At 72.1% G+C, this 57671-nt stretch carries 42 protein-coding genes (2 of these 42 cut by a window edge); 23 read left to right on the top strand and 19 right to left on the bottom strand.

What is annotated here, in order from left to right:
* From OG622_RS43665 to OG622_RS43645, 5 genes are all read left to right on the top strand, one after another.
* Positions 1–1279, top strand: partial view of a family 2B encapsulin nanocompartment shell protein gene (locus tag OG622_RS43665; RefSeq protein ID WP_371582465.1) — the 3' portion only. It extends 149 nt beyond the left edge of the window; only the last 1279 of its 1428 coding nucleotides appear in the window; its start codon lies beyond the left edge, outside the window; its stop codon occupies positions 1277–1279.
* The gene (locus OG622_RS43660; protein WP_371582464.1) at positions 1276–2340 is read left to right on the top strand and encodes a family 2 encapsulin nanocompartment cargo protein terpene cyclase; all 1065 of its coding nucleotides are present in this window, start codon (positions 1276–1278) and stop codon (positions 2338–2340) included. The genes OG622_RS43665 and OG622_RS43660 overlap by 4 nt, the downstream gene beginning before the upstream one ends.
* Positions 2341–2389: 49 nt before the next feature.
* Complete coding sequence (locus OG622_RS43655) at positions 2390–3289, top strand: geranyl diphosphate 2-C-methyltransferase (protein WP_371584409.1); 900 nt, start codon at positions 2390–2392, stop codon at positions 3287–3289.
* A 253-nt stretch (positions 3290–3542) separates the two neighbouring features.
* Positions 3543–5642, top strand: a complete 2100-nt coding sequence (locus OG622_RS43650; RefSeq protein WP_371582462.1) for a zinc ribbon domain-containing protein — start codon at positions 3543–3545, stop codon at positions 5640–5642.
* Positions 5643–6196: 554 nt separating this feature from the next.
* A complete protein-coding gene (locus tag OG622_RS43645; RefSeq protein ID WP_371582460.1) occupies positions 6197–6958 on the top strand; it encodes a tetratricopeptide repeat protein in 762 nt (253 codons plus the stop codon).
* Between the two features lie 193 nt (positions 6959–7151).
* Here the strand turns inward: OG622_RS43645 and OG622_RS43640 are convergent, their stop codons facing one another.
* Positions 7152–8093, bottom strand: a complete 942-nt coding sequence (locus OG622_RS43640; protein WP_371582459.1) for a peptidoglycan-binding protein — start codon at positions 8091–8093, stop codon at positions 7152–7154.
* A gap of 279 nt (positions 8094–8372) precedes the next feature.
* Here OG622_RS43640 and OG622_RS43635 point away from each other — a divergent pair, with 279 nt between their 5' ends.
* Positions 8373–9710 carry an RICIN domain-containing protein gene (locus OG622_RS43635; RefSeq protein WP_371582457.1) on the top strand — a complete coding sequence of 446 codons (1338 nt, stop codon included), beginning with the start codon at positions 8373–8375 and terminating at the stop codon, positions 9708–9710.
* Here the strand turns inward: OG622_RS43635 and OG622_RS43630 are convergent.
* Genes OG622_RS43630 through OG622_RS43610 form a run of 5 tightly spaced genes read right to left on the bottom strand, consistent with a single transcriptional unit; the run spans position 9654 to position 15013 of the window.
* A complete protein-coding gene (locus OG622_RS43630) occupies positions 9654–10043 on the bottom strand; it encodes a hypothetical protein (protein WP_371582455.1) in 390 nt (129 codons plus the stop codon). The genes OG622_RS43635 and OG622_RS43630 overlap by 57 nt on opposite strands.
* A gap of 48 nt (positions 10044–10091) precedes the next feature.
* On the bottom strand, positions 10092–11348 hold the full coding sequence (locus OG622_RS43625; RefSeq protein ID WP_371582454.1) for an XdhC family protein: 1257 nt from the start codon (positions 11346–11348) through the stop codon (positions 10092–10094).
* On the bottom strand, positions 11341–13461 hold the full coding sequence (locus OG622_RS43620) for a xanthine dehydrogenase family protein molybdopterin-binding subunit (protein WP_371582452.1): 2121 nt from the start codon (positions 13459–13461) through the stop codon (positions 11341–11343). Before OG622_RS43620 ends, OG622_RS43625 begins: the two co-directional genes overlap by 8 nt.
* On the bottom strand, positions 13458–14450 hold the full coding sequence (locus OG622_RS43615; protein ID WP_371582450.1) for a xanthine dehydrogenase family protein subunit M: 993 nt from the start codon (positions 14448–14450) through the stop codon (positions 13458–13460). The genes OG622_RS43620 and OG622_RS43615 overlap by 4 nt, the downstream gene beginning before the upstream one ends.
* Entirely contained in the window at positions 14447–15013 is a 567-nt protein-coding gene (locus tag OG622_RS43610; RefSeq protein WP_371582448.1) for a (2Fe-2S)-binding protein, read from the bottom strand. Before OG622_RS43610 ends, OG622_RS43615 begins: the two co-directional genes overlap by 4 nt.
* A 213-nt stretch (positions 15014–15226) precedes the next feature.
* Here OG622_RS43610 and OG622_RS43605 point away from each other — a divergent pair, with 213 nt between their 5' ends.
* Complete coding sequence (locus tag OG622_RS43605; protein WP_371582447.1) at positions 15227–15808, top strand: TetR/AcrR family transcriptional regulator; 582 nt, start codon at positions 15227–15229, stop codon at positions 15806–15808.
* A 213-nt stretch (positions 15809–16021) separates the two neighbouring features.
* On the opposite strand, the gene OG622_RS43600 is transcribed toward OG622_RS43605, so the two are convergent.
* Positions 16022–17215 (bottom strand): right-handed parallel beta-helix repeat-containing protein, encoded by a 1194-nt coding sequence (locus OG622_RS43600; protein WP_371582446.1) that lies wholly within the window; start codon positions 17213–17215, stop codon positions 16022–16024.
* Positions 17216–17573: 358 nt separating this feature from the next.
* Positions 17574–17744 (bottom strand): hypothetical protein, encoded by a 171-nt coding sequence (locus OG622_RS43595; protein ID WP_371582445.1) that lies wholly within the window; start codon positions 17742–17744, stop codon positions 17574–17576.
* 40 nt (positions 17745–17784) lie between these two features.
* Here OG622_RS43595 and OG622_RS43590 point away from each other — a divergent pair, with 40 nt between their 5' ends.
* Complete coding sequence (locus OG622_RS43590; protein WP_371582443.1) at positions 17785–18894, top strand: GDSL-type esterase/lipase family protein; 1110 nt, start codon at positions 17785–17787, stop codon at positions 18892–18894.
* Between the two features lie 73 nt (positions 18895–18967).
* Entirely contained in the window at positions 18968–20617 is a 1650-nt protein-coding gene (locus OG622_RS43585; protein ID WP_371582441.1) for a cellulase family glycosylhydrolase, read from the top strand.
* Positions 20618–20646: 29 nt separating this feature from the next.
* Here the strand turns inward: OG622_RS43585 and OG622_RS43580 are convergent, their stop codons facing one another.
* A complete protein-coding gene (locus OG622_RS43580; RefSeq protein ID WP_371582440.1) occupies positions 20647–22128 on the bottom strand; it encodes an MFS transporter in 1482 nt (493 codons plus the stop codon).
* A gap of 300 nt (positions 22129–22428) precedes the next feature.
* Here OG622_RS43580 and OG622_RS43575 point away from each other — a divergent pair, with 300 nt between their 5' ends.
* From OG622_RS43575 to OG622_RS43515, 13 genes are all read left to right on the top strand, one after another.
* Positions 22429–23937 carry a hypothetical protein gene (locus OG622_RS43575; RefSeq protein WP_371582439.1) on the top strand — a complete coding sequence of 503 codons (1509 nt, stop codon included), beginning with the start codon at positions 22429–22431 and terminating at the stop codon, positions 23935–23937.
* Between the two features lie 102 nt (positions 23938–24039).
* Complete coding sequence (locus tag OG622_RS43570) at positions 24040–25344, top strand: AAA family ATPase (protein WP_371582437.1); 1305 nt, start codon at positions 24040–24042, stop codon at positions 25342–25344.
* An 8-nt stretch (positions 25345–25352) separates the two neighbouring features.
* Positions 25353–26648, top strand: a complete 1296-nt coding sequence (locus OG622_RS43565) for a VWA-like domain-containing protein (RefSeq protein ID WP_371584408.1) — start codon at positions 25353–25355, stop codon at positions 26646–26648.
* A 179-nt stretch (positions 26649–26827) separates the two neighbouring features.
* On the top strand, positions 26828–28084 hold the full coding sequence (locus tag OG622_RS43560) for an ATP-grasp domain-containing protein (RefSeq protein WP_371582436.1): 1257 nt from the start codon (positions 26828–26830) through the stop codon (positions 28082–28084).
* Positions 28081–28959 carry a hypothetical protein gene (locus OG622_RS43555; RefSeq protein ID WP_371582434.1) on the top strand — a complete coding sequence of 293 codons (879 nt, stop codon included), beginning with the start codon at positions 28081–28083 and terminating at the stop codon, positions 28957–28959. The genes OG622_RS43560 and OG622_RS43555 overlap by 4 nt, the downstream gene beginning before the upstream one ends.
* Positions 28956–30044, top strand: coding sequence for a PLP-dependent cysteine synthase family protein (locus OG622_RS43550; RefSeq protein ID WP_371582431.1), 1089 nt, complete (start codon positions 28956–28958; stop codon positions 30042–30044). The genes OG622_RS43555 and OG622_RS43550 overlap by 4 nt, the downstream gene beginning before the upstream one ends.
* A 316-nt stretch (positions 30045–30360) precedes the next feature.
* Complete coding sequence (locus tag OG622_RS43545; protein WP_371582429.1) at positions 30361–31506, top strand: dipeptide epimerase; 1146 nt, start codon at positions 30361–30363, stop codon at positions 31504–31506.
* The gene (locus OG622_RS43540; RefSeq protein ID WP_371582428.1) at positions 31490–32752 is read left to right on the top strand and encodes an MFS transporter; all 1263 of its coding nucleotides are present in this window, start codon (positions 31490–31492) and stop codon (positions 32750–32752) included. The genes OG622_RS43545 and OG622_RS43540 overlap by 17 nt, the downstream gene beginning before the upstream one ends.
* Positions 32749–33543: a class I SAM-dependent methyltransferase gene (locus tag OG622_RS43535; RefSeq protein WP_371582427.1), complete on the top strand. Its 795-nt coding sequence runs from the start codon at positions 32749–32751 to the stop codon at positions 33541–33543. The genes OG622_RS43540 and OG622_RS43535 overlap by 4 nt, the downstream gene beginning before the upstream one ends.
* A 56-nt stretch (positions 33544–33599) precedes the next feature.
* A complete protein-coding gene (locus OG622_RS43530; RefSeq protein WP_371582426.1) occupies positions 33600–35183 on the top strand; it encodes an ABC transporter substrate-binding protein in 1584 nt (527 codons plus the stop codon).
* Between the two features lie 158 nt (positions 35184–35341).
* Positions 35342–36286: an ABC transporter permease gene (locus OG622_RS43525; protein WP_371584407.1), complete on the top strand. Its 945-nt coding sequence runs from the start codon at positions 35342–35344 to the stop codon at positions 36284–36286.
* A gap of 14 nt (positions 36287–36300) precedes the next feature.
* Positions 36301–37152 carry an ABC transporter permease gene (locus OG622_RS43520; protein WP_371584406.1) on the top strand — a complete coding sequence of 284 codons (852 nt, stop codon included), beginning with the start codon at positions 36301–36303 and terminating at the stop codon, positions 37150–37152.
* Entirely contained in the window at positions 37149–38816 is a 1668-nt protein-coding gene (locus OG622_RS43515) for an ABC transporter ATP-binding protein (protein ID WP_371582424.1), read from the top strand. The genes OG622_RS43520 and OG622_RS43515 overlap by 4 nt, the downstream gene beginning before the upstream one ends.
* Positions 38817–39386: 570 nt before the next feature.
* On the opposite strand, the gene OG622_RS43510 is transcribed toward OG622_RS43515, so the two are convergent.
* The 3 genes from OG622_RS43510 to OG622_RS43500 form a co-directional block, all read right to left on the bottom strand.
* A complete protein-coding gene (locus OG622_RS43510; protein ID WP_371582421.1) occupies positions 39387–42761 on the bottom strand; it encodes a pyruvate carboxylase in 3375 nt (1124 codons plus the stop codon).
* Between the two features lie 142 nt (positions 42762–42903).
* The gene (locus tag OG622_RS43505; protein ID WP_371582419.1) at positions 42904–44628 is read right to left on the bottom strand and encodes a serine/threonine-protein kinase; all 1725 of its coding nucleotides are present in this window, start codon (positions 44626–44628) and stop codon (positions 42904–42906) included.
* 370 nt (positions 44629–44998) lie between these two features.
* The gene (locus tag OG622_RS43500; RefSeq protein WP_371582417.1) at positions 44999–48211 is read right to left on the bottom strand and encodes a family 78 glycoside hydrolase catalytic domain; all 3213 of its coding nucleotides are present in this window, start codon (positions 48209–48211) and stop codon (positions 44999–45001) included.
* A gap of 326 nt (positions 48212–48537) precedes the next feature.
* Here OG622_RS43500 and OG622_RS43495 point away from each other — a divergent pair, with 326 nt between their 5' ends.
* Entirely contained in the window at positions 48538–50355 is a 1818-nt protein-coding gene (locus OG622_RS43495; protein ID WP_371582416.1) for a protein kinase, read from the top strand.
* A 27-nt stretch (positions 50356–50382) separates the two neighbouring features.
* Here OG622_RS43495 and OG622_RS43490 read toward each other — a convergent pair whose 3' ends face one another.
* The 7 genes from OG622_RS43490 to OG622_RS43460 form a co-directional block, all read right to left on the bottom strand.
* A complete protein-coding gene (locus OG622_RS43490) occupies positions 50383–51345 on the bottom strand; it encodes a MurR/RpiR family transcriptional regulator (protein WP_371582415.1) in 963 nt (320 codons plus the stop codon).
* A 114-nt stretch (positions 51346–51459) separates the two neighbouring features.
* Positions 51460–52383, bottom strand: a complete 924-nt coding sequence (locus tag OG622_RS43485) for an ABC transporter substrate-binding protein (protein ID WP_371584405.1) — start codon at positions 52381–52383, stop codon at positions 51460–51462.
* A gap of 125 nt (positions 52384–52508) precedes the next feature.
* Entirely contained in the window at positions 52509–53198 is a 690-nt protein-coding gene (locus OG622_RS43480) for an ABC transporter permease (protein ID WP_371582414.1), read from the bottom strand.
* On the bottom strand, positions 53195–53860 hold the full coding sequence (locus OG622_RS43475; RefSeq protein ID WP_371582412.1) for an ABC transporter permease: 666 nt from the start codon (positions 53858–53860) through the stop codon (positions 53195–53197). Before OG622_RS43475 ends, OG622_RS43480 begins: the two co-directional genes overlap by 4 nt.
* Positions 53857–55116, bottom strand: a complete 1260-nt coding sequence (locus OG622_RS43470; RefSeq protein ID WP_371582411.1) for an ABC transporter ATP-binding protein — start codon at positions 55114–55116, stop codon at positions 53857–53859. The genes OG622_RS43475 and OG622_RS43470 overlap by 4 nt, the downstream gene beginning before the upstream one ends.
* 254 nt (positions 55117–55370) lie before the next feature.
* Positions 55371–56588 carry an MFS transporter gene (locus OG622_RS43465; RefSeq protein WP_371582410.1) on the bottom strand — a complete coding sequence of 406 codons (1218 nt, stop codon included), beginning with the start codon at positions 56586–56588 and terminating at the stop codon, positions 55371–55373.
* A 5-nt stretch (positions 56589–56593) separates the two neighbouring features.
* A protein-coding gene (locus OG622_RS43460; protein WP_371582408.1) for an NAD(P)-binding domain-containing protein crosses the window boundary here: on the bottom strand, positions 56594–57671 show its 3' portion. The gene runs 287 nt beyond the window's last position; the window shows 1078 of its 1365 coding nt (coding positions 288–1365); the start codon falls outside the window, past its right edge — the gene reads right to left on this strand; its stop codon occupies positions 56594–56596.

Genomic DNA, 57671 nt, shown 5'->3' with positions numbered 1-57671 from the left:
CAAGGCGCTGCCGTGGGTGGACGTCAAGGGCGGCACCTACCGGGTCAACCGCCGGCTCCAACTGCGCATCGGCCGGGGCCGGGTGCAGTTCGAGCAGAACGGCGCCGACGACGTCAAGGTCATCCCGCAGACCCTCACCGAACTCCCCGCACTGCGCGGCTACTCCGACCTCGCGGCCCTGCGGGAGATCTCCACCCGGTTCCGGGTGCGTGAGGTACGCGCCGGCCAGGTGCTGGTGGACGCCGGGCAGCCGGTGACCGAGGCGTACCTCGTGGTGCACGGCCGGTTCACGCGCTACACCACCGGCAAGTACGGCGAGGAGGAGGTCCTCGGCGTCATCAGCGACGGCGACGGACTGGGCGACGAGGCCATCGGCCACGCCGACCCGCTGTGGCTCAGCTCGGTACGGGCCGACACGGCGGGGGTGGTGCTGGCGCTCAACTGGGACGTGCTGATGGCGTTCGTGGAGCGCACACCGTCCCTGGCGGCCCAGTTCGACGCGTTCACCGAGCAGCAGCGCAAGCCCGTGAACCGCAAGGGCGAGGCCGACGTGCCCCTGGAGGCCGGGCACGTGGGCGAGCTGACGCTGCCGGGCGGCTTCGTCGACTACGACCTCGCGCCGCGCGAGTACGAACTCTCCCTCACCCAGACGGTGTTGCGCATCCATACCCGGGTCGCGGACCTCTACAACAACCCGATGAACCAGACGGAGCAGCAACTCCGGCTGACCATCGAGGAGATCCGCGAACGCCAGGAGTGGGAGCTGGTCAACAACCGCGAGTTCGGGCTGCTGCACAACATCGACTACGGCCAGCGCATCAGCACGTTCTCCGGGCCGCCGACCCCGGACGACATGGACGAGCTGCTGTCCATGCGCCGCAAGACCCGGCTGTATCTGGCCCATCCGAAGGCGATCGCGGCCTTCTTCCGGCAGTGCAACCGGCGCGGTCTGGTGCCCGGCACGGTGAACGTCGACGGTCACGAGGTCCCGGCGTGGCGCGGGGTGCCGCTCTTCCCGTGCAGCAAGATCCCGATCAGCCCGCAGCACACCACCAGCATCATCGCGCTGCGCACCGGCGAGAAGGACCAGGGGGTCGTCGGCCTGCACCAGATGGGCATCCCCGAGGAGTACGAGCCCTCGCTGAACGTGCGGTTCATGGGCATCGACACCACCGCGATCATGAGCTATCTGGTCACCGCCTACCACTCGTTGGCCGTGCTGGTGCCCGACGCGGCCGGGATCCTGGAGAACGTGCAGATCGGGTGGATGCCGGAATGAGCGAGCAGACGGTGGCCGACGCGCCCGCCCGTACCCGGCTGCCCGGGCCGCCGAGTCCGGCCCGTTCCCGCCAGGCGCGCGCCGGGGGTGCGATCCCGGGGCTGCGGTACCGGCCCGCCGTGCCCGCCGATCCGGCGAAGGCCGCGGAGGTCGACCGCAGACTGGAAGCCTGGGCGGAGCGGCTGGACCTGTTCCCCCGGGAGTGGAAGGGGCAGTTCGCGCGGTTCGGCCTGGGCCGGGCGATCGTACTGGCGCATCCGGGCGGGGCCGGACCCGAACACCTCGCCGCCGCCGGGAAGTTGCTGCTCGCCGAGCATCTGGTCGACAACGTCTACTGCGAGGTCGACGAGGGCAAGGGCGGCTCGCCGCGCGGCCTCGGCGGCCGGCTGCTGATGGCCCAGTCGGCGCTCGACCCGCTCCACAGCACCCCCGACATGGAGGACCGGTGGCGGCACGGCGTACGGGCGGACGGCCCGCTGCGCTCGTACCACCACGCGCTGCGGGACTACGCCGCCCTCGCCACCCCCAGCCAGACGGACCGGCTCGTCCACGATCTCGCCCGGCTGCATCTGGGCTATCTCGGCGAGGCCGCCTGGGCGGAGACCGACCACATGCCACAGGTCTGGGAGTACCTGGTGATGCGGCAGTTCAACAACTTCCGGCCCTGTCTGTCGGTCGTCGACGCCGTGGACGGCTGGGAGCTGCCGGAGGCCCTCTACGCCCAGCCCGAGGTCCAGCGGATCACCGCGCTGGCCGGGAACGCGGCCACGATCGTCAACGACCTGTACTCCTTCACCAAGGAGATGTCGAACGACCCGGACCATCTGAATCTGCCCATGGTGATCGCCGCCAACCAGCGGTGCGGGCTGAAGGCCGCCTATCTGGAGGCCGTCGAGATCCACAACCGGATCATGGAGGCGTTCGAGGAGGAGTCCGCGGCCCTGTCCGCCACCTCACCGCCGATCGAGCGCTACGCCACCGGTCTCGCCGCCTGGGTGGCCGGCAACCACGAGTGGCACGCCACCAACACCGACCGCTACAGCCTGCCCGACTACTGGTGACGCCCGACATGGCCGCAGCCCGAAACCACCGGAGGAGCCACCGTTGACCATCATCGACGCCGTCACCACGACCGCCGCACCGCCGCCCGCCCAGGCCTCTGCGCCCTCCCCGGCCCAGTCCGTGTACCAGAACCGCGTCGCGGACTACTGGAACGCCGAGGAGAACCCGGTCAACCTCGAACTCGGCAGGATCGACGACCTCTACCACCATCACTACGGCATCGGTGACGCGGACTGGTCCGTCCTCGACGACGACCCCGATCCGGCCCGCCGTCGCGCGCGCGTCACCGCCGAACTGCACCGCCTGGAGCAGGCCCAGGCCGAACTGCTCGCCCGCCATCTCGGCCCTCTCTCCCCCGGCGACCGCGTCTTCGACGCCGGCTGCGGGCGCGGCGGCGGCAGTGTGGTGGCCCATCTGCGGTACGGCTGTCACGCCGACGGCGTCACGATCTCCCGCAAGCAGGCCGAGTTCGCGGGCGAGCAGGCACGCAGGCGGGGCATCGACGACCGGGTCCGCTACCACCATCGCAACATGCTCGACACGGGCCTGCCCTCCGGCGAGTTCGCGGCGTCCTGGAACAACGAGTCCACCATGTACGTCGAGTTGGACCTGCTCTTCGCCGAGCACGCCCGTCTGCTGCGCCGCGGCGGCCGTTACGTCACCGTCACCGGCTGCTACAACGACGCCTACGGGCGGGCCTCCCGCGAGGTGTCCCTCATCAACGCCCACTACATCTGCGACATCCACGCCCGCTCCGAGTACTTCCGCGCGCTGGCCCGACACCGCCTCGTCCCCGTCCACGTCATGGACCTGACTCCGGCCGCCCTCCCCTACTGGGAGCTGCGCAAACAGGCCGACCACCTCGTCACCGGCATCGAGGACACCTTCATCACCGCCTACGAGAACGGCAGTTTCCAGTACCTGCTGATCGTCGCCGACCGGGTCTGACGCAGGGGCCAGGTCTGGGCGAGGGGGCCCGGAATCGCCGCCTCGGTGTTCCGGGCGCAGGGTCTTCAACTGTTGGCGATTTTGCTGCGTTTTCCTGCATGAATCGGGCGTGGTTGCCTGGGTGCGTGTCTTTGTGCGGGAGTCGGTCGTTAGGCCGATCGGGTGCTGGTGTGTGCCCGGTTCGGGGCCGTGGAGGGGGGTGGTGGGTGTGGGCCGGTTGGTGGCGACGGCCACGTGCACCGCCTTTCGTGCTGTGGTCGAGGGCAGTGGCGAGCAGGTGGGTCAGCGGCTGCTGTGGGAGCGGGTGTCCTTCCTGGCCTCCTTGTGCCGGGAACTGACCGGCCGTCTGGTGGCCTCCCGGTGGGACGAGGGTTCGCTGGACGTACTGGCCGCCGGCCTCGACGGGCGGGGCGAGGATCTGCCGTCCAAGGGCTGGATGGCCATGCGCCGCCTGCACTGGGCGGGGGATGCCGCGCCCGCCGAGGGGGTGTATGTCTCGGACCGGGTGCGCCGGGCGGCCCAGGAGTACGCGGCACGCATGCTGCGCCTGGCCCTGCACCGGCGCACCATCGTGGCCGCGATCCTCACGGCCTGGCCCGCCGACCCCGTTCGGCGCACCGGGGCGGAGTGGGCCGCGCTGCGGGCGCTGCTGCCGACCGGGGTCAGCAGTGCGGAGATCCGCAACCGCACCCACCAGGTGCGCGCCCATCTGGCCGGGCACGGGAAGCTGCCCGCCGGACTGTGCGAGCTGGAGGAGCCGCCCCGGATCGCGGCGCAGGTGCTGCTGGCGGCGATGGACCGCCAGCAGGTCACCCTTCAGCGCCTGGACGAGGCCACGGCCCGGCTGCGGGTGAAACTCCCGCTGTGCGCGGCCCCGGCCTCGGGGCGGGAGTGGGCCTGGCATGTGATCGACCTGCGGCTGCCGGGCACCGTCGGTCCGGACGCGGTCCTGCACACCCCCACCCTGCGCCCCACCGGCAGTGGGCGGATCGCGGTGGACCTGCCGCACACGCGCCCCGTCTCGGCCGCCAGGGCGTCCGGGCACACCGTGGCGGCGGGTTTCGACTGGGGGGTGAACACCCTGCTCACCGGCACCCTGGGCCGTCTGACCGGGCGTGGCGGGGCGGCGCGGGTGATCACCGACGGCCGCCCCCTGCTCTTCGCCGCCACCGCGATCAGTGCGAAACTGCACCGGCTGCGCGGCCACCGCGAACACCTCGCCGCCAAACGCGACCACTACCAGGCGCTGGCCGACGGGCTCGGCGCCCCGCACCTGGCCTGGGCCGGCCTCCTGGACAAGGCCGCGGTGCTGCAGAGCGAGCATGAGCGGGTGTGCGCCCGCATCCGGAAGCTGAACGACGCGCTGGCGTGGTCGGCGGCCCGCTGGGCCGTCGACCAGGCCGCCGCGCTCGGCGCCACCGTCATCTACCTCGAAGACCTCGCCACCCTGGAGGCGCGCGGCCGCAGGCGCGGCAACGCCCGCCTGTCCGGGCAGGTCCGCGGCACCGTCGCCGAGGCGATGCGGCACCTGGCCGCGAAGGCGGGCATCGCGGTGGTCACCGTCCCCGCCCGGGGCACCTCCGCCCGCTGTCCCGGCTGCCTCGGCCCGCTGGGTCACCACCCCGCCCCCGACCGGCTCGGTGAGCGCGGCTGGACATGGGCCCACTGCACCCGCTGCCACCTGTCCATGGACCGCGACCACGCCGCCGCCCGCCGCATCGTCTCGCGCGGCCTGCTCGCCCAGAGCCACACCGTCACCGACCGCGCCACCCACGCCCGCACCATCCGCACCACCATCGAGGGCACCGTGGCCCAGGTGCGCCGGCCGAAGAAGACCACCCGCCGCCTGCGCCGCCAACGCCGCGCCGAGACGGCCCCGCCCCGCCCGGCCGGACCGAAGACCACTGCGGGCAAGGGACACCCCACCCCCAGCAGGCCCGCCGGCCCTCGCGGCCGAGACACCCGGCGCGCCGCCGCAGCCCCGGGCCAGAAGACTTCCCGCCGTACGCCCGATGTGCGTACGGTCCCCGCCACCACCCCTACCACGGGGGCGGTCCAGCGTCCGGCGGGGCATGACACCACGACACCAGCCGCCACACCCGGGCCGGTGCCAGGTCATGGAGTACCCGCACCCCACCGGACCGAAGAAGACCCTCTTCGGTCCGGCCGGGTGCGGCTCTCACGCGGAACCTGTCGACGGCGCACCCGCGCCGCCGAGCGGACCGGCTTCCACCACCTGCACGCCACCGAAGTCCATCCCCTCACCCCAAGGTTCGGACCACCGGACGGCAACCGCACACGGCCACGCCGCGCCCGAAAAGCCTGGAAACCACAGGCACACACAGAGTTCTAGAGACGCTGGAACGAGGAGGGGTGACGGACAGTGGGCGCCGGCAGAAGGGCGCGTGGTCATGCCCTCGCTCAAGCATCTCTTCCGGGAGACCGGCCGCGTCGCGTGGTCGTGGCCACCGGCCGGAGCGCGTCGGGGGCGGCGCATTGCCCGGCTGCTCAAGGCCGCGCTCAGTGCCAACGCGGCCTTCCTGCCGATCGCCGCCGCGCTGATCGCGCTCGCCGTGACGGGCGTGGTCCACGACCTGTCCGGGAAGTGGCCCCTGGCGGAGTGGGTCGCGCTCGTCCTGGCGGTGGTTCTGGTGCTGCTGGCGGTCAGCCGACGCGGTTCGCGCCCCGTCCGGATCCTCTCGTTCAAGAACCTGGTCGCCGGGGACGACGTCGGCGAGCTGGACAAGGTCGCGGCGGGCTTCGCCGAGTTGCTGCACAGCGAGATCGCGGGACTGCCGGGGCGCGTCGAAGCTGGCGCCGCTCTACGCGTATCCCCGCTTCACCCTGGCGCGGCTGTACCGCGACCACCGGGCCCAGTACGACCTCGCCGAGCAGACGCTGTTGCGGTTGATCGAGCTCCTGCCGGCCGGGGAGCAACGGGACCTGGCCCGTCTCGAACTGGCCGTCACCCATCGCGGGCAGGCGGAGACCTCGCAGGGCGACGAGCGCACGGGGCTCCTGGAGCGGACTCGGGAGGAGTTGGTCGACGCCACGCGGGAGGCCTCACTGAGCGCGGACCTGGAGGCCCGGATGCACGAGGAACTGGCCAACGTCCTCGATCTGCTGGGCCGTTCCGATGACGCGATCGTGGCCCTGCGCTCGATCGGCGGCACTGCCCGGCAGTCGGGCGCCGGTCGGCACCACGAGTGGATCGCCCATCTGATCGCCGGGCGTGAGCAGCCGTGGGAGGTGGAGCAGGAGCTTCTCGAGGCCCAGGACGCCTGCGCGGCCCGGCTGACCGCGTTCCGCGGCACGGACGAGGAACCTCCGCTGCGGGCCGCGCTGATCACCCTCACCGCACGGCTCGCCATGTTCTACGCGGAGCAGGGCATCCGGCTCGACGAGGCGCGCCTGTTGGCGGAGGGCGCCCTGCAGAGTGCGCGCCGGGTGCTGGAGCCGAGCCGGATGGCCGTGTGTGAGGACGCCTGCGGCTGGGTCGCCTTCCGGCAGGGGCGCCTCGACGAAGCCGTCGACCTTCTCCAGGACGCGGTCGAGCACTCCGGCGGCCACGCCCAGCAGTGGGCTCACCTGGCCCGGGCCCTCGAAACCCGCGACGACCCCGAGGGTGTCGAGCACGCCCGCGACATCTGGCAGCAGATCACCGAGTAGTTCCCCCACAGCGGCACGGCCGAGCAGGCACGACGCCACCTCGACCTGCTGGCGCACGGCTGAGCCACCGTGTCGGAACCTGGCCGACGAGGTCGCTCGCCGCCGTCCCGGCCGTACGGCACGCGCCACCGCCGCCCGTTCGGCGGGCGGGTCCGGCGGGCGCGTCGCGGGAGCGTCCGCGTCGCGACCGGGGTCACGGCTCCGACGTCTCGGCTTCGAGCGAGGCGCGCGTCGCCTCGCCGTAGACGCCCGAGTCGTCCTCGATGAGGACGCGGGTCAGCTGGTAGCCGCGGACCGCGCTCTGGACCTCGCCGTCGTAGGCGCCGTCGGCGTCGCCGTCGTAGAAGCCGATCTGGCGCAGGCGGAGCTGGAGTTCGGTGACCTCGGCCCCCTGGGCGCCGAGGCCGAGGACGGGAGGCCGCCCGGCCGACCGGGTCGGCGCGGGGGCCGCCGTGGCCGTGGCGTGGCTGTCGGACGGCGTCATGGTCGGGGTGCCGGAGCCGGTGGGGGTGGCCCGGCTCTCGGTCGGGGTCGCCTCCGGTGAGGTGGTCGCGCTCTCGGACGGGGAGGCCGTGGCTGCCACCGTAGGGGACGGGGTCTTTGACGGCGCCGATGCCTCCGTCCCGGCCGCCGCTTCCGGGAGGCCGGCCCTGATGTCGTCCGGGCCCGAACCGCCCCGCGAGGGAGCCTGGTACGAGAAGAGCCCTCCGATGATGCCCACCGTCACCAGGGCAGCCGCCGCGACGGCGCCCACCCCTGCGGCCAGCGCCGCCCGGCGCCGCCGTCGGCCGCCCTGGGCACGGTCGGCGGAAAGCTCTTGGTCGAAGGAAAGGTCAACGGTCGGCGTGTGGTGCGGCTCGACAGGGGGCTCTGCCGGTGTGTCGCCGTCTTCCGGGTCACCCTGCTGCGGCGGGCCTTCATCGGCCTCCGAGGCGGCCACCGGCTCGCTGTCGTCACCGACCTTCACGAACGGCCTGATGCGTACGGGGTCGAAGTCCTCCGCGGCCTCTGCCTGCGCCGTACGGATGTCCCGGTGAGCTTCCGAGGCGAGGCGGCCGCAGGAACAGGCCGGAGTGCCATCCGTCGCCCGGGGCATGCCGCACTGCGGACAGACAGAGACGGTCGGTTCACTCACGCGTGGTCTCTCTTCGAGCGGATTCCAGAGTTTAAACAGATCTTCTCCACAGAATCCCCAAAACTTGCTTGAATCTCAAACTTGTCTCGGCCAAGTCTCCTTCGGCTACGACGAGTTCGCGCTCACGATGTCTTCATGTGACGGGGCTGGCGCGCGACCCGGTGCCAGGTGTGTCATGCCTCTGACATCAACCCGGCGTGCCGGAGTGGAAGGAACCCCGTGAGTCTGTCCCGTCCAAGTCCCCGTCCCCGTCCCCGTTCGCGCCCTCGCGCCCGTGCCTTGTGCACGGTCGCCGCGCTCGCCCTGGGCGTGCCCATCGCGTTCTCGGGCCCCGCCGCCGCGGCGGTCCCCACGTACGCGGTCTATCTGCAGAACTCCGTCACCGGTCTCAACGCGGCGGACAGCGGCGGAACGGTCGCCGCACACAACCCCAGGGGCAACGAGGACCACCAGCAGTGGACGCCGGTCGCCGTCAGCGGCGGCCACCAGTTGCGGAACGCCGACGAGTCGGGCATCTGCCTCGGGCGCGGCGGCACCTCGGCGGTGACCGCGGCCTGCGGCGCGGACGGCACCACGTGGACGATCACCGAAGCCGCGAACAGCACGTACACGATCGGCGTGCCCGGCACCTCGCAGTACCTGACGGGCGCCTCCTCCGACTCCTCCCTCGTGCAGATCGGGTCGAGCGGCGACCACGCCCGCTGGCACCTGACGCCGGTCACCTATGCCACGACGGCCATGCCGTCCACCGACACCCGCACCCTCGACCAGGTCTCGTTCCTCACCTCGCACAACGCCTTCGCCAACGGTGTGGACGGCAACTTCGCCTCGTTCCCCGTCAGTCTCTTCCCCAACCAGTCGCGCGGTGTGAGCCAGCAACTCACGGACGGTGTAAGGGGGTTCATGCTGGACGCGTACACCGTGTCGGGGCAGGCGGTGCTCTGTCACAACAGCTGTGACGGAGTCGGCAGTCCGGTTCCACTGGCCACCGACCTGCGGCGCATGGTCGACTTCCTCAAGGCGAACCCGGGTCAGTTCGCCACCGTCTTCCTGGAGGACTACACCGCCTCCGACGTACTGAAGTCGTCGCTGGCCTCCGTCAGCGGTCTGTCCGACGTGCTGTACCGGCCCGACCAGGAGGGCGTGGCGACGAGCGGCTGGCCGACGATGGCGGACCTCGCCGCCTGGGGCAAGCAGTTGCTGATCTTCAGTGACCGCACGCGCGCGAGCGACGTCTCCGCCGGCTACGCCGCCCGGAACACCTTCGGGGTGATGTACCAGCGCGAGTGGACCGTGGAGAACTACTGGTCCATGGGCGGCGGGCTCGGTGACTCCGACTGGTCCTGCTACAGCCGCTGGGGCACGAGCAGACCGCTCACCACGGACTCGGCCGCGTTCCACCCGCTGTTCGTCATGAACCACTTCCGTGACTACACGATCAGCGGCACGGCCGAGACGGACAACGCCAAGCTGGGCAACCGCGCGCAGAACTTCTGCACCCCGGCCGCGCGCAAGAAGCCCAACTACCTCGCCGTGGACCGCTACGAGCTGGGCTCGCCGTCACCGCTCACGACCGTGGGGAACCTCAACGCGTACGTCCTCGCCGCGGGTCAGTAGCCGTCGTACCGGCAGACGGCCGTCAAGCAGCGAACGGCCGTTCAGCGGCGAACGGCCCTCCGTCGGCCGTCGCCGTGCCAAATGCGCACCCATCCTGCGGGGCGCCGTGTGTATGCCCCGCAGGACGGGCAGCTGGCTCCGGGACAGCCGCGCCCGCTCCCCGCCGCCCGTCATCAGGGCGTTGACCGACGCCATCGGGTCACCGCCGGCCGACCGCGCCACCAACGCCCCGACCACCAGCGGCAGCAGCACCACCGCGAGGGCCGAACCGGTGGCGGTGGCCGTGGCGGTGACATTGCGGAGGGAGCGCGGGCGCGAGGGGTGCGTGTCCATGAGGACAGTGCACCAGCGGGCCTGGGTGCGGGGCATCGGACCACATACTCAGTTGCCCCGGCTGACGTACTCAGGCCGCCGCCACGGCCCCCGCTCCCCCGCCTCGCGGTGGATCGGCGTCCCCGAACCGGTCAGCGGTACGCCCGTGCCGCCACGCCGGGCCGCGACGATCTCCGCCGCGATGGACAGGGCGGTCTCCTCGGGCGTACGGGCGCCGAGGTCGAGCCCGATCGGGGACCTGAGCCGCGCCAACTCCCTTTCGGTGAGCCCGACTTCACGCAGCCGCCGGTCACGGTCGGCGTGGGTGCGGCGGGAGCCCATCGCCCCCACGAACGCGACCGGCATCCGCAGGGCCGTCGTCAGCAGCGGGATGTCGAACTTGGCGTCGTGGGTGAGCACGCACAGGACCGTACGGCTGTCCGTCCCGGTGCTGCGGAGATAGCGGTGCGGCCAGTCCACCACGAGATCGTCGGCCTCGGGGAAGCGGGCCCGGGTGGCGAAGACCGGCCGGGCGTCGCACACGGTGACGTGGTAGCCGAGGAACTTGCCCGCGCGGACCAGCGCCGCCGCGAAGTCGATCGCCCCGAACACGATCATGCGGGGCGGCGGCACCCGCGTCTCCACGAGGAGGGTGAGGCCGCCGGGGCAGTGCGATCCTCCCCCAGACTCCGTCCGGGGGGACCCCCATCTCGCTCCGCTCGCCGAGAGCTCGATCGTGCCCGTGCGTCCGCCGTCCAGCATGGCCCGGGTCTCGGCGACGGCCGCCCGGTCCAGACCGGGGTGCCCGCCGAGACCGCCTTCGTACGCACCGTCACGCACCCTCCCGTCGTAGGCCCCGCCGTGGTGCGAATCGTCGTGCGACCCGGCGGCGCGTACGAGCAGGGCGTGCCCGAGGAGGTCGGCCGGGCCCCGCACGACGCGGGCGACGGCGGTCGGTTCGCCCTTGGCGGCGGCCGAGAGCGCGGCGTGCAGCAGCGCCCGGTCCGGCGACCCGGCGGTGACGGGGGTGACCAGGATGTCGATGACGCCGCCGCAGGTCAGGCCGACGGCGAAGGCGTCCTCGTCGCTGTAGCCGAAGCGCTGGAGGACGGTCTCGCCGTCCGTCAACGCCTGTTGGCACAGCTCGTACACCGCGCCCTCGACACACCCGCCGGAGACCGAGCCGATGGCTGTGCCCCGGCTGTCGACGGCGAGGGCCGCGCCGGGCCCGCGCGGGGCGCTGCCGCTCACCGCGACGACGGTGGCGACGGCGAAGTCGCGGCCGTCCTGCGCCCACTCGGTCAGCTCGGTGGCCAGGTCAAGCATCCCGGCCCGCCATGAGAACGCGGTCGGGCCGGATCGGCAGATGGCGGTGACGTACGCCGGTGGCGTGCCAGACGGCGTTGGCGACGGCCGCCGCCGCGCCCACGATGCCGATCTCGCCGATGCCCTTGATGCCGACGGGGTCGTCGGGGTCGGGGTCGTCCACCCAGTCCGCCTCGACGGCGGGCACGTCGGCGTGCGCGGCCACGTGGTAGCCGGCGAGGTCGGCGCCGTAGTGGCCGCCGGACGCCCGGTCGCGTACCGCCTCCTCGTGGAGGGCCATGGAGATGCCCCAGATCATGCCGCCTACGAGCTGGTTGCGGGCGGTGAGCGGGTTGACGATCTTTCCCGCCGCGAAGACGCCGAGCATGCGGCGCACGCGTACCTCGCCGGTGGCGGGGTCCACGGCGACCTCGGCGAACTGGGCGCCGTAGGAGTGGCGTTCCTTCTGGGCGAGGGCGCCGATGGCGGCGGTGGTGTCGGAGCGGACGGTGATGCCCTCCGGTGGGACGCCGGCGCCGAGCGCGAGCCGCTCCCGCAGTTCGCCTGCCGCGAGGGTGACGGCCCAGGCCCAGGAGCGAGTGCCCATCGAGCCACCGGCGATCATGGCGGGTCCGAAGTCGCTGTCCCCGATCCGCACCCGGACCTGGTTCGGTGCGACTTCCAGCGCGTCGGCGGCGACCAGGGTGAGCGCGGTGCGGGCACCGGTGCCGATGTCCGCCGCGTTGATCCGCACGGTGAAGGTGCCGTCGGCCTCGGCCGTCACGGCGGCCGTGGACGGCGCGGCTCCCGCGCCGAAGGAGGCCGCCGCCGTGCCGGTGCCGAGCAGCCAGCGGCCGTCGCGGCGCACCCCGGGGCGCGGGTCACGGTCCGCCCAGCCGAACCTGCGGGCGCCTTCGCGGAAGCAGGCGTGCAGGTTGCGGCTGCCGAACGGCAACCCGGACACGGGGCCCCGCTCGGGCTCGTTGCGGGCCCGCAGCTCGATCGGGTCGATGCCCAGCTTCTCGGCGAGTTCGTCGAACGCCGACTCCAGCGCGAACGACCCCGGTGCCTCGCCGGGCGCGCGCATCCACGTCGGGGTCGGCACGTCGAGCCGTACGACCTTGTTTGCCGTGTGGTGGGCGTCGGCGGCGTACATCACACGGGCCGGGCCGGCGGCCGACTCGATGAACTCGTGGACGGTCGAGGTGAGGCTCTGGGAGCGGTGCTCCAGGGCGCGCAGCCGTCCGTCGGGGTCGGCGCCGAGCCGGACCCGCTGGCTGGTGGGGCTGCGGTAGCCGGCCAGGGAGAACATCTGGCGCCGGGTCATGACCACCCGCACGGGGCGCTGGAGGACGGTCGCGGCCATGACGGCGGCGACCTGGTGCGCGCGGACGCCCTTGCTGCCGAAGCCGCCGCCGACGTGCTCGGAGCGGACCCACACCGAGGCCGGGTCGAGGGAGAACAGGCTGGCGAGTTCACCGGCGACCCACATGGTGCCCTGGTTGGAGTCGAGGACTTCGAGCCGACCCCCCTCCCAGCGGACCGTCACGGCGTGCGGCTCCATCGGGTTGTGGTGTTCCTCGGGGGTGGAGTACTCGGCGTCCACGACGGCGGCGGAGGCGGCGAGTTCGGCGTCCAGGTCGCCCTTCTCGATCACCGCGGGGCCGAAGGCGTCCAGCGCGTACGCGTCCGGGTGACCGGCGGCGAACGCGATGTCGTGCGTCTCCTGTTCGTAGTGCACGACCAGCGCCTCGGCGGCCTCCCTGGCCTGCTCGGAGGTCTCGGCGACCACCAGCGCCACCGGCCAGCCCCTGTGGGGTACCCGGTCGTGCTGGAAGACGGCGGTGGTCGGGTCGGGTTTCATCCCCATGAGACCCGCGTAGTCGGTCGTGACGCGCGGGGCGTTCTCGTGGGTCAGGACCACGAGCACGCCCGGCATCCCGAGCGCGTCGGCGGTGTCGATCGCCCGGATCCGGCCGCGGGCCACGGTGGACAGCGCCAGCCAGCCGTGGACGAGTCCGGTGAAGGGGATCTCTCCGGCGTAGCGGGCGGCTCCGGTGACCTTGTCGCGGCCTTCGACCCGGGTGTGCGCGGTGCCGACGGCGTCCTGGTGTGCCGTGGGGGCGGTGGTCATCGGGTGGCCTCCTCGGTGAGTTCGGACAGGACGGCCACGACGAGGTTGCGCATCAGTGTCACCTTGTATCCGTTGTGCGGCAGCGGCTCGGCGGCGGCCAGTTCTGCGTCGGCGGCGGCCGCGAAGGTCTCGGCGTCGGCCGGTGCCCCGGTCAGCACGCGCTCCGCCGCGTAGGCCCGCCACGGCCGGGAGGCGACCGCCCCGAAGGCCAGCCGCACCTCGTGCACGACGCCGTCCCGGACGTCGAGCGCGGCGGCGATCGAGCCGATGGCGAAGGCGTACGAGGCGCGCTCGCGGACCTTGCGGTAGCGGGAGCGCGCGGCGACGGGGGCGGGCGGCAGGATGACGCCGGTGATGAGGGCGCCCGGCGGCAGGGCCGTCTCGATGTGCGGGGTGTCGCCCACCGGGAGGTAGAAGTCGGCGAGCGGCGATTCACCCGGCCCGTCGGCCGTTTCGTAGGTGACGACGGCGTCGAAGGCGGCCAGGGCCACACCCATGTCGGAGGGGTGGGTGGCCACGCAGTGCGCGGAGGCGCCCAGGACGGCGTGGTTGTGGTGCTCGCCCTCGATCGCGGGGCAGCCGCTGCCGGGGGTCCGCTTGTTGCAGGGCTGGGTGACGTCGGCGAAGTAGCCGCAGCGGGTGCGCTGCAGGAGGTTGCCGCCGACGGTGGCCATGTTGCGCAGCTGCCCGGAGGCGCCGGCCAGGACCGCCTGGGTCAGCGCCGGGTAGCGGCGGCGGACTTCGGGGTGGGCGGCGAGGTCGCTGTTGGTGACGGTCGCGCCGATCCGCAGTCCGCCGTCCCCGGTCGACTCGATACCGTCGAGGGGGAGTTCGCGGACGTCGACGAGGCGGGCGGGCCGCTCGACGCCGGTCTTCATCAGGTCGACGAGGTTGGTGCCGCCGCCGAGGAAGCGGGCCTCGGGGTCGGCGCCGAGCAGGGCGACCGCGCCGGAGACGTCGTACGCCCGCTGGTAGTCGAACTCCTTCACGCCACGGCCTCCTTGGTCTTCGCGGTGCTGTCGGCGGCGGCGCGGGCGACGGCCTCGACGATCGACACGTAGGCGCCGCAGCGGCACAGGTTGCCGCTCATCCGCTCCCGGATCTCCCCGGGCGTGAGCGGTGGCGGTCCCGCCTCGGGACGGACGTCGTCGGTGACGGCGCTGGGCCAGCCCGCCGCGTGCTCCTCGATGACCGCGATGGCCGAACAGATCTGGCCCGGGGTGCAGTAGCCGCACTGGAAGCCGTCGAGATCGAGGAACGCCTGCTGCACGGGGTTCAGTTCGTCCCCGTCGGCGACGCCCTCGATGGTGGTGATCTCGCGTCCCTCGGCGGCCACCGCCAGCTGCAGACAGGAGACGTTGCGGCGCCCGTCGACGAGGACGGTGCAGGCACCGCACTGCCCCTGGTCGCAGCCCTTCTTGGTGCCGGTCATGTCGAGTCGCTCACGCAGCGCGTCGAGCAGGGTGGTGCGGTGGTCGACGGAGAGCGTGTGCTTCTCGCCGTTGATGTTCAAGGTGATGGCGCTGTACGTCGAGGAGGTGGCTGGGGACATGATCAGCCTTCTTTCGCGTATCCGGGGCATGTCGAGATGACTCGCTCCGGCAGGCGGTCGAGTCGGTGATTGCGGGACAGCCGGGGTGTCCGCGCCGGTCGGGCCGGCGCTACGCTGAAGCAACCGGACAGCTGTCCTCTCCGGGAAAACCTAACGGACAGTTGTCCGCTTAACAAGGACGGGTTTCGGCCAGGGACCCGCGAGGAGGTCCGCGTGTGGCAGAAGAAGGGTGCCGCTCTGCGCTCGGACGCACAGCGGAACCGCGAGCGCATCCTGGCGGTCGCGCTGACCGAGTTGACGCGCTCCGCGGACGCGCCCCTGAGCAGGATCGCCAGGAAGGCGTGCGTCGGACAGGGCACGTTCTACCGCCACTTCCCCACCCGGGAGGCCCTCGTCCTGGAGGTCTACCGGCACGAGATGCGACAGGTCGCCGACTCCGCCGCCGAGTTGCTCGCCACCCGTGAACCGGACCGGGCGCTCCGCGAGTGGATGGACCGCCTCGCCCGGTTCGCCCTGACCAAGGCGGGCCTCGCGGACGCGATCCGCCAGGCCACCTGCGACCCCGACAGCCCCGACAAGCCGGGAAACGCACCGGTGTACGAAGCCGCCGAACTCCTGCTCCGCGCGGGCGAGAAGGCCGGGACCGTCCGCGCCGGAGTCACCGCCGACGACTTCTTCCTCGCGATCGCCGGCCTCTGGCAGATAGGCCCCCGGGACGACTGGCAGCCGCGCGCCACCCGCCTCCTCGACCTCGTCATGGACGGACTGCGCGCCGGGACACCGGAAGCGCGGTGAGCGCCGCCCGGCGGGGCCGGGCGGCGCATGAGCGGTACCGGCGGACGGCCCCCGTCAGAGCCGCGCCCCGACATCCGCGCGGTTCACGGGCCACAGGAAGGCCGAAGACAGAACGGACAGCCCACGCACCGGGACACCGGAACACCGAAAACGAACAGCGGGCGCCACCAGAACCATCAGGGCGGCCCACACACAACAGCCCGACGTCACCCCTCAGAGCCGCGCCCCGACATCCGCGCCGTTCGCGGGCCGCAGGAAGGTCGAGGTCGGGATGGAGCCGTCGGCCGCCCTGGCTCCGGTGATCGTGGTCGCGTCGGTGCTCGTGAAGGACCAGGTGCCGCCGAGGTTCCAGGAGTTGCCGCTCCCGCCGGAGTTCGAGCCCAGCGAGACATTCGTGCCGTTGGCCACCGCGAGGTTCTTCGTCAGCGTGCCGTCGGCGTCGGCGAAGTCGAACCCCGTGCCCTTGTTGCGCCATGCTGTGCAGCGCTCGGCCACCAGCGCGCCGGGGTTGGCGTTGTCGATGAACCCGCCCGCCGAGTTGTCCCACGCCACGCTGTTGCGCACGACATGCGCCGCGGGCAGGTCCGCGTCACCGCCGCCGCCGAGCTTGAAGCCGTTGCCGTCACCGGTGTAGTTCGGCAGGCTCCAGCGGTTGTAGCCGTTCCCGTACGCGCCGCTTCCCTCGATGGTCACCGGAGAGAGGAACTCCCAGAAGTCCAGCCCGTCGTCGGAGTTGTTCCACAGCCGGGCCCCACGCACCACGTTGCCCGTCCCGGAGCCTTCCTTGATCGCCAGGCCGTCGGCGCTCTCGCCGTTCTTGCGCGGGTCCCGGTTGCCGTAGCTGTCCAGATTGATGAACTGGTTGGCGCTCGACGCGCCCTGGATGTGCACGCCGGACTCGTAGTTGTTCCGCGTGACCAGCCGCTCGAAGACATTGCCACTGGTGTCCACGCCGAAGATCCCGTACGGCCCGTTGGCGATCTCCAGCCCGCTCAGCCGCCAGTACTCCCCCTCGATGTGGATCGCGCCCCGCTGGGCCCGGGGGATGCTGGAGCCGACCGCGCCGGGCGTGTAGGGCATCCCCTCGCCGTCGATGACGACGCGCTCGCCGTTGTAGTTGCCCAGCCTGATGGGCTGACTCGCCGTACCGCTCTTGAGCAACTGGATGTTCGTGGTCGGCGCATATGTCCCGCCCCGGATCAGGATCGAGTCGCCCGCCTGCGCCAGGTCCACGGCCCGCTGGATGGTGCGCAGCGGAGCCGCCAGTGTGCCGGCGTTGCTGTCGCTGCCGCCGGTCGCCACGTAGAGGCTGCCGGCGGCGTGCGCGGCGGGGGCGGACAGGGCGAGGAGGCCGCCGGCCAGGACGCTCAACAGGCTTACGCACGCGGTGAATCGCTGTGGACGCATGGTTCGTCTCCCGGACATCCGAAGGGGAAAGCGCTTTCCAACACCGGAAGCTAGGGCCGTTGTCCCGAGCACGTCAATATCCATGCAAGTGATCGCTGTTCTCATTCTTGAACATGAGGGTCGCAGTCGTAGACCCCGGGCGGTCAGCCGGCGTCGACGACCCGGCACTGACGACCCTGTGTCGACGATCCGGAGTCGACGACCCGTGTTGACGACCCGTGTTGGCGACCCGATGTCGATTGATGTTGGGCTCTACCTTGTGGTGGCGGCCGCGTCACCGCCGCCGGCCGCGCCGACCACAGATCGTCACCGGCCGATACCACCGGGAGCACACCGCGTTCCGGCAGGGCGGCTGTGGTCAATCGCCAGGGTCCGTGCCGTCGCTCGACGCACCGGGTTCGAGGGGCAGGGCATCGATGTCGACGCCCGCGTCGGCCGCCAGGTCGAGGGGTGCGGGGGCGAAAGAAGGGGCGCGCAAAGATGCGCGCAGCCATCTTGACGTGTGAATGACAACGATGGCAAGTTGCATCTGGGAGCGCTCCCATCTCTCACCCAGGGAAGGGACCACCATGCGCAACACCCGACATTCCCCCGTACGGCACCTACCGCTTCTCGGCCTCCTGGCCGCCCTGCTCCTGTCCATCGGACTGACCCTCGCGCCGCCCGCGGCGGCGGCCGACACGGCGGCGACCCCCGCGCGCGTCATGCCGCTCGGCGACTCGATCACCGGCTCGCCCGGCTGCTGGCGGGCGGTGCTGTGGAACCGGCTGCGCACCGCCGGCTACACGGACATCGACTTCGTCGGCACGCTCGGCACGCAGGGCTGCGGGCAGGAGCACGACGGCGACAACGAGGGCCACGGCGGCGAGTTGGTGACCAACGTCGCCGACCAGAACCTGCTGCCCGCCCGGCTGGCCGCGACACTTCCAGACATCGTTGTCATGCACTTCGGCACCAACGACGTGTGGAGCAGCATCGCCCCCGACCGCATTCTCGCCGCGTACACCAAGCTGGTCGGGCAGATGCGGGCCTCCAACCCGGACATGCGGATCCTCGTCGCGCAGCTCATCCCCATGAACCCCGGCAGCTGCTCGGGCTGCGCGCAGCGGGTCGTCGACTTCAACGCGCGGATCCCGGACTGGGCCCGGGCGACGAGCACCGGCGACTCGCCCGTGACCGTGGTCGACCAGTGGACGGGGTTCAGCACGGCGACCGACACGAACGACGGAGTGCATCCGAACGCCGCGGGCGACGACAAGATCGCCGCTCGTTGGTACCCGGCGCTGAGTTCGGTTCTGGACGCGTGGGTGCCTGGTGATCCGGGCGACCCCGGCGATCCGGGTGGCGGTCAGCCCGCGTGTGGTGCGGTCTTCCGGGCCACCAACGTCTGGCAGGGCGGCTACCAGGGCGAGGTGACGGTGACGAACACCTCCGCGTCCACCGTCTCGGGCTGGACCGTGACCGTCGTACCGGCCGGCGGGGCCCGTCTCACCCAGGTCTGGAACGGGACCTCGACCACAGCGACCGACGGCACGGCCACGGTCACCAACGCCTCGTGGAACGGCACGCTCGCACCGGGCGCGAGCGCCACGTTCGGGTTCGTCGCCACGACCTCCGCCACGGCCGGGACGCCGTCGGCGACGGTCGGTTGCACGGCGAGGGCTGCCGCCTCCTCGTAACGACCGAGGCGCTGTCCCCTGCTCCTCCCCTCCCCCTCTCCCCTCTCCCCTCTCCCCTCTCCCTGGAGCCGCCATGAGATCCCGTACGCGCACGCCGGCCCTCCTCCGCCCACCGCGCACGGCCGCACTCGCCGCGGCCCTCCTCGGTCTGCTCCTGCCCCTGTTCGTCTTCGGCGCGCCGGCGCACGCGGCGCCCACCGGTTTCCGTGTCGAGAACGGCCGGCTCCTGGAGCGCTCCGGCAACGACTTCGTGATGCGCGGCGTGAACCACGCCCACACCTGGTATCCGAACCAGATCGGCTCGCTCGCCCACATCAAGGCCAAGGGCGCCAACACCGTGCGCGTCGTCCTGGCCAGCGGCGACCGGTGGACCCGCAACGACACCACCGATGTGGCGAACGTCGTGGCGCAGTGCAAGCGGAACCGGCTCATCTGTGTCCTGGAGGTGCACGACACCACGGGTTACGGCGAGCAGAGCGGGGCGGTCACGCTCTCGCGGGCCGCCGACTACTGGATCAGTGTGCAGAGTGCGCTGACGGGTCAGGAGGACCACGTCATCGTCAACATCGGCAACGAGCCGTACGGCAACAACAACTACGCGGGCTGGACGGCCGACACCAAGGCGGCGATCCAGAAGCTGCGCACCGCCGGATTCGACCACACGATCATGGTCGACGCTCCCAACTGGGGCCAGGACTGGGCGTTCACCATGCGCGACAACGCGGCCTCCGTCTTCGCCGCCGACCCGGACGCCAACACGGTCTTCTCCATCCACATGTACGGCGTCTTCGACACGGCGGCGGAGGTCAGCGACTACCTCAACCGGTTCGTGGCGGCGAAACTCCCCATCGTGGTGGGTGAGTTCGGCCACGACCATTCGGACGGCAACCCCGACGAGGACGCCATCCTCGCCACCGCGCAGCGACTCGGCCTCGGTTATCTCGGCTGGTCCTGGAGCGGCAACGGCGGCGGTGTGGAGTACCTGGACATGGTCACGAACTTCGACCCGAACCAGCTGACCAGTTGGGGACAGCGCCTCTTCAACGGCGCGAACGGCATCGCCGCCACGTCCAAGGAGGCCGCGATCTACTCCTCCTCCGGCGGCGACACCACTCCCCCGACGGCTCCCGGAACCCCGACCGCCTCCGCGGCGACCTCCTCGTCCGCCACCCTGACCTGGACCGCCGCCACCGACGCGACCGGCGTCACGGGCTACGACGTGGTCCGCGTCAACGGCACCACCGAGACCGCCGCGACCACCACGACAAGCACCTCCGCCACCCTCACGGGCCTGACTCCCGCCACCTCGTACACCTTCGCCGTCTACGCGCGCGACGCGGCCGGCAACCGCTCGGCGCGCTCGGGAACGGTGACCGTCACGACCGCCTCCGGCGGTTCCACGGCGTCCTGTGCTCTCGGCTACCGGGTGACGGGCGAGTGGTCCGGCGGTTTCCAGGGCGAGATCGTCATCCGCAACACCGGCACCTCGGCGGTCAACGGGTGGACCCTCCGCTGGACCTTCCCCGACAGTCAGCGCGTCTCCAGCCTGTGGGGCGGCACGGCGGCCCAGTCCGGCGCTGCCGTCACCGTCACCGCCGCCTCCTACACCGCGAACATCCCCGCGGCGGGCTCGGTCACCCTCGGCTTCACGGCGACACGCGGCACCACGAACCCCGCTCCGACCACGTTCACGCTCAACGGGGCGGCCTGCACGTCGACTTGACCCCTCGGCCCTTGAATCCCCTTGGATCCTCAGCCCGGCCCCGGCCCCACCCCGCCCTTCAGCCGCTCCAGATCGGAGGGCCTGACCTGGATGGCCAGTACGGCGATCAGGGCGGCGACGACGGTGAAGATCGCGGCCATGACGAAGGCGGCCGAGACGCCCGCGGTGAGCACCTCGTACGACCAGGGTGGCGGAAGCTGCCCGGTCTGTTCGAACCGCAGGCGCTCGGCCGGGGTCGCCTGGGACAGGAAGTCCGGGATCTGCTTCTCCGCCTCGTTGGTGCTGGCCGTGCCGTACATCGTGACGAGGATGGAGAGGCCGAGCGAACCGCCGACCTGCTGGGTGGCGTTGAGGAGTCCGGAGGCCGCGCCGGTCTCGGGGGTCGGGACGTCGGAGAGCGCCATCAGGGTCAGTGAGACGAACTCCATGCCCATGCCGAGGCTGAAGACGAGCATGGGGCCGAGGACGCTGCCGGCGTAGGTGGAGTGGACGTCGGTCAGGGTCAGCCAGGCGAGGCCGGCCGCGGCCAGGATCGCACCCACCACCATGAACGGTTTGGGCCCGTACGTGGGCAGGAACTTCGAGGCCAGTCCGGCGCCTACCGCGATGACCGCACTGACCGGCAGGAAGGCGAGCCCGGCCTGCAGCGGGCTGAAGCCGAGCACGTTCTGCACGAAGAGCGTCAGGAAGAAGAACATGCCGAAGATGGCGGCGGCGAGGCACAGCATGATTCCGTAGGTGCCCGCCCGGTTCCGGTCGCGGAACATGTGCAGCGGGGTGATCGGCTGCTTCGAACGCCGCTCGACCAGGATGAACAGGGCGAGAAAGGCGATGGCCCCGGCGAACGAGGCCAGCGTGAGAGCGTCCCGCCAGCCTTCCTGCGCGGCCCGGATGAAGCCGTACACCAAGAGCACCATGCCCACGGTGGAGGTCAGCGCGCCGGTGATGTCGAAGTGCCCCGGGTGGCGTTCGGACTCCTTGATCCAGCGCGGCGTCGCCAGCACGATCAGCAGGCCGATCGGCACGTTGACGAACAGCACCCACCGCCAGTTCAGCCACTCCACGAGAATGCCGCCCGCGAGCAGCCCGATCGCGCCGCCGCCCGCCGAGACCGCCGCGAACACCCCGAACGCCCGGTTGCGCTCCGGTCCTTCACGGAACGTCGTACTGATCAGCGCGAGGGACGTCGGGGACGCGATGGCGCCGCCGACACCCTGGAGGGCGCGGGCGCCGAGGAGTTGGCCCGCGTTCTGGGCGAAGCCGCCGAGGAGCGAGGCCAGCACGAAGAGCAGCACACCGAAGACGAAGACCCGCCGCCGGCCGAGGATGTCCCCGGCCCGCCCGCCCAGCAGCAACAGCCCGCCGAAGGTCAGCGTGTACGCGTTGACCACCCAGGCCAGGCTCGTCGTGGAGAAGTCCAGCGACCGCTGGATGTCCGGCAGCGCGATGTTCACGATGGTGATGTCCAGCACCACCATCAACTGACACGACGCGATCACGAACAACGCCATCGCACTCCCGCCACCACCTGTTTCCCGGGTGGTGGTGCGCGCTGGGGAACTCGGCTGAGGATTGCTCATGGCGTATCGCGAAGGCAGGGTTCGGTGAACGGTTCCGTCCACCGCCGCGTTCACTGTTCGACCGTACGCCGGTGCCCTGGGGGCCACCACTTGGGCGCCGGTGTCGCCGGTGTGCACGCGCACCCGATCGAAAAACAGGTGTGGGATCGGCGCGGGTGGCGTTATGGTCACCGCGATGACTACACACTCCCTCGGCAGAATGGGGGTCCCGTCCGCGCAAGGTGAGTGCTGATGCTCACTCGTGTCGCGAACGGGGATTCCCGCCTTTCCTTCTGGTTGCGCGTGCGCGAGTTCGCCGTGCCACCCCCCATGATCGAGACTGCGACCGCCCGCCGTGCCGTCGGCGACTGGGCCGGGGCATGTGCCGCCGCAGGCATCGACATCGACCTCGACATACGTTCCCTGGCGAGCGTTCACGGCCAGGAGCTGGCGGCCCGGGTCCGGGCCGACCTCCGGCACCTGGCTCCGGACCTGCTGCGCTGGCACATGCCGAGAATCGCTCCCGACGGGCTCCTGCGTCCGGGCCTGACCATCACGCTGGCCCGGTATCACGCGGCGGGGCGTCACGGCCCGAACCCCGTGCACCTGGTGGCCCGGACTCCGCCCGCCTGGGCGGACGCCGGGCAGCGGATCGGCCTCGCGCTGTGGGACGGGTCCCGCTCCGGGGTCGGAGCCCGCGGTCATCCGCATCCGCGCCCCAGCCGTCGGTACCGGCTCGATCTGCACCGCCATCTCTGGGACGCACGGAGGGTGGGTGAGCTGCGGGTTCGTTCCGGAGCCGAGCGGCCCCCGGGCCCCCGGCCGCCGGGACGGGACACGTGGGTGGGGCCGGCGCCGGAGCGCGATTGTGCCATCGAACGGTGGGCGGACGAGGCGGCGATCGTGCTGCGCGCCGAGGGGCGGTCCGCCGGGACGGTTCTCATACGGTGCGGCGCCCGAGGCCGATTCCTCATGGACCTGGACATGGACATGGACCCGAACCTGGACCTGGACTCGGACCTGGCGGACCTGGGACCGAGCCGGGGCTCAAACGCGGAGACCCTCACGGCTCTCGGCTACGGCAACGGCAACGGCAACGGCAACGGCAACAGGGCATCCGCCCAGCGGATCACGGCCGTATCCGGCGACGACGGTGCTCTCGGTTCGCTGCCGGTCCTGCCCGACGCCGCGACCTGGGTGCTGCCCGATCTGGAGCTGGTCCGAGCCGGTGCGATCGACGTCGAGCGGCTGCATCCGCTGGTCGCGTCGGCGCTGGTACCGGGTCAGGTGCGGTCGGCCCCGCCCGAGGCTCCGGACCTCGCGGGGCGACCACGGATCGTGGAGTGCCGGGGAGAGCGGCACCGGATCGGCCTGGTGGACGGGGCACTGGTCGCACTGGACCATGACCCGGCCGAGCTCCGGCGGGAGGAGCTGCTGGTCGAACTGACCGGTACTCCCCTCCCCTGCCTACGGGCCATCGACGAGGCGCATCGTCGCCCGGACTGTCTTTCCGGCGTGCGTGAACGTCTGGACCACGGGGACATCGCCGGTGCGCTGGCCGTCGTCGAAGGGCTCCTCGGCCCCGAGGCGGTGCTGCGCGACGGCGCTCTGCGCGACGAGCTGGAGTCGGCCGCGCAAGGGCGGATCGCCTACGGCCTGTACCGGGCCGGCCTCGCCGATCCCGGCCGGGGCCGGGTCAGCGCCAACGTCGGCCGCCGCCCTCCCCGCCACCGACGCCCCCGCGTCGCGACCTTCTTCTGACCAAGGATCTCGGCCTGGGACCAAGGATTTTGACCTGGGACCTGGGACCTGGCACCTGGCACCCACTGGCCTTCAGCCCACTACACACCAAGGTGATCAAACATGCCCACATGCACCCCGTTCGCCATGCCCATCTCCCTCTCCAACGCCGATGCCGGCGCCGTTGCTAACGCTGACGCCGGCGCCGACCTCGACCCCACCTCCCAACTCGACATCGCGGGCGACCTGTTGACCCTGCTGCGCACCACGACCACCGAACCGCGCCCGGACACCCAGCTGGAGGCACTGACCCTGGCCGTCGCCGCGGACCTGCCCGTACTGCTGTGGGGTGAGCCGGGGATCGGGAAGACCGCGGCGCTGACACAGCTCGCGGCCGCCCTGGATCTGCCGCTGACGACCGTGATCGCCAGCGTGCACGAGCCGTCCGACTTCTCGGGGCTGCCGATCGTGGGAGACGACCCGGCCGAGCAGGGTGTGCCGATGGCCCCGCCGGACTGGGCGGTGCGGCTGGTGCGGGCGGGCCGGGGCCTGTTGTTCCTGGACGAGCTGTCGACGGCGCCGCCCGCCGTCCAGGCCGCGCTGCTGCGGCTGGTGCTGGAGCGCAGGATCGGCTCGCTCCAACTGCCGCCCGGCGTACGGATCGTGGCCGCCGCCAACCCCCGGTCCTCGGCCGCCGACGGCTGGGAGCTGAGCCCGCCGCTGGCCAACCGGTTCGTGCACCTGCAGTGGACGCACGACCACGAGGTCGTCGTACGGGGTCTTGGTGGGACCTGGCCGCGGGCCACCCTGCCGCGGCTCGCGCCGGAACGGCTGTCGGAGGCGGTGGACTTCGCCCGGCGCGCGGTGTGCGCGCTGTTGGCCGCGCGGCCCAAGCTCGTGCACCAGCTGCCCAACAGCGAGAGCCGCCGGGGCGGGGCATGGCCGTCGCCCCGCAGCTGGGAGATGACGTTGCGTCTGATCGCCTTCGCTACGGCCTCCGGAGTCTCGCGCGATGTGCTCTCCCTGCTGGTCAGGGGCACCGTGGGCGACGGTCCGGGGCTGGAACTGCTGGCCGGTCTGGACCGGCTGGACCTCCCGGATCCGGAAACGCTGCTCGCCGACCCGGCGGGGGCGGACCTGCCCCAGCGGGGGGACCTGCGGCAGGCGGTGCTCGACGGCGTGGTCGCGGCGGTCCGGGCGCGGCCGGAGAGGGACCGCTGGAACGCGGCGTGGGCGCTGCTGGTCCGGGCGCTGGAGACCGGGGCCCCGGATCTGGTGGTCGTCCCCGCGACCACGCTCGCCTCACTGCGCCGCGACGACTGGGACGTTCCGGCGGCGATCGAGAACCTCGCCGGAGTGGTGACACTGTCGAGGCGGGCGGACGAGGCGGCGGCCCGCGCCAAGAGGGCGACGGGGGCCCGCCGATGAGCGGCGACATGGGTACGCGGGTGCGCACCGACACGGGTGCGGAGGGGAGTTCCGATGCTAGCCCCGGCGCGGCGGGCACGCGGGCCCTCGACCTCGACAAGCTCTTCGCCGCCCGGCTGCAGGCGGCGCGGGCCCGGCCCTATCTGGCGACGGCGTTGTTCGCGCTGCACACCGTCGAGTCCCGGCAGGTGCCCACCATGGGTGTGGACCGGTACTGGCGGTGCTACGTCTCCCCGGACTTCGTGGACCGTACGCCGGTGGAGGAGCTGGCCGGGGTATGGGTGCACGAGGTGTCGCATCTGCTGCGGGACCATCACGGGCGCAGCGACCGGTTCGCCAAGGAGCGTGGGCTGACCGGTCCTGGGGAGCGGCTGCGGATGAACATCGCCGCCGACTGCGAGATCAACGACGACGCGTTCGGCGACGGACTGGTCAAGCCCGAGGGGGTCGTCGATCCGGCGTTCCTGCGGCTGCCCGAGGGACAGCTGATGGAGAGCTATCTGCTCCAGTTCCAACTGGGCGCGTGGACAACGGAGTTCGCCTGGCTGGACTGCGGCAGTGGTGCCGACGGCCTGGAACGGGAGTGGGAGCTGGGGCCGGACGGGGCGCACGGCCTGAGCGAGCAGGAACGGGACGCGGTCCGGTTCCGGGTGGCGCAGGGCATCACCGGCCGCCCGGGGTCCGCGCCCGAGGGCTGGAAGCGCTGGGCGGAGGAGGCGTTCCATCCGCCGCAGCCGTGGCGGGCGTTGCTGGGCGCGGCGGTCCGGTCGGCGGCCTCCGCGCCCGGCGCGGGTGAGGACTACAGCTACGGCCGGCCGTCGCGGCGCTCGGCCGGCGTGCCGGGCACCGTGCTGCCGAGTCTGCGGCGCCGGCCGCCCCATGTCTCCGTGATCATCGACACCTCCGGGTCGGTGAGTGACACGGAGCTGGGCAGCGCGCTTCTGGAGGTCGCGGCGATCTCCCGCGCCGTGGGCGGCCGACGGGACCTCGTCACCGTCGTCCCGTGCGACGCGGCGGCCCGGATCGCCCACCCGCTGTGCAAGGCCGAGGGCATCCCCCTGCTGGGCGGCGGTGGTACGAACCTGCGTGCCGGCTTCGCCAAGGCGCTCCGCAGCCACCCCAGGCCCGACGTCATCGTGGTGCTCACCGACGGACAGACCCCCTGGCCCGGCTCCCGGCCGCCGTGCCGGACGGTGGTCGGCCTGTTCCCCCGCCATCACCGACGTACCTCGTGGGACGAGGACGACCCCGACTACGTACCGGACTCGCCGCCCGACTGGGCCCGTGTGGTCCAGATCGGATGAGCTCCGGCCCGCCTCGACCCTGACCGGCGTCACCCCTGTCGTCCCGCACCACAACGACCCCACCCCATGACAATGAAAACGGTTATCGATAAGGTGAGCATGTCAAGCAGGGCGCCCCCTTTGTCGGGGCGTCGTCGGGCTGCCCTGACGCCTGTACGCACCGCATGAAAAGGGGAGCTGTGGCTCATCTGTTGGTGGTCGAGAGCTGGGTCGGATCGATGAGCAGACTGCTGCCACGGGCCATCCGGGAGGGCGGCCACGAGTTCACGTTCCTCACCCGCGACCTGCACCACTATCTGCGCTCGGCCCCCGAGGGCACGGCCCATCCGCTGCTCGGCGCGCGGAACGTGGTCACGGCCGACACCAACGACCTCGCCACCCTCCTGCCGGAGGCGGAACGCCTGCACTCGGTGTTCGGCTTCGACGGCGTGATCTCGTCCTGCGACTACTACCTGCCGACGGTGGCCCGGCTCGCCGGCCACCTCGGACTCCCCGGGCCTGGCCCGGAGGCCGTGGCGAACGCCTGCCGCAAGGACGCCACCCGCCGCGTCCTCGCCGACGCCGACGTGCCCGGACCCCGTTTCGCCCTCCACGAGGAGTGGGCCGACCTCGCACGCGCGGCGCGGGAGATCGGCTATCCGCTGGTCGTCAAGCCCGTCGACCTGTGCGCGGGCATGTACGTACGGCGCGTGGACAACGAGGTCGAACTCGCCTCCGCCGTACGGTCGTTGGCCGACTTCCCGCTGAACGCGCGCGGGCAGCGACGGGTGCCCGCCGTCCTCCTCGAAGAGCTGCTGACCGGGCCCGAGGTGAGCGTCGAGACCGTGTCGTACGCGGGAGCCGTGCACGTCGTGGGCGTGACGGACAAGAGCATCGGCGGGGCGCCCGCGTTCATCGAGACCGGGCACATGTTCCCCGCCGCCCTGACCGGCGCCGACACCGACGCCGCCGAGCAGACCGCGCTGGGCGCCCTCAAGGCGCTCGGGCTGACCGACGGCGTCGTCGCCCACACCGAGATCAAGCTGACCCCCGCCGGTCCACGCGTGGTCGAGGTCAACCCCCGGCCCGCCGGGAACCGCATCACCGAACTGGTCCGGCATGTCACCGGCATCGACCTCGCCGCGGCCGCCGTGGAGGTCGCCCTCGGCCGCGAGCCCGATCTGCGGCGCCGGGAGACGGGGCTGCGCAGCGCAGCCGTCGGCTTCCTCGTACCGGAGACGTCGGGCACGCTCGAAGCACTGGACGGCGGTCGGATCGCCGACCTGGCGGGCGTGTTGGAGGTGCAGCTCGCCGAGCCGGGCCGGCAGGTCAGGTCGGCCGGCAGCAACAACGAGTATCTCGGCCATGTCATGGTGGGCGACCCGGCCGGGCCGGGCGCGCGCGGGCAGGTCGAGGCGCTGCTGGGCGAGTTGCGCGCCGGGCTGGTGATCCGGTGACCGCCGTCGCGCCGGTGGCCGACACGGCCGCCACGTTCGAGGAACTGCTGGAGCGTGCCCTCACAGGCGAACTCGGCCCGGATCCACAGACATTGCGTGTCGCTGTGGCGTTCGTGACGCGACAGGCGGTGCGGCACGACGGGCGGGGCACCGGCTATCGGAACGAGGTGCTCAGTCTGCGTCTCGCCGGTGCCGTGGGATCCTGCGCGGTCGAACCCGGTGCGCTGCCGGACGCGGCGATCGACGACTGTGCCGGCGCCGACGCCGCCCGGCTCCTGGCGCATCCGCTCCTCCCGGTGCGGGTGGCCGCGCTGGACGCCTATCTGATGCATGTCGGCCCGCACACCACGGAGAACGGGGCACGGCCCTTCCCCCTGCCGGCCGGTACGTCGCTGGAGAAGTCGCGGGCGCGGGCGCGGGCCGTCGTCGAACTGCTCGATCTGCCCGCAGGTGCCACGGTGCTTGTGGTCGGAGTCGTCAACTCCCTGCTGGAGGCGCTGCGTTCACGAGGCCTCCGCTCTGTGCCGTGCGATCTCAAGGGCGGGGTCACCGAGTGGGGTGAGGAGGTCGTCACCGATGCGCTCGGGGCGGCCGACCGCTGTGACGCGCTGCTGGTCTCCGGAATGACGTTGGGCAACGGCAGCTTCGAACCGTTGCGGCGGCACGCGCTGTCGTACGGCAAGCAGCTGGTGATGTTCGCGCAGACGGGCAGTGCGGTACTGCCCAGGTTCCTCGGTCACGGGGTGAGCGCGGTCTGCGCGGAGCCGTACCCCTTCTTCTGGCTGGACGCGGGGCCGGGCACGCTGCACCGCTACCGCCTGGACGGAACGGACGCCGGCCCGGGCTCCCGTCCGGAAGCGGGAGACGGCCGGTGACATCGTCGACCGTCCTCCGTGCGGTCGCCCGCCCGGAGTTGCTGTCCCTCGTCGGGCGGACGCCGCTGGCGCGCATCACCGCCGATCTCCCCGGTCCCCAGCCGGGGTTCTGGGCCAAACTGGAAGGGCTCGCCGCGGGCGGTATGAAGGCACGGGCCGCCGTGTCCATGTTGCTGGGCGCCCGGGAACGCGGTGAGCTGCTGCCCGGCGCACCCGTGGTGGAGTCGACGTCCGGCACCCTGGGCATCGGGCTGGCCTTCGCGGGGCAGGCACTGGGCCATCCCGTCGTGCTGGTCGGCGACAGTGAACTGGAGCCGTCCATGCGGCAGTTGCTGCGCTCCCACGGTGTGCGGCTGGAACTGGTGGACCGCCCGGCAGCCATGGGCGGCTGGCAGGCGGCCCGCCTGGCGCGGCTGCGGGAGCTGCTCGCCGTACTGCCGGGGGCGTACTGGCCCGACCAGTACAACAACCCCGACAACACGGCCGGTTACGCCTCGCTCGCCGCCGAACTCGCCGTTCAGCTGGACCATTTGGACATCCTGGTGTGCAGCGTCGGGACCGGCGGCCACAGTGCGGGCATCATCGGCCCGCTGCGGCGGCACTGGCCCGCACTGCGCCTCATCGGCGTCGACTCCACCGGCTCGACGATCTTCGGCCAGCCCGCCCGGCCGAGGCTGATGCGCGGCCTGGGCAGCAGCATCCACCCGCGCAACGTGGCCTACGACGCCTTCGACGAGGTGCACTGGGTGGGCCCGGCGGAGGCCGTCGACAGCTGTCGCCGCCTGGCGCGGGGCAGCTTCGTCAGCGGCGGCTGGAGCACCGGCGCGGTCGCGGTCGTCGCCGCCTGGGCGGCCCGCGTCCACCCGGGCGCCGTCGTCGCCACCGTCTTCCCGGACGGCCCGCACCGCTACCTCGGCAGCGTCTACGACGACGACTTCGCCACCGCCCACGGCATCGACCCCGCCTCCGCCGCCGTCCGGCCCGTCGAGATCCCCCATCCCGGCGCGGCCGAGGCCGTCGGCTGGGTCCGGTGCGGCAGGGTCCGCGACCCGCTCAAGGCTCCCCATCCGGAAGAGACACTTTGAATCCTCCCCCAGCTGAAGCAGGGGGATTCCTGGCTCACGCTGCCTGCGGGTCAGCGACCCAACAGGTCTTCCACGATCAACACCAGCCGGGTTGAAACCAGCCCGGTTTGATACGGCAAAGCTTGGAGGTGCATGTGCTGTCTTGGCTCTCGATCAGCACGGTGTACGCGCTTGGCTCTCGCAACGCACGGCGTGCAGCTTACCCGATCAGGTGGACGGTGTTTCGCCCTGGAGGCGAAATCCCGCTTCCGGCCCTGCTCCGGAGGAGTCCGATTCCTCCCAGGCCTGAAGGCCGATGCATCCTCGGAGGAACCCGGTGAAGGTCACCCAGCGCACCGTACGCCTCGAACTCGCCGAGCCGTTGCGCATCTCCCGCTCCACCATGGCCGCGCGTGACGCGGTGTGGCTGACCGTCGAGGACGACGACGGGGTGCGCGGCCACGGCGAGGCCGTCACCAGCGTCTACTACGGCCTCGACGCCGGCACCCTGGAACGCCTGTTCGCCGATGTCGCCGCGGCCCTCGTACGCTTCCGCGATCCGGAGAGCGCCTTGGAGGCGCTGCGAGGCGAGTCGGCCGCCTCTGGCTCCCCCGCGGCCATCGGCCGGAGGTCCGCCCTCCCCCCGGCCGTCACCGCCGCCGCCGAGGCCGCGCTCCTCGACCTCGTCGGGAAGCGGGCGGGCAGGCCCGTGCACCGGCTTCTCGGCGCGTCGGCCGCGCCGGTGGCCGCGACCGCCCGGACCATCGGCATCGTCTCGCCGATGCGTGCCGGGGCCGAGGCGCGCCGGCTCGCCGCGAGCGGCTTCGAGGTCGTCAAGGTGAAGGCCGGGGCCCCGGACCCGGAGGAGGACGTCGAGCGCGTACGGGTCATCCGGGACGCCGCGCCCCGGGTCCGGCTCCTCCTGGATCCCAACGGCGCCTGGACGCCGGCGCAGGCCGAGGCCCTGCTGCCGCGATTCGCGGAACTCGGGGTGGAGGCCGTCGAGCAACCACTCGCACCCGGCGATCCGGACGCCCTGGCGGCCCTCGCCGCGCGCTCGCCGTTGCCCCTCATCGCCGACGAGGACGCCGTGGGACTGGAGGACGTGCGGCGGTTGGCGGGACGGGTGCACGGAGTCAACGTCAAGCTCGCCAAGTGCGGCGGCGTCCATGCGGCACTGCGGATCGCCGAAGCGATCGAGGGCAGCGGCACCGAGCTGATGCTGGGCTGCCTCACCGCCAGCAGCCTCGGTCTCGCCCCCGCCGTCCACCTCGCGGACCGGGCCCGCTGGGTGGACCTCGACGGGCATCTCCTGCTCGCCGACGACCCGTGGACCGGGATCGGCGGCGCCGACGGGTTCGTACGCACAACCGAACTGCCGGGGCTGGGAGTTCGGCGCCGCACGACCGAAGGAGCCGAAGGAGCCGAAGGAGCCGAAGGAGCCGAAGGAACGGGAGAGATACGCCGTGCAGACGTGGCATGAGATCCGCCGCTTCCCCTTCGCCGTCCGTCTCCTCCTGGTCAACCAGCTCGGCGTCAACATCGGCTTCTATCTCCTGATCCCCTACCTCGCCACCCACCTCACCGAGAACCTGGGCATGTCGGCGGCCGTCGTCGGCATCGTCCTGGGCGTGCGGAACCTCAGCCAGCAGGGCCTGTTCATCATCGGCGGCTCCGCCTCGGACCGGCTCGGCGCGCGGGGCGTGATCATCGCCGGTTGTGCGCTGCGGACCGTCGGTTTCGGGCTGTTCGCGCTCGGCGACGGGCTGCCGGTGCTGCTGGCCGCGTCGGTGCTCAGCGGGCTCGCCGGGGCGCTGTTCAATCCGGCGGTGCGGGCGTATCTGTCGCAGGAGGCCGGGGAGCGCAAGGCGGAGGCGTTCGCGCTGTTCAACGTCTTCGCGACCACGGGAGCCCTGGTCGGGCCGCTGCTGGGCAGCGTGCTGCTGCTCGTGGACTTCCGTACGTCCGCGCTGACCGCCGCCGCGATCTTCGCGGTCCTCACCGTCGCGCAGGCGCTCGTCCTGCCCGCGCGGAAGGTCGCGCCGAGCGGCGGCGGTGTCCTCGGGGACTGGCAGGAGGTTCTCGGCAACCGGGCCTTCCTGGCGTTCGCGCTCGCCATGGTCGGCATGTTCACCCTGGAGAACCAGCTGTACCTGCTGCTGCCCGCCGGGGCACGGGAGGCCACCGGCTGGGACGGCGCGGCCGGTCTCGTCTTCCTCGTCGGAACGCTCGCCAACCTCGCGCTCCAGCTGCGCATCACCAAGGCGCTCAAGCCGCGTGGCGGCAGGGGCCGTTGGATCGGTGTGGGACTCGCCGTGACAGGTTTGGCGTTCCTGCCGCCGGCCGTGGGGGCGGGCCTCGGTGCCTCCGGGTGGTTCGCCGCCGTACCCGTCCTGCTCGGCGCGCTGCTCCTGTACCTCGGCCTCATGGTCGCCTCGCCGTTCGTGATGGAGCTGATCCCACGCTTCGGGCGCCCGGAGCTGACCGGCACGTACTTCGGGATCTTCTACGTCGTCTCGGGCATCGCCGCGGCCGTCGGCAACACCTTCGTGGGGTGGGCCATGGACGCCGGGGAGCGGAACGGCCATGCCTGGCTGCCCTGGGTGTGCTGCGCCCTGTTCGGGCTGCTCTCGGCGGCCGGTGTCGGTCGGCTGCACCGGCTGGGGGCGCTGCCCGCGGACCCCGCGGCCGTCGTCCCCACCGCAGCCGCCGAGAAGAGCAGCGCATGACGAACGGCAACCTCCTCACCGACAACCCCGAGCTGTACGAGGCCCGTTTCCCCGATCCGGGGCGGCTGGCCGGGCGTTGGGCCGAGGACTGCCTGCGGCGCCACAGGGCCGGGCCTCGGGTCCTTGACATGGGCTGCGGCACCGGGCGCGACGCCGCCCACCTGCACGGCGGCGGCCGTACGGTGACCGGCGCCGACCTCTCCGAGGCGATGCTCGCCCATGCCCGCGAGCGGCATCCCGGCCCGGTGTACGTGCGGGCCGATCTGCACGGCTTCGACCTGGGCCGGGCGGCCTTCGACGCGGTCGTCTGCCTGGACAGCTCGCTCCTCTACTGCCACACCGACACCCAGCTCGACGGCTTCCTCTCCTCCTGCCGCCAGGCGCTCGGACCCGGGGGGCTGCTGGTCGCGGAGATGCGCAACGGCGCCCACTTCCTCGGCCGTCCCGACCTCCTCGGCACCCCGGCCGTCAACACCTTCACCTGGCGGGGCACCGCCTACCGGTCCACGACCACCCTCACCGTGGACCGCGCCGCCCGACTGCTGCGCCGTATCCGTGTCTGGACCTCGGACGACGGCACGCCACCTGTCGAACAGCGGTCCGCCTGGCGGCTGTTGTTCCCGCAGGAGCTGCGTCACGTACTGGCCGCGCACGGCTTCGAGGTGCTCGAACTGCACGACGGGCCGGGCCCTCGCACCGAACCGCCCTGGCAGGACGGGCAGTTGCCGGGCCGTACGGCGGACGCGGACCGGCTGCACGTCGTCGCCCGCCTCGGCATGAGCGCCCACTGACCTCCCGCCCACGCCACCCAGCCCTCACCTCACCTCACCTCACCCAAGGAACCCTCATGCACGAAGAACTCTTCCCCGGTCTGCGCCGACGCGGCTTCCTCGCCGCCACGGGTGCCGTCACACTCGGCGGGCTCGCCCTGACGGGGTGCGGCGAGAGCGGCGGCACGGACGGCGAGGCGAGCACCGGTGACGGCGAGCCGAAGCGCGGCGGGCGGCTGCGAGCCGCGTTCGCGGGCGGCGGCGCCAGTGAGACCCTCGACCCGCACCTGGCGAGCCTGTTCGCCGACGTCGCCAGAGCCAAGGCGCTGTTCGACAAGCTCGCCGACTACGGGGCCGATCTGTCCGCGCAGCCGCGCCTCGCCACGAACTGGGAGGCGAACAAGGCCCTGGACCGCTGGCAGGTCAGCCTGCGCGAGGCCACCTTCCACGACGGCAGCCCGGTCACCGCGAAGGACGTGCTGTACAGCTACCGCCGTATCGCCGACCCGGAGAAGGCGTTCCGCGCGAAGGCGTCCCTGGAGCCCATCGACCTCGACGCGAGCCGCGCCACCGGTGCGCGGAGCATCGAGTTCGTGCTGAAGCGGCCGACCGCCGAATTCCCCAATGTGCTGGCCGCGTTCGGCGCGTACATCGTTCCCGAGGACACCGCAGACACGGACTTCGACAAGAAGCCGATCGGCTCCGGCCCCTTCCGGTTCGTGTCCTTCGCCCCCGGCCGCTCGGCCGTCTTCCGCCGCTACGACACCTACTGGGAGGGTGCCCCGCACCTCGACGAACTCGAGTTCGTCGTCGCCAACGAGGAGTCGGCCCGCGTCAACGCGCTCCTCGGCGGCCAGGTCGAGTACGCCCATGAGCTGAATCCCACCACCGCCCGCGCCCATGAGGGCAAGGGGCAGATCGAGATCGTCCGGCTGCGCAACAGCGCCATGCAGGCGTTCTGCATGAAGACCGACCGGGCGCCCTTCGACGACAAGCGGGTACGGGAGGCGTTCTTCCTGATCGCCGACCGGCAGGAACTCGTCGACGGCGCTCTGTCGGGGGCGGGCGTGGTCGGCAACGACCTCTTCGGCAAGGGCTACGAGTACTACGCCGCCGACCTCCCGCAGCGCGAACAGGACCTCGACCGCGCCCGCGCGCTGCTGAAGCAGGCCGGTGCCGAGAAGCTGAAGGTCGGCCTGGACACCTCGGCCGTGGCCGCCGGGTTCACCGAGGCGGCCGGCATCTTCCGCGACCAGGCCGCGAAGGCGGGCGTCACGATCGACGTGAAGATGGGCAGCAAGGACTCGTACTGGAGCGACATCCTCGACTCCGGCACCCTCGCCTGCTACCGCTCCGGCGCCATGCCCATCGAGGCACACATCTCGCAGCGGCTGCTCACCGACTCCACGACCAACGCCACCAAGTGGCGGCACAAGGACTTCGACGCGCTGTACCAGCAGGCGCAGTCCACGCGGGACAAGACGGAGCGGACCGCCGTCTACGAGCGGATGCAGCGCCGACTGTACGCCGAGGGCGGCTTCCTGATCTGGGGGTTCGCGGACTGGATCATCGGAACGGGCAAGACAGTGAAGGGAGTTGAGACCAAGGCCCCCGCCAACACGCTGGACTGGGCGCGGTTCGACAAGGTGTGGCTCGCGTGAATCCCAGGCAGGCCGGGCGAAGTCGTCCACGGTTCGGCCGCGCCCCGGGGAGGCGCGGGGCCGTAGCGGCATGCGACTCCGCCGGGCGCGGCCGGCCGGGTTGGCGCCGGGGACGCACGACAGCCCGTCTCGGCACCTCCCGCGGAGCGCTCGGCGGTCTGCGCTCCTTCGTCGCCCGGCGGCTGCTCCTCGGTGTCGCGCAGACCGTGGCCGTCGTGCTGCTGGTCTTCGTGCTCACCGAGGCGCTGCCGGGCGACGCCGCGGTGGCCCTGGCCGGCGACCAGCCCGACCCGGCGCGCATCGCCGCCATCCGCGAGGCGATGCACCTGGACCGGCCGGTGCACGAGCGGCTGGCCGGCTGGGCGCTCGGCCTGCTGCACGGCGACTTCGGCACCTCCCTCACCTCCGGCCGTCCGGTAGGCCGGTACATCGCCGACGGCTTCGGACCGACCCTGCTGCTCGCCTCACTCACCGTGGCCCTGCTCGTGCCGATCGGCTTCGGGCTGGGCGTGCTGGCCGCGCGTCACGAGGGCGGGCTCGTGGACCGGCTGGTCACTTCTCTGACGCTCGCCGTGTACGCGGTTCCCGAGTTCGCCCTCGGCGTGCTGCTGGTGACCGTGTTCGCGCTGCGGTGGGGCTGGCTGCCGCCGACCGCCGTCGGCTACGGCACCGACCTGCTCGCCCACCCGGCCGCGCTCGTGCTGCCCGTCCTCGTCCTGCTCGCCCGGCCGGTCTGCTCCCTCGTCCGCCTGGTCCGCGCCGGCATGGTCGACGCCCTCGCCTCCCCGTACGTCGCCCACGCCCGCCGGTACGGCGTCCCGGGCCCCCGCGTCCGCTACGCCCACGCCCTCCCGGCCGCCCTCGCCCCCGCCGCCCAGCAACTCGCCCGCACCGTCGACTGGTTGCTGTGCGGCGTCATCGTCGTGGAGGCCCTCTACGTGATCCCCGGACTCGGCACCGTCCTCCTCAACGCCGTCGCCGAACGCGATGTACCCGTCGTCCAGGGCCTGGCCGTGGTCTTCGGCGTCCTGACCGTCGTCCTCAACCTGGGCGCGGACGTGGTCGCCCGACTGCTCGCACCCCGGGCGGGGGCGGCGGCGTGACGACGGACACGGACATCGGGGCGGCCGGCACGGCTGTCATCCCTCGCACCCGGCGGCACACGGGCCGATTCGCGCTCGGCGTCGCGGTCATCGCCGTACCTCTCCTCCTCGCCCTCCTGGGACCGGTGTTCGCGGGAGAACCGGGGGCGCGAGCCACCTCCTTCACGCTCGGCGACGGGCACTGGCTCGGTACGGACTTCGTGGGCCGGGACGTGTGGCAGCAGGTGCTGCACGGCGGACGCCCGGTCGTACTGACCGCGCTCGGCGCCGGAGCGCTGGCCTATCTCGTCGCCCTGCCGGTCGGCCTCATCGCCGCGCTGACGCACCGGCGCTGGCTGGAGGAACTGCTGATGCGGCCCCTGGACGTCCTGATCGCCATCCCCTCGCTGCTGCTGATCCTGCTGGTCGCGTCCGTGTTCACCCCCGGAGCCGTCGGCCTCGCTCTCCTCGTGGCACTGGCCAACGTGCCGGACGCGGCCCGCCTCGTGCGCGCCGCCGCCACGGAGGCCGCCAGCCGGCCGGTCGTCGAGGCGCTCCGCCTCCAGGGCGAGACCTGGTGGCGTACCGCCGTCGGCTATGTCGGCCGCACCATCCTGCGCACCCTCGGCGCCGACGCGGGCACCCGGCTGACCGGTGTGCTGTACCTGGTCGCCACGGCCGCGTTCCTCGGGGTCGGGGTGGCCCCGGACGCCGCCGACTGGGCCGTGATGGTCGACCGCAACCGCACAGGCCTGTTCGTGCAGCCGTGGGCCGTGGTCGTCCCCGCCCTGCTGATCATCGCGCTGACCACGGGCACGAATCTCCTCTTCGACGCCGCGCTGGAGAAGCCCGGCCGCCGCCGGGGACGGAAGGAGCGACGCCCGTGAAGCGGCACGACCACGAGGCCGCCCGGGCCGTCTCGGTGCCCCTGGCCGAGATCACCGACCTGCGGGTCGAGGCGGGCGGCCGGGCGATCGTCGACGGCCTGTCCCTGCGGGTGCTGCCCGGCAGGGTGACCGCGCTGGTGGGCGCCTCGGGCAGCGGGAAGACGACCACCGGGCTGGCGCTGCTCGGCGAGTTCCCGGCGGGCGCACGCGTCAGCGGCGAGATCCACGTGGCGTCGGACGGCCTCGTCGGGTACGTGCCTCAGCATCCGGCGGCCGTGCTCAACCCGGCCCGCAGGATCAGCGCCCTCCTCACCGACATCGCCCGGACGCAGGTACGTCATCTGCCGCGCGGCAAACGCCGGGCAGCCGTGCGCGAACGCGTACTCCACGCTCTGGCCGACGCCCAACTCCCGGATGGCGCACCCTTGTTGCGCCGCTATCCGCACCAGCTCTCCGGCGGCCAGCAGCAACGCGTCGTCCTCGCCCAGGCCCTCCTGCTCGGCGCCCGGGTCATCGTCGCCGACGAACCCACCACCGGCCAGGACGCGTTGACCAAGAGCCGAGTCGTCGCGCAGTTGGCGGCTGTCGCGGCGCGCGGCATCGCGGTCGTCCTGCTCAGCCACGACCTCGACGTCGTCCGCGCGCTCGCCGACGAGGTCCATGTCATGCGGGCGGGGCTTGTCGTGGAGTCGGGTCCCACCGAGCGGGTGTGGGAGGCGCCCCGGCACGAGTGGACCCGTCAACTCCTCGCCGCACAAACGTCGTTCACGGAGTCGGCGATGCCGACGATGCCGACGGAGAGAGAAGTGGAGGCGGAGGTGGACGCGAACACGGCCACGGACACGGGATCCCACGACCGGGGCACCCTGGCGACCACCGCGCCCGTGCTGCGCGTACGCGATCTCACCGCCCGCCACCGCGACGGCTCACGCGGCACACCGGTGATCGTGCGTGCACCCCAACTCGACTTGCGAGCAGGGGAGTTGCTGGCCGTGGTCGGGCGCTCGGGCAGTGGCAAGACCACGCTCGCCCGCTGCCTCGCCGGGCTCCACCGTGACCACGAGGGTGAGATCCTCCTCGACGGCACTCCCCTGCCGCGCAGCCTGCGCCACCGCAGTCGGGGGCAGTTGGCGGCGGTGCAGTACGTCTTCCAGGACGCCCGCGCCGCCTTCGACGAGCACCGCCCCGTCCTGGGCCAGGTCGCCCGTACGGCGGTCCGGCTGCGCGGCGTCGACAACCGCGGCGCCGAGGCCGAGGCGCTGACCACCCTGACACGCCTCGGCCTCCCCCCGGAACTGGTGCGCCGACTCCCCGCCCAGCTCTCCGGCGGCGAACTCCAGCGCGCCGCCCTGGCCCGCGCTCTCCTCGCCCGCCCCCGCGTCCTGATCTGCGACGAGATCACCTCGGGCCTGGACACGGTCACCCGGCGCGGCATCCTCGACGTCCTCACGGGGCTGCTCGGCGACGGGGAGGGTGCCGGACCGGCTCTCGTCCTGATCACCCACGACCTGGACACCGCCGCCGTCGCCCACCGCATCGCGGTCATGGACGCCGGGGAACTGGTCGAACAGGGTCCCGCCCGGCAGCTCCTCACCGCACCGCAGCACGCCTTCACGGCCTCGCTCATATCCACGACACGGTGGTCGGGCAGAGCCTCGCGCTGAAACCGGGGGATCGAGAGCGACCAAGGGGGCGGCGGCGGGAGCGCGAGAAGACCGCCGCCTGTACGTCAACTCACCGATGCCCATCGAGGTCGACCGCCGGCTCGGCGTCGGCAATCTCCGCGTCACGAAGGTCACCGACAGGACGTGGTGCTGCCAGGCGGCCAGGTCCACGTACAGACCCGGCTCGATCAGTTCGTCGCCGTCGCGGTCGTACGTCCGGCCCCGTGAGCAGGTCGAGTGTCCGCGTGGGTCCAGGTCCAGGCGAGCAGGGCTCGGTGGGTGTCATCGTCCGGCCGGCCGGGGTCAGGGCCCGCCATTCGCCCGCGCGTACGTCGGCCGCGGCCGACAGCAGACGGGCGTAGAAGTCGCGCAGCGCCTCGTCGGCGGGTTCGTGCGGGCGACGGGGCGTCAGTGCGGGTCGGCCAGGGAGGTACCGGCGCCGTCAGGGCCGCCTCGGAGGGGTCGGGACAGGCCGCGATGACAGAGGACGGTGCGGATACGGGCGGCGCTGTTCCGGTCGGCCGGACCGGGGTCGGTCCGGCCGACCGGAGCAGCGCCACCCACGGAGGATCAGACGATCTCGGCCAGCAGATCGCCGCCCTCCACCTGCTGGATCTTGTTGATGGCCAGGCGGGACACCCGTCCGGCCTTCGAGACGGTGATGGTGGCCTCCATCTTCATCGCCTCGATGGTGGCGACCGTCGCGCCGGCCGCGACCTCGTCGCCCTCGGCGACCGCGAGGGTGACCACACCGGCGAACGGGGCGGCGACATGGCCGGAGTTGGAACGGTCGGCCTTCTCCGTGACGGGAATGTCGGAGGAGGCGGCCTTGTCGCGGATCTGGATCGGCCGCAGTTGGCCGTTCAGGGTGGACATCACCGTGCGCATACCGCGTTCGTCTGCCTCGCCGACGGCCTCCAGACCGATGAGGAGCCGCACGCCGGGCTCCAGGTCGACGGCGTACTCCTTGCCGGGGCCGAGGCCGTAGAAGAAGTCCTTGCTGTCGAGGACGCTGGTGTCGCCGTAGGTCTGACGGTGGGTCTCGAACTCGCGGGTCGGGCCGGGGAACAGCAGCCGGTTGAGGGTGGCGCGCCGGTCCTTCTCCAGTCCGGCACGGTCCTCGGCGTTCAGCTCCTGGACGGGCTTGGCGTCGGCGCGGCCCTGGAGGGCCTTGCTGCGGAACGGCTCGGGCCAGCCGCCGGGCGGGGTGCCCAGCTCGCCGCGCAGGAAGCCGATGACGGAGTCGGGGATGTCGAACCGGTCCGGCGTGGCCTCGAAGTCGGCGGGTGTCACTCCGGCGCCGACGAGGTGCAGGGCGAGGTCGCCGACCACCTTGGAGGAGGGAGTGACCTTCACCAGGTGGCCGAGGATGCGGTCGGCGGCGGTGTACATCGCCTCGATGTCCTCGAAGCGGTCGCCGAGGCCGAGCGCGACGGCCTGGGTGCGGAGGTTGGAGAGCTGGCCGCCGGGGATCTCGTGGTCGTAGACCCGCCCGGTGGGCGAGGCGAGGCCCGCCTCGAAGGGGGCGTAGATCCTGCGGACGCTCTCCCAGTAGGGCTCCAGGTCGCCGACGGCCCGCAGGTCGAGGCCGGTGGGGCGGTCGGAGTAGTCCGTCGCGGCCACGATCGCCGACAGTGACGGCTGCGAGGTGGTGCCCGCCATGGACGCCACGGCCCCGTCGACGGCGTCGGCACCGGCCTGGATCGCGGCGAGGTAGGTGGCGAGCTGGCCGCCGGCCGTGTCGTGGGTGTGGATGTGCACCGGCAGGTCGAACTCGCGGCGAAGGGCGGTGACGAGCTTGGTGGCGGCGGGGGCGCGCAGCAGTCCCGCCATGTCCTTGACGGCCAGGACGTGGGCGCCCGCCTCGACGATCTGCTCGGCCAGCCGGAGGTAGTAGTCGAGCGTGTAGAGCTGCTCGGCGGGGTTGGAGAGATCGGAGGTGTAGCAGAGGGCGACCTCGGCGACGGCCGTTCCGGTGGCTCGTACGGCGTCGATGGCGGGCCGCATCTGGCCCACGTCGTTGAGCGCGTCGAAGATCCGGAAGATGTCGATGCCGGTCTCGGTGGCCTCCTGGACGAAGGCGTCGGTGACCTCCGTCGGGTACGGCGTGTAGCCGACGGTGTTGCGGCCGCGCAGCAGCATCTGGAGGCAGATGTTGGGCGCGGCGGCGCGGAAGGCGGCCAGGCGCTCCCAGGGGTCCTCGGCGAGGAAGCGGAGCGCGACGTCGTAGGTGGCGCCGCCCCAGCACTCCAGGGAGAGCAGCTGCGGCAGGGTCCGGGCGACCACGGGGGCGACGGCGAGCATGTCCTTCGTCCGGACCCGGGTGGCGAGCAGCGACTGGTGGGCGTCGCGGAACGTGGTGTCGGTGACGCCGATGGTCGGCGACTCGCGCAGCCAGCGGGCGAAGCCCTCCGGACCGAGTTCGACGAGCTTCTGCTTCGAGCCGGCCGGGGGTTCGGTGACGGTGGGCCGCGGCAGCTTGGTGGACGGGTCGATCAGGTCGGGTCGCGCGCCGTTCGGCTTGTTCACGGTCACGTCGGCCAGATAGGTGAGCAGCTTGGTGCCACGGTCGGCCGAGTGGCGGGAGGTGAGCAGGTGCGGGCGCTGCTCGATGAACGAGGTGGTGACGTTGCCGGACTGGAAGTCGGGGTCGTCGAGGACGGCCTGCAGGAACGGGATGTTCGTGGCGACGCCCCGGATACGGAACTCGGCGACCGCGCGGCGGGCCCGGTTGACGGCGGTGGTGAAGTCCCGGCCCCGGCAGGTCAGTTTGACCAGCATGGAGTCGAAGTGGGCGCTGATCTCCGTACCGGCGTGCGTGGTGCCGCCGTCGAGCCGGATGCCGGAGCCGCCGGGCGAGCGGTAGGCGCTGATGCGGCCGGTGTCCGGGCGGAAACCGTTCGCCGGGTCCTCGGTGGTGATACGGCACTGGAGCGCGGCGCCGCGCAGGGTGACGGTCTCCTGGGACAGCCCGAGGTCGGCGAGGGTGGCTCCGGCGGCGATCCGCAGCTGGGACTGCACGAGGTCGACGTCGGTGACCTCCTCGGTGACCGTGTGCTCGACCTGGATCCGGGGGTTCATCTCGATGAAGACGTGGTTGCCCTCGCGGTCGAGAAGGAACTCGACGGTGCCCGCGTTGCGGTAGCCGATCTCGCGGGCGAACCGTACGGCGTCGGCGCAGATCCGGTCACGCAGGGCCGGGTCGAGGTTCGGGGCCGGGGCCAGCTCGATGACCTTCTGGTGGCGGCGCTGCACCGAACAGTCGCGTTCGAAGAGGTGGATGACGTTGCCGTGCCCGTCGGCGAGGATCTGTACCTCGATGTGGCGGGGCTCGACGACGGCCTTCTCCAGGAAGACGGTGGGGTCGCCGAACGCGGAGGCGGCCTCGCGGGACGCCGCCTCGATGGACTCACGCAGCGTGGCGGGGTCCTGGACGCGGCGCATACCGCGTCCACCGCCGCCGGCGACGGCCTTGACGAAGACGGGGAAGCCGATGTCGTCGGCGGCGCGGACCAGTGCGTCGACGTCGTTGGAGGGCTCGGAGGAGCCGAGGACCGGTACGCCCGCGGCGCGGGCGGCGGCCACCGCGCGCGCCTTGTTGCCCGTCAGCTCCAGGATGTGCGCGCTGGGGCCGACGAACGTGATGCCGGCCTCCTCGCACGCCCGGGCCAGCTCGGGGTTCTCGGACAGGAACCCGTAACCCGGATAGACGGCGTCGGCGCCCGCCAGCCGCGCGGCGCGCATGATCTCCTCGACAGAGAGATACGCCCGCACGGGGTGTCCCGGTTCGCCGATCTCGTAGGCCTCGTCGGCCTTGAGCCGGTGCAGCGAGTTGCGGTCCTCGTGGGGGAAGACGGCGACCGTCCGCGCGCCCACTTCGTAGCCTGCGCGGAACGCGCGGATCGCGATCTCGCCGCGGTTGGCGACCAGTACCTTGCGGAGCATTCCGGATCCCTTCGGCCTGCCTGGTGAGGAACACCATGGTCGCGGCAATGCGGCCGGCGTGCCATGAGAGTCCCATCACTGACAGGTGATCGGAGGTCTGGCCTACGTGACGGGTCGTGCGGCCCGCGTGCCCGCACTCCGGTCACCCCCGCACCGCGAACTGGCTCCCCGTCTTCTCGCCGTCGTCCGTGACCGCCGCGGCCACGCAGCGGAAGACACGCAGCCCCTTGTCCCACTCCGCCGCCGACGGCGGAATGATGTCGACGTTCCACTCGTCCGCGACGGCACGGCCGTCGGCGGTCATCGTCGCGGCCATGACCTTCTGCGAGCAGAGCGCCTTGACGTCCGGATGCTTGATCAGGTCCCGCGCGTTGTTCGTCATGCCGTCCTCCGGCAGCGGCGCGATCGCGAAGGTCTCCCACACGTGCTTGGTCTGGCAGTCCGCACGGCTGACGGTGACGATGCCGGAGACGTCGAGGATGCCGCTCCAGCACTCCGGGGTCGCGACGCACCGGCCGCCCACGCCGTCGACGTCCGTCGCGGGGCAGTTCTCCGTCGTGGTCGCCACCCCGAGCCCCGAGGTGCCCTTGCCCTCGGCGGTGGCGCCGGTGGACGGCGAGGCGGCAGAGGAGGAGCCGCCCCCACCACCGTCGTCCGTGTCGCCGCCCCAGTTCGTCACCACGGTGACCGACACGCTCACGGAGACGGCCACGGCCGCGAGTACGGCGATCACCGCCGGCCGACGCCGCGCCGCCCCCTTCCGCCCACCGTCGCCATCGCCACCGGGCCCGGGCCCCGGAACCACGGTGGTACCACCCGTCCCGCCCGCCCCGGGAACCACGGTCGTACCGCCCCCGCCCGGCGGCACGGCCCCGTACGGCGGCATCGTCGTGGGCGGCACGGCCCCGTACGGCGGCATCGTCGTGGGCGGCGCGGCCCCGTACGGCGGCATCGTCGTCATGCCGGGCGCCGGGCCGAAGCCGCCATCGCCTCCCGCTCCACCGCCACCTCCCGCTCCGTCACCGAGGCCTCGCAGGTCCACGGTGTCGAGGTCGACGGCGGCGAGGGCGTCGCGGAACGCGCCCGCGTCGGACAGGCGGTGGGCGGGGTCGCCCGCGAGGGCGTACCGGAGCGCCGAGTTGAAGGCGGGCGGCAGTCCGGGGAGGTCGGCGTACGGCCAGGTGTGGCGCACGATCAGTTCGGCGAGGCTGAGCTGGGTGCCGTCCTCCGGGTAGTGCGGCGGGCGGCCGCACAGCAGGGCGTAGACGGTCGCGGCCAGGGAGTACACATCGCCGGCCGGGCTGGGGTCCGCCATGCGGAAGGCCTCGGGCGGCGCGTACGCGGGGGTCAGCGCCTCCCGGGTCACGGACAGTTCGCGTCCCGGCTGCGGCATGGCGGCGAGGCCGAAGTCGGTCAGGGCGACGCCCCCGTACCGGTTGACCATGACGTTGCCGGGCTTGATGTCGCGGTGCAGCACCCCGGCGGCGTGGGCGGCGGCCACCGCGTCGGCGAGGCCCACACCGATGTCGCGTGCATCCTTGGCCGGGAGCGCGCCCTGCCGGTGCAGCCGGTCGCCCAGGGAGCCGCCGGGGCACAGTTCCAGCACCATGTAGGGGCGGTTGTCGGCGAGGACCCCGGCGTCGTACACCGGAACCACATGGGGGTGCCCGGACAGTTGCCCGGCGGCCGTGACCTCGCGCATGAAGCGCTGCCGGTCGCGCGGTGTGGACAGCACCCTGCTGTCCACCTTCAGCGCGACCTCCCGGCCCACGGCCAGCTGCCGGGCCCGGTACACCGTGGCGAATCCGCCTTGGCCCAGGACTTCGTCGATCTCGTAACCGGGCAGGTCCGTTCTTCCGGGCCCCATGGCGTCGTACCCCCAGCGCACAGCCCCGACCAGGACGTCCGACCGAGGTGAGCCGAGACTCTAGCCGAGCCCGGTGACACCGGAACGCCGGGTTCGTCCACCTGCGCCGGACAGGCCCTGCGCCAGGGGCCCCGGGTCGCCTTCGAGGACGGTCCGGGCATCGGAGGGCGGTCCCAGAGGGCTCGTTGGCGAGGTCGACGATCGGGAGGGGGTGCCGGCGGAGCGGGTGGGTCGGGCGGCTGGTCCGGTGTCCGGCCTGGCCGCTTCGCTGCCGGCCGCGCACGGGAGTGCCGCCGATGTGGACGCGCCCGCCCCGCGGTGAGGACCCCACGGGGCGGGTGTTGAGGATCGCTCAGCTGATCAGAGACGCTCAGGAGGTCTTGCGTCGCACCTCCGTCGTGCCGGAGCCGATCGGGCCGATCCGCAGCACCGTGCCCGTGAGGTCGGTGAACGACTCGACCTTCGCGCTTCCCTCCCCGCGCGGCGTGACCGCCTTCACCCGGTACGCCTTCGGGGCGGCGTCCCCGATCTCCACCTCCAGCACGGCACGGGAGTTCGGCGGCAGGGTCACCACTGTGGTGTGCGTGTCCCCGGAGCGGCGCACCTGGACCGAGACGGGCCCGCGCAGGGAGGGCACCGTACCGTCGACCTCGGTCAGCGACCCGGTCCTGGGCCGGATCCGGAACCCGGCCGCGCCGGGTTCGCTGACCTGCACGCCGAGGATGTGCCGGGCCACGGCGTTGGCCGGCGCGGACGCCCAGGCGTGCGAGAGCGTCATGTTGGACTTCAGCGCGGGGTCCCACGCCTCCGTGACGATGGTCGCCTTGAGCGCGTCCAGCATGTGCAGCCACGAGTTGGTGGCCGTGGAGGTGAGCAGGGCGAGGGCGGCGTCGGAGCGGCCCAGCCGGAACAGCGCGTCGAGCAGGAACTGCGACCCGTACACGCTCACCTTCATGCCACCCGCCGCCAGGGTGTCGCCCAGCCTGGCCAGCACCTCCTTGTCCAGTGCGTCGGCGACACCCAGCGCCACCGGGAAGGCGGTCGCGTGCTGGGCGCTGTGGGTGGTGCCGACGCCGTCGAGGAAGCGCCCGCCCGCACTGTCGAGGAGGGTGGCGCGCATGGCGGTGGCGAGGGTTTCGGCCCTGCCGTGCAGGGTGGTCGCGTCGGCGTCCTTGCCGAGGGCCGCGGCGCACTCGGCGAGCGCCGCGAAGGCCGCGTACTGGAAGGCGTTGACGACCGTGTTGACGTTGGTGAAGACATACCCGTCACGGCTGGCGGTGGGCCAGTCGACGAGATCGCCGAGGTCCTGGCTGGTGCTGCCGGGTGCCTTGCGGACCAGGCCCGCGGAGTCCAGGTACGAGGTGAGGTTCTTCGCGGTCAGCAGGTCGTAGTCCTTGGCGAGCTGCCGGTCGTCGCCCGTGGCGAGATAGTCCTCCCACGCGGAGATCGCGCACATCAGCCGGTACTCGGTGGGCCAGGTGCCCTTGCGGACCAGATAGTCGTTCGACCAGCGGGCGAGAGCGTACGAGCGCTGCACGCCGTACTCGGAGAGCTGGTTGATCAGCGCGTCACCCTCGTACGGGCCGCGTTCGCGGGTGGGCGTGTCCGTGTAGAGGTCGCCGCGCGTGGCCTCGATGGAGTAGCGGCACAGCTCCCAGACCCGGTCCAGGTCGGCGTCCGAGCTGCGGAACGAGGCGTGCGAGTCGTCCCAGTCGAGCTTCCAGGCGCGACCGGTGACGACCGCGTCCGACAGGTCCAGCGTGGTGCGCAGTTCGGCCCAGCGGAAGCCGCGGTAGCCCCAGTGCTCGAAGCGCTGCTCGCCGTCCCGCAGGGTCCAGACCTCGCGGTAGGTGTTGGTGGCGCGCAGCTGGTACTTGACCGTGCCGTCCGGGTTCAGCTCCTCGCCGAGCCGCACGTCGACGGTGTCGCCCGCGGCGCCGGTGACCTCCAGGGCCAGCCCGCCGACGATCTCCCGGCCGAGGTCGACCAGCCAGCGTCCTTCGGCGACCCGCGTGACCGAGGCGGGGGTGGCGTCGTGCGGCCGTATCGCCTCGATCAGCGCGGGGACGAGACCGTCGATCGCCGTACGGACGACCGGCTCGAACCAGTCGCCGTCGTCGAAGCCGGGCTTCGTCCAGCCCACCGGCTCGCGGCGCAGGTCCCAGTACTCCTGCGGAACGGTGAAGTAGCTGCTGCCCGCACTGCCCTTCGACGGCAGCAGCCCGGCCTGGCGGCGCGCCTTCCAGTGGTCGCCGGAGGCGACGGTCGACCGGCTGCCGTCGGTGTACGTGACCTCCAGTTGGGCCAGGAACTTCTGCTGCGAGGTGGTCCAGCACAGCGCGGACAGCGCGTTGGCCTTCCCGTCCGCCCGCAGCGTGGAGGTCACGTCGAAGGCCTGGTAGGCGGTGCCGGTGCCGGAGCGGACGGAGGCGTAGCCGACCGTCGTGCCGTTGCTGCACACCTTCGCGACGTACTGCCGGGCCGGATCGGGCGAGGTGGCCGCCACGTAGAGGACCGCCGCCGCTATCTCCTTGCCGGCCTTCGTGTCGTACTCGTGGCGCAGCAGCGCCCAGGTGTCGTCGGCCCCGTAGGAGGAGAGCGAGGAGGCGCCGGTCGGGAAGGTGAGGACGTCGCCGGAGACCGTGCCGGTGGCGAAGGTGCCCTTGTCGGAGGCGAAGTCGTCGTCGAGGAGGACCGTGCCGTCGGCGGCAGTGAAGGTGACCCGGTCGTAGGTCTGGGACTCGGTGCCGCCGTTGCGCAGGCCGACGTTGCCGGAGGCGTAGCGGCTGTCGGTGGTGGTGTCCACGACGGTGCCGTTGACCGTGGTGGTGAAGGTGGCGCCCGCCGTGGTGACGCTCAGGTCCACCCACTCCCCGGCGGTGACCGCGAACGGCAGCCTCACCTCGCCGAGCACGGTGTACGTGCCGTTCACGCAGACGTGCTTGCGCAGCACACCGGTGGTGCCCGCGCGCAGCTGCCACATGTAGTTGTTGGCGGTGTTCGTGGCCCGGAACCACAGTCCGGCCGCCACGGCGGTGATCTTCACGCGGACGGTGAAGGTGCCGTCGGTCATCACCGGCCCGGCCGGCACCCAGATCGGCTTCGCCTCCCACTCGTCCTCGACCGACGTGGCCAGCAGGACAGGCTCCGACCATGCCGAACGCTTGTTGACCCAGCTTCTGACCCGCCACCAGTAGGCCGTACGGGGCTTCAGCGCCGGTCCGCCGTACGGTACGGCCGTGGAGTCGGCGGAGTCCCGCTTCCCGGAGTCCCACACCAACTGGTCGTCGTCCTCGAACCCGCCCGGGGTGGCCGCCAGTTGGAGCTGGTAGGCGCGCTGCACGGTGCCCTCACGGAGGTCCGGCACCTGCCAGCTGAAGCGAGGGTTCTGCCCGGCGTTCGTACCGAGCGCCCGCGGCAGCAGATCCGTGAGCATCCCGGTCGGCGCGGGCGTCGTCGTCGCGGCCGCGGCCATGTCCACCGGGCCGTCGGCGGCGGCTGCCTGGGGCCCGGACAGGACGACGGCGGTGGCCGCGATGCCACCGAACTGGAGAAGTCGTCGCCGTGAGAAGTCCTGCGCCATGGTGCGTACCTTCGGTCGATGGGTTCGGTCCGTGAGAATCGCATCATGAAAGGTTTCAACGCGATTGCCCGGAGGTTAGAGTTCCGCGTCGAATCCGGTCAATAGGTGGGGCGTAAGTGATTCCTGAGAAATGAAACGTTTTAATCAGCTTCTTGTGGCGCTCGGCCGGGCAGGGGCGGGTCGGCCTCCCCGGGTGGAGCCTCTCGCGGAGCGGAAGTGACCGAAACCCGGAATGCGCGCCCCCGCTGAGTTAGCCTCAACTCCTTGGGCGCGAACTGACGTACGCCAAAAGTCTTTTCGGGGGTGTTGTGTCAGACCAGCGGCCGGTGCCGCCATCATCGACGGCGGACAGAGCTCCGGCGCTGCGACAGGCCGGTGCTCTTCCTCTGCGCCCCGGCGACCCGGACCGTATCGGTCCCTATGTGCCACTGGGGCTGCTCGGCAGCGGTGGAATGGGGCGTGTCTATCTGGCGCGCCCCGCGGACGGCGGGCCCGACCTCGTCGCGGTGAAGGTGATCAGGCCCGAGTACGCGGAGGACATCCAATTCCGTCGGCGGTTCGAGCAGGAGGCGTCGGTGCACAGCCGGGTGCGCACGCCGCGCATGCCGCGCCTGGCCGGCACGGGCTTCCGGGACGAACTGCTGTGGATGGCCACCGAGTATCTGCCGGGGCTCGATCTTTCGGTCGCCGTGCAGGAGGACGGCCCCCTGCCGGCCGTCGCCGTCCGGCGGCTGCTGGCGGAGCTGGGGCAGGCCCTCGCCGACCTCTCCGCCGCGGGGATCGTGCACCGGGACCTGAAGCCGTCCAACGTCCTGCTGTCCGCCCGGGGCGCGCACGTCATCGACTTCGGTATCGCGAAGGCCGCCGACGCGAGCGCGATCACCAGCACGGGCAACCGGGTCGGCACCCCGGCCTACATGTCTCCGGAGTATCTGCGGACAGGCACGTGCGACACGGCCTCGGACATCTTCTCCCTGGCCTGCACCCTGGTCTTCGCGGCCACCGGCAGCGCCCCGTTCGGCGACGGCACCGGCGTCGACGTCATGCACCGGGTGGCGTTCGAGGAACCCAACCCGGAGGTGCTCGCCGAGATCGCGACGGCCGACGCCGGACTCGCCGCGCTGCTCTCCGCCTGTCTGGCCAAGGAGCCCGGACAGCGGCCGACGCCGGGACTGCTGATCGAGGCGGCCGGGCCCGACACCGCGGGCTTCGAGGTGGCCGGACCCGAATTCTTGGACGCCGAGGCTGCCGTACCGGCCGGGGTTTTCGCCTGGCCCGAACCGCTGGCCGGCAGAGTGCTCGCCCGGCAGCGGGCGAGCGAGACGCTGCGCCGCGTCCCCCTCGAACAGCCCGGCCCCGCACCGTTGCGGAAGGCGGCATCGCCCGCCGCCGACGTACCGCCGAGTCCGTCCGCCGACGCTTCGGCACAGCCGTTGCATCCGACGCCGCCCCGCACCCGGACCCGGACCCGCCGCAAGCGGGTGCTGATCGGCGCCGCGGGTCTGGCTCTGTGCATGACGGCCGCCGGTGTCGCCGCCCTCACCCTCCGCGGCCCCTCCACCGCCACGGCCTCGCCGCAGAGGGGTACGACGGCCTCCGCCGACGCCCTGCCCGGCGGCGCGGCCTCGGTGTCGGCGACCGCGGGCTCGAACGGTGCGGGCGCCGCCCCGGACGGCGGCTCGGAGGCGGCGGAGGTGTCCGGCAAGGACGAGCGGGCCTCGGCCGACGGCGGCACCCCGCGCCCCGACACATCGGCTTCCGGGTCCGGTTCCGGTTCCGGCACGGCCGACGACGACCCGGACACGGATTCCTCCGCTCCCGCCCCCGGGACCAGCGCGCCCACCGAGACCACGCCCACTCCGACCGAAGCGCCCACCGAGCCCGGGACCCCGGCCTGGCTCACGGACTGCACGTACTACTACGGCAACGGACTCACCCGCCCGGGGAGCAGCGGCCCACGCGTCATGCAGGTGCAGTGCATGCTGTCCAAGCGCGGCTACAGCCTCGGGGGCGGCGGCGTGGACGGCGAGTTCGACTCCGGGACGCAGGCCGCGGTGCAGAGCTTCCAGCAGGACAAGGGGCTGCTCATCACCGACGGTGTCGTACGTCCGCGGGTCTGGAAGGCGTTGCGCTCCACGGAGTGAGGTGGGCGGCCCGCACAGCCGTGCCGGTCAGTCGACGAACAGTCCACGCGCCGCGGCCCGCGCGTCGAACTCCTCCAGGTGGGCCTGGGCGTCCGGGAGGGCGTCGCACATCGCCTCCAGGAGGACCTGGCCCAGCAGCATGGGGGCGCCGACGGTGTCGAAGACCAGGCCGGTGCCCACCGCGGCGGGCAGCAGCAGGTCGCTGTGGGCGGCGACCGGGGCGAAGGTCCCGTCGGCGACCGTCACCACCGTCAGGCCCGCGGCACGGGCGTGGGCGAGGGCGTCGAGGAGTTCGCGCGGGTGGCGGGGCAGCGCGAAGCACAGCAGCGCGCTCGCCCCGGCCTGCCGGGCCGCGTCGATGCGGTCGGCGAGCAGTGAGCCGCCCTCGTCGAGCAGCCGTACGTCGGTGTGGACCTTCGCCGCGAAGTAGGCGAAGCCGCGGGCCTGGGCGGCGGAGGCGCGCAGCCCGAGCACCGGCAGCGGCCGGGAGGCTGCGAGCAGACGGCCCGCGCGTTCCACGGGTTCGGGGTTCGTGAGCAGGGACGCCAGGTGCCGCAGATTGTCGATCTCGGCCTGCACGGCGCGCTGGTACGGGTTGGCCGACCGTCCGTCGAAGCCGTGACCGGTGGGGGCGACCGCCCGCAGGTGGGCGCGTAGGGCCGGATAGCCGTCGAAGCCGAGAGCGACCGCGAAGCGGGTCACCGACGGCTGGCTGACACCGGCCAGGTGGGCCAGTCCCACGCTCGACAGATAGGGCACGTCGGCCGCCTGCCGGACCAGGCAGTGCGCGATGCGGCGCTGGGTCGGGGTGAGCCGACGGCCTTCGAAGAGCTGCTGCAGCCGCGCGGCCGCGCCGACTCCGCCCGGCCCGTCGCCACCGGCCCCATCGGATCTCACGGTGCCGACACCGCGCGGCCCGTCGCTACCGACCCCATCAGGTCTCACCGTGCCCACACCGCCCGGCCCGTCGGTGCCGACAGCGTCCGTCATCTGGTCTCCCGGCCGGTCATCGTGTTCGGTCCCCGTCCCCCTGCCCGGCGGGGTGGTCGGTGTGCGGTGCCGGGCAGGAGCGGGGGCGGACGGTGTGGGCATGGCCGAGAAAGGTCAGCCCGCGATGCCGGCGGACGTCAGCCAGTCCTTGGCGACGGTGTCGGCGTCCTCTTTGTCGTTGACGAGCTTCTTCATCATCTCCAGCAGGTCCTCGGTGGTGAGCTTGGCGGAGACGGCGTTGAGCGCCTCCTTCGCCTTGTCGTTCACCGCGTCCTTGTAGACGAGAGGCGTGACGTTCTGCGAGGCGAAGAGGTTCTTCGGGTCCTCCAGGACCACCAGCTTGTCCGCGACGATGGCAGGGTCGGTGGTGTAAAGGTTGGCGGCCTGCACCTTGTCGTCCTTCAGCAGCTTCACCAGCGTGCTCTGGGCACCCGCGTCGAGCGGCTGGAACTTCCCGAAGTCCACGCCGTAGACCTTCTTCAGGCCCACGCCGCCCTGCGTGCGGGTCTTGAACTCCGACCCGGCCCCGATCGTCATGTCCCCGGCGACCGGCTTGAGGTCGGCGAGCGTCTTGAGGTTGTACTTGGCGGCCGTCTCGGCGGTGACCGTCACCGAGTCCTTGTCCTCGGCCGCGGCGGAGTCGAGGATCTCCACCGACGACGGCAGCTTCTCCTTCAGTTCGGCGTTGATGTCCTCGGTGCTGGTCGCGGTGCTGTTCTTGTCGACCGCCACTGTCAGCAGGGCGCCGTTGTACTCGGGGAAGACACTGATGCCGCCCTTGACCACCTGGTCGTAGTAGACCTCGCGAGCGCCGATGTCGAACTTCCGGGTCACCTTCAGGCCCTTGCCCTCCAGTGCCTGCGCGTAGATCTCGGCGAGCAGTTGGTTCTCGGGGAAGTTGGCCGAGCCGACGACGACGGCGTTGCCCGCGCCGCCGCCGCTGTCACCGCCCAGCGGATTGTCGTCGCTGTCACCGCCGCCGCCGCAGGCGGTCAGCGTGAGTGCGGTGATGAGGCCGAACGCGGCGCCTCGGTACATGCCTCGCATGGGTTTTCCTCTCTCGGAGCCCGGAAGCTCGAAAAATTCAGGGATCAGTATCGGAATCGGAATCGAAATGAGGGACGCCGGATGCGGGTCGGGGTGCGCGCCTGGGACGTATGACTTCAGGACTTGGACGCCGTGCCCCTCAGGCCCGGCGAGACGACGACGCGTCGCAGCGCGGTGAACACGGTCTGGACGACGAGCGCGAGGGCGACGACGACCGTGGAGCCGCCGATGACCAGCTCGTAGTCGTTGCGGGAGAGTCCGTCGACGATGTAGCGGCCCAGGCCGCCGAGACCGGGGTAGGCGGCGACGGTCGCGGTGGCCACGACCTGGATCGCGGCGACCCGCAGCCCGAGGAGGATCAGCGGCAGCGCCATCGGCACCTCGACCCGGGCCAGGACCTCCCACTCGGTCATACCGACCCCGCGCGCGGCGTCCCGGGTCGCGGGGTCCACGCCCCGTACCCCCTCGAAGGTGTTGATGAGGATCGGCGGTACCGCGAGCGCGACCAGGGCGACCAGGACCGGCGTGGTACTGAGCCCGGCGAGCGTGACCACGAGGACGACCAGACCGAAGGTGGGGATCGCGCGGGCGAGGTTCGCCACGCTGGCCACGGCGAAGGCGCCACGGCCGGTGTGCCCGACGAGCAGTCCGAACGTCAGCCCGATGACGGCGGCGAACAGCAACGACAGCCCGCTGTAGGTGAGATGCTCCAGCAGCCGCCGCGGGATGCCGTCGTCGCCGTGCCACTGCGCCGAGGACGTCAGCCAGTCCCCCACGAGCTCCATCTGGTTCAGGAAATCGTTCATGCCGACGTCACCTTGTTCCGGGACCACGGGGTGAGCAGCCGCTGCGCCAGGACCAGCAACGCGTCGGTGGCGAGCGCGAGCAGCATGATCAGGACGATCGCGGTGACGATCGGGGTGGGGAAGTCGAGTTGGAGGCCGCGGGTGATGTAGTAGCCGAGGCCGCCCTGCCCGATCAGCTGTCCCACGGCGACGAGGCTGATGGACGAGACGGCGGCGACGCGTACGCCGGCGATGACGACGGGTACGGCGATCGGCAGCTCGACCTGGACGACCCGGCGTACGGCGCCGAATCCCATCGCGGTGGCCGCGAGCCGAACGGGCTCGGGGACCGAGGCGAGGCCGTCGACCACGTTGGGGACCAGCACCGACAGGGTGTAGAGCGTCAGCGGGATCATCACCGTCTGTTCGGTCAGCCCGGTGTAGCGGACGAAGATCATGAACAGGGCGAGGGACGGGATCGAGTACATGATGTTCGACACGGTCAGCACCGGCGGGTAGAGCCAGCGCCAGCGGTGGCACAGGATACCGAGCGGCACGGAGATGATCAGCCCGAACAGCACCGGCAGCAGGCCGAGTCTGAGGTGGATGCCGGTGTACTCGGCGAGTTCGGCCGTGTGGTCGGCTATCCACCCCCACCGGACCAGTGGTTCGTCGTCACTCATCGGCCACCGCCGCCCGGGGTGTCGGGGGCGGCCGCCTTGTCCACGGCCGACGCGGACTCCGACGACACGGACTGCTCCGACGCGACGCTCGCCGTCGACTCCCCCTTCGCCGGAGCGACTTCGGCCGACACGCTCCCGGTCACCACTGCGGCGGTCCCCTCGGCGGACCGCTCGGCGGCGACCCCGGCGGAGAGTTCGTACGCGTCCGCGACTCCGGCGACCGCGCCCTCCGCGTCTACGGCCACCGCGAGGCGGGCGGGTGACAGGAGGGCCGAGTCGAGGGCGGCGCGTGCCGAGTCGCCGACGAGGCTGAAGGTGTGGCCGAGGGGGGTCAGGGGCGCGTCCGCGAGGGTGCCGGTGGCCGGCAGTGTGTCGGTCGCGGCCCAGCCGAGCGGCCTTCGGGCGTCGTCGACGACGAGCACCCAGGGCGCGTCCACCGACCGGGCCTCGGCGACGGGAGAGGTGGCCGACAGCACCGGGCCGTCGCGCAGCGGCAGTTCGGACGCGTCGACGAAGGAGAGCCGGCGGATGCCCCGGTCCTGCCCCACGAAGTCGGCCACGAAGTCGTCGGCGGGGCCGGCGAGCAGCCGCTCGGGGGTGTCGAACTGGGCGAGCTTGCCGCCGGTGCGGAACACGGCGATGTTGTCGCCGAGTTTGATGGCCTCGTCGATGTCGTGGGTGACGAACACGATCGTCTTGTGCAGTTCCTTCTGCAGCCGGATGAACTCGGCCTGCAGCTCCGCCCGCACGATCGGGTCGACCGCGCTGAACGGCTCGTCCATCAGCAGCAACGGCGGGTCGGCGCCCAGCGCCCTGGCCACCCCGACGCGCTGCTGCTGCCCGCCGGAGAGCTGGTTCGGGTAGCGCTTGGCCATCTCGGCGGGCAGGCCGACCAGTTCGAGCAGTTCCGCCGCCCGGGCCCGCGCCTTCTTCTTGCCCCACCCCAGCAGCAGCGGAACGGTCGCTATGTTGTCGAGGATGGTGCGGTGCGGGAACAGCCCCGCGTGCTGGATCACATACCCGATGCCCCGGCGCAGTTCGGGCGCGTTGACCTCCCTGATGTCCCGGCCGCGCAGGCTCACCGTGCCGGCGGTCGGCTCCACCATGCGGTTGATCATGCGCAGGGTGGTGGTCTTGCCGCAGCCGGAAGGACCGACCAGGACCGTGATGCCACCCTCGGCCAGTTCCAGGGTCAGGTCGTCCACCGCTGTCGTGCCGTTGGGATATTTCTTGCTCACCGCGTCGAATCTGATCAACACTGCCCCTTACCCGACTGCATATGGTCATGCAGAGTCGTCGGTGACTGAATGACAGTCAATGGAATTCCGTGAACAGCACGTTACGTTCACGCCGAGCCGCACCGGCGATGCCCCCATTTCAGTTCTGTGCGAGATTTGCCCCCATTGATGCTGGGCCGGCACGGAGGGAGGGGAGACACCTCATACGGTTCGTGACGCCTACGATCTGACCGGCCTGCGGGGCCGCCGAGAAGGCGGGCGGAGCGCGGGGATCATCGGGCCAGACGGGGCGGGCTGGATCGGAGGCTGGTGACGGCCGCCACGGTGGAGAGCGCGGCGAGGAGGGCGAAGAGCGCGGGGTATCCGCCGAGCGGTGCGGCCAGAGCGGCGCCGGCGAAGGGCGCGAGGGCGGCCGCGGCGTGGGCCGGTGCGGTGAGGAGCCCGGAGAGTCGGCCGTAGTGGGTGGTGCCCCAGCGGTCGGTGACGGCGGTCGCCTGGAGGAGGGTGAGGTTGCCGCGTACCGTTCCGGCGATCACGGCGAGGCCGACGAGGAGCACGTAGGGGCCGGCGGTGACCGCGAGGGCGGCGGTGGTGAGGCCGCCGAGGCCGACCAGCGTGGTGGTGCGGGCGGTGGTGCCGGTGCGGCGGGCGAGGGCGGCGTAGAGCATACGGCCGAGGGTCTGTCCGGCGCCGCCGAGACCGAGGGCCCAGGCGGCCTGGGTGGTGGTGTAGCCGCGTTCGAGCATGAGCGGCACGAGTCCCATGACGACGGCGTACATCGCGAACCCGGAGAGGGTGAAGGTGGCGGCCAGCATCCAGAACGCTCTCCCCCGGGCCGCGGACTCGCTGGCGGCAGCATGAGCAGGATCTTTGGGGGCGGGCGGCCATGGCGCTTTGAGTGCCAGAGCGTGGGCGGGCACGGTCACGATCGCGAGAACACCGGCCAGTACCGCATAGGTGGCGCGCCAGGACATGTGGTCGGCGAGGAGGGCGGTCAGGGGTGCGAAGACGGTGGAGGCGAGTCCGCCGGCGAGGGTGACGGTGGTCAGGGCGCGGATGTGGTCGGGGGCCCACCAGCGGGTGAGGGCGGCGAATGCGGGTTGATAGAAGGTGGCGGCCATCGCCGCGCCCGCCAACAGCCATCCCACCGCGAAGACGGCGAGATGGGGAGCGGCGGCCACGGTCAGCAGGCTGAGCACGCCGAGGACGGAGCCGCCCGTCATCACGAGGCGGGGGCCGCGGTGGTCCAGGATCCGGCCGACGTGGATTCCCGCGAGGGCGGAGACGAGAAGTGCGCCGGAGAACGCGGCGGTGGTGGCGCCCGCGCTCCAGTGCGTGTCTGCGGTGATGGCGGGGTTCAGGACGGGGAACGCGTAGTAGACGGTTCCCCAGCCGGTGATCTGGGTGACGCACAGAGCGGGCAGCGCGGCGCGGGGCCGCGACCGGACCGCCGTCCCGGTCGCGGCCCCGTCGGCCTTGATGTGTGACACGTGGGTCAGCAACCGCCGGAAGAAGAGGCGGGAGATCCGATCGTGAGCGTCGTGGGGGCCGCGCAGCATCCGCCGCTGGTCTCCTCGGCGGCCTGGGGCTGGTCGAAGAGGCCCGCGCCTCCGCACACGCCGGTCTCCGGAAGGGTCAGCTCCACGCGTTCGGCGGCCTCCTGGTCTCCGGCGAGGTGGGCGGCGATGGAGCGGACCTGCTCGTAGCCGGTCATGGCGAGGAAGGTGGGGGCGCGGCCGTAGGACTTCATGCCGACGAGGTAGATGCCCTGTTCGGGGTGGGAGAGCTCGTTGACGCCGTGGGGGTGGACCGTGCCGCAGGAGTGCTGGTTCGGGTCGATCAGCGGGGCGAGCTCGAGCGGGGCCTGGAGGCGCTCGTCCAGGGCAAGACGCAGCTCGGAGACGAAGGACAGGTCGGGGCGCAGTCCGGTGAGGACGATCACTTCGTCGACGGGGTCCAGGCGGCGGCCGTCCTCGGCGACCAGGACCAGCCGGCCGTCGCTGTCGCGCTGGACGGCGTCGGTGCGGAAGCCGGTGACCGCGTCGGCGTGGCCGTCGTCGACGGCGGCCTTCGCGGCGAGGCCGAGGGCGCCTCGGGCGGGGAGCCGGTCGGCGGTGCCGCCGCCGAAGGTGGAGCCGCTGATACCTCGGCGCAGGACCCACACCGCGTGGGTGCCGGTCCCGTTCTCGGCCTCGGAGAGGTCGGCGAGGTAGGCCAGCGCGGTGAAGGCGGACGCGCCGGAGCCGATGACGGCGGTGCGCCTGCCCGCGTACCGGGCGCGGACGGCCGGATCCTTCAGGTCCGGGATCCGGTAGGAGATCCGGTCGGCGGCGGCCTTCTCGCCGAGGGCGGGCAGGCCGTCGCCTCCGATGGGGCCGGGGGTGGACCAGGTGCCGGAGGCGTCGATGACGGCGGAGGCCAGGATGCGCTTCTCGGTGCCGTCGGAATTCAGGATGCGGACGGTGAAGGGCTGCTGCTCCCGGTCGGCGTCCACGATCCGGTCGCGGCCGAGGCGGGAGACGCCGGTGACGGTGGCGCCGTAGTGGACCCGCTCGCCGAGGGCGTCGGCGAGG

The sequence above is a fragment of the Streptomyces sp. NBC_01314 genome (assembly GCF_041435215.1).
Taxonomy (GTDB): domain Bacteria; phylum Actinomycetota; class Actinomycetes; order Streptomycetales; family Streptomycetaceae; genus Streptomyces.
Note: the sequence above shows the minus strand (reverse complement) of the source record. Positions and strands in the feature narration are given on the sequence as shown.

Excerpts from the sequence above, each read along its gene's own strand:
- OG622_RS43580 (WP_371582440.1), bottom strand. The coding sequence starts at position 22,128 with ATGGCGTTGTTCGTGATCGCGTCGTGTCAGTTGATGGTGGTGCTGGAC.
- OG622_RS43510 (WP_371582421.1), bottom strand. The coding sequence starts at position 42,761 with ATGCTCCGCAAGGTACTGGTCGCCAACCGCGGCGAGATCGCGATCCGC.
- OG622_RS43500 (WP_371582417.1), bottom strand. The coding sequence starts at position 48,211 with ATGGCGCAGGACTTCTCACGGCGACGACTTCTCCAGTTCGGTGGCATC.
- OG622_RS43535 (WP_371582427.1), top strand. The coding sequence starts at position 32,749 with ATGACGAACGGCAACCTCCTCACCGACAACCCCGAGCTGTACGAGGCC.
- OG622_RS43575 (WP_371582439.1), top strand. The coding sequence starts at position 22,429 with ATGCTCACTCGTGTCGCGAACGGGGATTCCCGCCTTTCCTTCTGGTTG.
- OG622_RS43595 (WP_371582445.1), bottom strand. The coding sequence starts at position 17,744 with ATGCAACTTGCCATCGTTGTCATTCACACGTCAAGATGGCTGCGCGCA.
- OG622_RS43610 (WP_371582448.1), bottom strand. The coding sequence starts at position 15,013 with ATGTCCCCAGCCACCTCCTCGACGTACAGCGCCATCACCTTGAACATC.
- OG622_RS43480 (WP_371582414.1), bottom strand. The coding sequence starts at position 53,198 with ATGAACGATTTCCTGAACCAGATGGAGCTCGTGGGGGACTGGCTGACG.
- OG622_RS43565 (WP_371584408.1), top strand. The coding sequence starts at position 25,353 with ATGGGTACGCGGGTGCGCACCGACACGGGTGCGGAGGGGAGTTCCGAT.
- OG622_RS43485 (WP_371584405.1), bottom strand. The coding sequence starts at position 52,383 with ATGTACCGAGGCGCCGCGTTCGGCCTCATCACCGCACTCACGCTGACC.
- OG622_RS43585 (WP_371582441.1), top strand. The coding sequence starts at position 18,968 with ATGAGATCCCGTACGCGCACGCCGGCCCTCCTCCGCCCACCGCGCACG.
- OG622_RS43570 (WP_371582437.1), top strand. The coding sequence starts at position 24,040 with ATGCCCACATGCACCCCGTTCGCCATGCCCATCTCCCTCTCCAACGCC.
- OG622_RS43620 (WP_371582452.1), bottom strand. The coding sequence starts at position 13,461 with ATGACCACCGCCCCCACGGCACACCAGGACGCCGTCGGCACCGCGCAC.
- OG622_RS43530 (WP_371582426.1), top strand. The coding sequence starts at position 33,600 with ATGCACGAAGAACTCTTCCCCGGTCTGCGCCGACGCGGCTTCCTCGCC.
- OG622_RS43590 (WP_371582443.1), top strand. The coding sequence starts at position 17,785 with ATGCGCAACACCCGACATTCCCCCGTACGGCACCTACCGCTTCTCGGC.
- OG622_RS43475 (WP_371582412.1), bottom strand. The coding sequence starts at position 53,860 with ATGAGTGACGACGAACCACTGGTCCGGTGGGGGTGGATAGCCGACCAC.
- OG622_RS43600 (WP_371582446.1), bottom strand. The coding sequence starts at position 17,215 with ATGCGTCCACAGCGATTCACCGCGTGCGTAAGCCTGTTGAGCGTCCTG.
- OG622_RS43505 (WP_371582419.1), bottom strand. The coding sequence starts at position 44,628 with ATGGGGCCCGGAAGAACGGACCTGCCCGGTTACGAGATCGACGAAGTC.
- OG622_RS43660 (WP_371582464.1), top strand. The coding sequence starts at position 1,276 with ATGAGCGAGCAGACGGTGGCCGACGCGCCCGCCCGTACCCGGCTGCCC.
- OG622_RS43490 (WP_371582415.1), bottom strand. The coding sequence starts at position 51,345 with ATGACGGACGCTGTCGGCACCGACGGGCCGGGCGGTGTGGGCACGGTG.
- OG622_RS43630 (WP_371582455.1), bottom strand. The coding sequence starts at position 10,043 with ATGGACACGCACCCCTCGCGCCCGCGCTCCCTCCGCAATGTCACCGCC.
- OG622_RS43625 (WP_371582454.1), bottom strand. The coding sequence starts at position 11,348 with ATGCTTGACCTGGCCACCGAGCTGACCGAGTGGGCGCAGGACGGCCGC.